At 67.0% G+C, this 57,671-nt stretch carries 37 protein-coding genes and 1 pseudogene (1 of these 38 running past the window's edge); 16 read left to right on the top strand and 22 right to left on the bottom strand.

Features of this window, described 5'->3' with window-relative positions:
* Positions 1 to 560 carry the 5' portion of a glycoside hydrolase family 3 protein gene (locus tag ACIQ51_RS03610; protein WP_396203645.1) on the bottom strand. 1,261 nt of this gene lie to the left of the window's left edge, so the window shows 560 of its 1,821 coding nt (coding positions 1-560); the start codon lies at positions 558 to 560; the stop codon falls past the left edge of the window.
* A gap of 228 nt (positions 561 to 788) precedes the next feature.
* Entirely contained in the window at positions 789 to 2,657 is a 1,869-nt protein-coding gene (locus ACIQ51_RS03605; RefSeq protein WP_396203644.1) for a Xaa-Pro dipeptidyl-peptidase, read from the bottom strand.
* A gap of 176 nt (positions 2,658 to 2,833) precedes the next feature.
* Between ACIQ51_RS03605 and ACIQ51_RS03600 the strand changes: the two genes are divergently transcribed.
* Complete coding sequence (locus tag ACIQ51_RS03600) at positions 2,834 to 4,873, top strand: sodium-translocating pyrophosphatase (RefSeq protein WP_396203643.1); 2,040 nt, start codon at positions 2,834 to 2,836, stop codon at positions 4,871 to 4,873.
* 4 nt (positions 4,874 to 4,877) lie between these two features.
* Positions 4,878 to 6,188, top strand: a complete 1,311-nt coding sequence (locus tag ACIQ51_RS03595) for an APC family permease (protein WP_396203642.1) — start codon at positions 4,878 to 4,880, stop codon at positions 6,186 to 6,188.
* Positions 6,189 to 6,191: 3 nt separating this feature from the next.
* Here the strand turns inward: ACIQ51_RS03595 and ACIQ51_RS03590 are convergent, their stop codons facing one another.
* Together ACIQ51_RS03590 and ACIQ51_RS03585 are read right to left on the bottom strand one after the other, a co-directional pair.
* Entirely contained in the window at positions 6,192 to 6,638 is a 447-nt protein-coding gene (locus ACIQ51_RS03590) for a hypothetical protein (protein WP_396203641.1), read from the bottom strand.
* Between the two features lie 37 nt (positions 6,639 to 6,675).
* A complete protein-coding gene (locus tag ACIQ51_RS03585; protein ID WP_396203640.1) occupies positions 6,676 to 7,554 on the bottom strand; it encodes a DUF6671 family protein in 879 nt (292 codons plus the stop codon).
* An 88-nt stretch (positions 7,555 to 7,642) separates the two neighbouring features.
* Here ACIQ51_RS03585 and ACIQ51_RS03580 point away from each other — a divergent pair, with 88 nt between their 5' ends.
* The gene (locus tag ACIQ51_RS03580; protein WP_396203639.1) at positions 7,643 to 8,839 is read left to right on the top strand and encodes an amidase; all 1,197 of its coding nucleotides are present in this window, start codon (positions 7,643 to 7,645) and stop codon (positions 8,837 to 8,839) included.
* Positions 8,840 to 8,887: 48 nt separating this feature from the next.
* Here the strand turns inward: ACIQ51_RS03580 and ACIQ51_RS03575 are convergent, their stop codons facing one another.
* Positions 8,888 to 11,227, bottom strand: coding sequence for a hypothetical protein (locus ACIQ51_RS03575; RefSeq protein ID WP_396203638.1), 2,340 nt, complete (start codon positions 11,225 to 11,227; stop codon positions 8,888 to 8,890).
* A gap of 40 nt (positions 11,228 to 11,267) precedes the next feature.
* Positions 11,268 to 14,690 (bottom strand): amidohydrolase family protein, encoded by a 3,423-nt coding sequence (locus ACIQ51_RS03570; RefSeq protein WP_396203637.1) that lies wholly within the window; start codon positions 14,688 to 14,690, stop codon positions 11,268 to 11,270.
* A 428-nt stretch (positions 14,691 to 15,118) separates the two neighbouring features.
* On the opposite strand from ACIQ51_RS03570, the gene ACIQ51_RS03565 reads away from it, so the two are divergent.
* Both ACIQ51_RS03565 and ACIQ51_RS03560 read left to right on the top strand, forming a co-directional pair.
* Positions 15,119 to 17,983, top strand: coding sequence for a TonB-dependent receptor domain-containing protein (locus ACIQ51_RS03565; protein ID WP_396203636.1), 2,865 nt, complete (start codon positions 15,119 to 15,121; stop codon positions 17,981 to 17,983).
* An 11-nt stretch (positions 17,984 to 17,994) separates the two neighbouring features.
* The gene (locus ACIQ51_RS03560) at positions 17,995 to 19,242 is read left to right on the top strand and encodes a RagB/SusD family nutrient uptake outer membrane protein (protein ID WP_396203635.1); all 1,248 of its coding nucleotides are present in this window, start codon (positions 17,995 to 17,997) and stop codon (positions 19,240 to 19,242) included.
* Positions 19,243 to 19,323: 81 nt separating this feature from the next.
* Here the strand turns inward: ACIQ51_RS03560 and ACIQ51_RS03555 are convergent, their stop codons facing one another.
* Both ACIQ51_RS03555 and ACIQ51_RS03550 read right to left on the bottom strand, forming a co-directional pair.
* On the bottom strand, positions 19,324 to 21,591 hold the full coding sequence (locus tag ACIQ51_RS03555) for a TonB-dependent receptor domain-containing protein (RefSeq protein WP_396203634.1): 2,268 nt from the start codon (positions 21,589 to 21,591) through the stop codon (positions 19,324 to 19,326).
* Positions 21,592 to 21,693: 102 nt separating this feature from the next.
* Positions 21,694 to 22,176, bottom strand: coding sequence for a glutathione peroxidase (locus ACIQ51_RS03550; RefSeq protein WP_396203633.1), 483 nt, complete (start codon positions 22,174 to 22,176; stop codon positions 21,694 to 21,696).
* Positions 22,177 to 22,467: 291 nt separating this feature from the next.
* Here ACIQ51_RS03550 and ACIQ51_RS03545 point away from each other — a divergent pair, with 291 nt between their 5' ends.
* Positions 22,468 to 22,959: a hypothetical protein gene (locus ACIQ51_RS03545; protein ID WP_396203632.1), complete on the top strand. Its 492-nt coding sequence runs from the start codon at positions 22,468 to 22,470 to the stop codon at positions 22,957 to 22,959.
* Here ACIQ51_RS03545 and ACIQ51_RS03540 read toward each other — a convergent pair.
* The gene (locus ACIQ51_RS03540) at positions 22,951 to 23,448 is read right to left on the bottom strand and encodes a paraquat-inducible protein A (RefSeq protein WP_396203631.1); all 498 of its coding nucleotides are present in this window, start codon (positions 23,446 to 23,448) and stop codon (positions 22,951 to 22,953) included. The two genes, ACIQ51_RS03545 and ACIQ51_RS03540, sit on opposite strands and share 9 nt — an antisense overlap.
* Before the next feature lie 69 nt (positions 23,449 to 23,517).
* On the opposite strand from ACIQ51_RS03540, the gene ACIQ51_RS03535 reads away from it, so the two are divergent.
* A complete protein-coding gene (locus tag ACIQ51_RS03535) occupies positions 23,518 to 25,782 on the top strand; it encodes a DUF5916 domain-containing protein (protein WP_396203630.1) in 2,265 nt (754 codons plus the stop codon).
* On the opposite strand, the gene ACIQ51_RS03530 is transcribed toward ACIQ51_RS03535, so the two are convergent.
* Positions 25,773 to 26,204: a PaaI family thioesterase gene (locus ACIQ51_RS03530; protein ID WP_396203629.1), complete on the bottom strand. Its 432-nt coding sequence runs from the start codon at positions 26,202 to 26,204 to the stop codon at positions 25,773 to 25,775. The genes ACIQ51_RS03535 and ACIQ51_RS03530 overlap by 10 nt on opposite strands.
* Before the next feature lie 134 nt (positions 26,205 to 26,338).
* On the opposite strand from ACIQ51_RS03530, the gene ACIQ51_RS03525 reads away from it, so the two are divergent.
* Entirely contained in the window at positions 26,339 to 29,593 is a 3,255-nt protein-coding gene (locus ACIQ51_RS03525; protein WP_396203628.1) for a WD40/YVTN/BNR-like repeat-containing protein, read from the top strand.
* Here the strand turns inward: ACIQ51_RS03525 and ACIQ51_RS03520 are convergent.
* Positions 29,583 to 30,350, bottom strand: coding sequence for a dimethylarginine dimethylaminohydrolase family protein (locus ACIQ51_RS03520; protein ID WP_396203627.1), 768 nt, complete (start codon positions 30,348 to 30,350; stop codon positions 29,583 to 29,585). The two genes, ACIQ51_RS03525 and ACIQ51_RS03520, sit on opposite strands and share 11 nt — an antisense overlap.
* Before the next feature lie 93 nt (positions 30,351 to 30,443).
* Between ACIQ51_RS03520 and ACIQ51_RS03515 the strand changes: the two genes are divergently transcribed.
* Positions 30,444 to 31,832: an APC family permease gene (locus ACIQ51_RS03515; RefSeq protein ID WP_396203626.1), complete on the top strand. Its 1,389-nt coding sequence runs from the start codon at positions 30,444 to 30,446 to the stop codon at positions 31,830 to 31,832.
* Here ACIQ51_RS03515 and ACIQ51_RS03510 read toward each other — a convergent pair.
* From ACIQ51_RS03510 to ACIQ51_RS03480, 7 genes are all read right to left on the bottom strand, one after another.
* Positions 31,817 to 32,206 (bottom strand): YccF domain-containing protein, encoded by a 390-nt coding sequence (locus tag ACIQ51_RS03510; protein WP_396203625.1) that lies wholly within the window; start codon positions 32,204 to 32,206, stop codon positions 31,817 to 31,819. The genes ACIQ51_RS03515 and ACIQ51_RS03510 overlap by 16 nt on opposite strands.
* Positions 32,207 to 32,280: 74 nt before the next feature.
* Positions 32,281 to 33,639 carry an NAD(P)/FAD-dependent oxidoreductase gene (locus tag ACIQ51_RS03505; RefSeq protein ID WP_396203624.1) on the bottom strand — a complete coding sequence of 453 codons (1,359 nt, stop codon included), beginning with the start codon at positions 33,637 to 33,639 and terminating at the stop codon, positions 32,281 to 32,283.
* Between the two features lie 99 nt (positions 33,640 to 33,738).
* Positions 33,739 to 34,062, bottom strand: a complete 324-nt coding sequence (locus tag ACIQ51_RS03500; RefSeq protein ID WP_396203623.1) for a hypothetical protein — start codon at positions 34,060 to 34,062, stop codon at positions 33,739 to 33,741.
* On the bottom strand, positions 34,059 to 35,114 hold the full coding sequence (locus tag ACIQ51_RS03495; RefSeq protein ID WP_396203622.1) for a proline iminopeptidase-family hydrolase: 1,056 nt from the start codon (positions 35,112 to 35,114) through the stop codon (positions 34,059 to 34,061). Before ACIQ51_RS03495 ends, ACIQ51_RS03500 begins: the two co-directional genes overlap by 4 nt.
* Before the next feature lie 54 nt (positions 35,115 to 35,168).
* Positions 35,169 to 35,885 carry an alpha/beta hydrolase gene (locus tag ACIQ51_RS03490; RefSeq protein WP_396203621.1) on the bottom strand — a complete coding sequence of 239 codons (717 nt, stop codon included), beginning with the start codon at positions 35,883 to 35,885 and terminating at the stop codon, positions 35,169 to 35,171.
* Between the two features lie 150 nt (positions 35,886 to 36,035).
* Positions 36,036 to 38,003 carry an LVIVD repeat-containing protein gene (locus ACIQ51_RS03485; protein WP_396203620.1) on the bottom strand — a complete coding sequence of 656 codons (1,968 nt, stop codon included), beginning with the start codon at positions 38,001 to 38,003 and terminating at the stop codon, positions 36,036 to 36,038.
* A 173-nt stretch (positions 38,004 to 38,176) separates the two neighbouring features.
* On the bottom strand, positions 38,177 to 39,607 hold the full coding sequence (locus ACIQ51_RS03480; protein ID WP_396203619.1) for a hypothetical protein: 1,431 nt from the start codon (positions 39,605 to 39,607) through the stop codon (positions 38,177 to 38,179).
* A gap of 196 nt (positions 39,608 to 39,803) precedes the next feature.
* Between ACIQ51_RS03480 and ACIQ51_RS03475 the strand changes: the two genes are divergently transcribed.
* Together ACIQ51_RS03475 and ACIQ51_RS03470 are read left to right on the top strand one after the other, a co-directional pair.
* Positions 39,804 to 41,369, top strand: a complete 1,566-nt coding sequence (locus tag ACIQ51_RS03475) for a RecQ family ATP-dependent DNA helicase (protein WP_396203618.1) — start codon at positions 39,804 to 39,806, stop codon at positions 41,367 to 41,369.
* An 82-nt stretch (positions 41,370 to 41,451) separates the two neighbouring features.
* The gene (locus ACIQ51_RS03470; protein ID WP_396203617.1) at positions 41,452 to 42,729 is read left to right on the top strand and encodes an amidohydrolase family protein; all 1,278 of its coding nucleotides are present in this window, start codon (positions 41,452 to 41,454) and stop codon (positions 42,727 to 42,729) included.
* Between the two features lie 57 nt (positions 42,730 to 42,786).
* Here ACIQ51_RS03470 and ggt read toward each other — a convergent pair whose 3' ends face one another.
* Positions 42,787 to 44,511 (bottom strand): gamma-glutamyltransferase, encoded by a 1,725-nt coding sequence (gene ggt / locus ACIQ51_RS03465; RefSeq protein ID WP_396203616.1) that lies wholly within the window; start codon positions 44,509 to 44,511, stop codon positions 42,787 to 42,789.
* A gap of 244 nt (positions 44,512 to 44,755) precedes the next feature.
* Between ggt and ACIQ51_RS03460 the strand changes: the two genes are divergently transcribed.
* The 3 genes from ACIQ51_RS03460 to ACIQ51_RS03450 all read left to right on the top strand — a co-directional run bounded on the left by ACIQ51_RS03460 (position 44,756) and on the right by ACIQ51_RS03450 (position 50,704).
* Positions 44,756 to 47,749, top strand: a complete 2,994-nt coding sequence (locus ACIQ51_RS03460) for an amidohydrolase family protein (RefSeq protein ID WP_396203615.1) — start codon at positions 44,756 to 44,758, stop codon at positions 47,747 to 47,749.
* Between the two features lie 2 nt (positions 47,750 to 47,751).
* Positions 47,752 to 49,161: an amidohydrolase family protein gene (locus ACIQ51_RS03455; protein ID WP_396203614.1), complete on the top strand. Its 1,410-nt coding sequence runs from the start codon at positions 47,752 to 47,754 to the stop codon at positions 49,159 to 49,161.
* Positions 49,162 to 49,237: 76 nt separating this feature from the next.
* On the top strand, positions 49,238 to 50,704 hold the full coding sequence (locus ACIQ51_RS03450; RefSeq protein ID WP_396203613.1) for a CRTAC1 family protein: 1,467 nt from the start codon (positions 49,238 to 49,240) through the stop codon (positions 50,702 to 50,704).
* A gap of 83 nt (positions 50,705 to 50,787) precedes the next feature.
* Here the strand turns inward: ACIQ51_RS03450 and ACIQ51_RS03445 are convergent, their stop codons facing one another.
* The 3 genes from ACIQ51_RS03445 to ACIQ51_RS03435 form a co-directional block, all read right to left on the bottom strand.
* Entirely contained in the window at positions 50,788 to 53,025 is a 2,238-nt protein-coding gene (locus ACIQ51_RS03445) for a DUF5916 domain-containing protein (protein WP_396203612.1), read from the bottom strand.
* 273 nt (positions 53,026 to 53,298) lie between these two features.
* Entirely contained in the window at positions 53,299 to 54,348 is a 1,050-nt protein-coding gene (locus ACIQ51_RS03440; protein ID WP_396203611.1) for an asparaginase, read from the bottom strand.
* Positions 54,345 to 56,066 carry an amidohydrolase family protein gene (locus tag ACIQ51_RS03435; protein ID WP_396203610.1) on the bottom strand — a complete coding sequence of 574 codons (1,722 nt, stop codon included), beginning with the start codon at positions 56,064 to 56,066 and terminating at the stop codon, positions 54,345 to 54,347. Before ACIQ51_RS03435 ends, ACIQ51_RS03440 begins: the two co-directional genes overlap by 4 nt.
* Positions 56,067 to 56,229: 163 nt before the next feature.
* Here ACIQ51_RS03435 and ACIQ51_RS03430 point away from each other — a divergent pair, with 163 nt between their 5' ends.
* Positions 56,230 to 57,330 carry a M35 family metallo-endopeptidase gene (locus tag ACIQ51_RS03430; protein ID WP_396203608.1) on the top strand — a complete coding sequence of 367 codons (1,101 nt, stop codon included), beginning with the start codon at positions 56,230 to 56,232 and terminating at the stop codon, positions 57,328 to 57,330.
* 51 nt (positions 57,331 to 57,381) lie between these two features.
* Positions 57,382 to 57,671 (top strand): annotated as a pseudogene (locus ACIQ51_RS03425) (protease); the annotation flags it as partial.

Raw genomic sequence — 57,671 nt, 5'->3', positions numbered from 1 at the left:
CTGATGACGGGGTTCTTGGGGTTGTTGTTGACGTCGAGCACCGGCGCGAACGCCATGTGAATCCCCATCGCCCGTCCTTCGACAGCCGTCACCCGCCCCATTTCGTAGGCAAGCTTGGGATCACGCGTGGCGCCGATGCCCATCTGGTACGGAAAGGACGTGGCCCCACCAAGCTCGATGGCATTGGGGAGGAACCAGCCGCCACGCGCGCGGAAGGCGGCGCCGGTCTCAAGATCGGCCCCGACCAGCAGCGGAAGACGGGCAGTGCGCTGCAGCGCGTTGAGCTTGGTGGCGATGTCCATGGGGCCGCCGACGGACACGATCACGCCGCCCAGCTCCAGATCGCGAATCTGCCGGTCAATGGCCTCGTAGGCGGGTGCGTCGGTGGCGGTGTAGTCGCCAAGCGTCCACACCCACACCATCTGCGCGACCTTCTGCCGTACGGAGAGTGTGCCGAGCACCGAGTCCGCCCATTGGGTGCGCGACAGCGTGCTGACCGTTCCTGCGGCCGAGGGCGCGGCCGTGGCGGCCCCGCCGGCACTCACCGGAGCGGAAGGCACACCGCCCACCTCGGGGGAACTGGTACGCGGCGCGCCGGCCGTAGCGCAGCCGAGAGCCAACAGGGGAAACAGAGGGGTCCAGGAACGCGCCATCGGGGGTCTCGCAGGGGATGGGTGTGCCGGTGCCTGTGTCGAACCGGCAAGTGCTGACAATCTACACCCCCTGCACCACGCCGTCCCGATCAGCCCGACCTGCCAGGCGGCGCGCGTCGGGGTGCGCCCCACGCGTCAGCGCAGCGCCTTCTCCAGCGCGGCACGTCCACCCACGATCGGCAGAGTGACCGTCGTGGCGTCGAGACCGACGGTGAGTTGCGTGCCCGGCGGCGGCCACAGGGTGAAGTCCTTGTCGCTCGAGAAGATCATCAGACCGATACGCTTGCCGGCCGGGACGATCTGGTCGTCGGGCTCGAGGTCAAACGTGAGGGTGACGGGCTGCCCCGGCACCAACGGCTGGCTGGCGCGCAGAGACGTCGCGTTTTGCGGATCCGCCCACCCGCGCGTGATGATGCCGTTGGGGTTCATCGCTCCGCTGGCGTTGGCCGGCCACGGCAGCTCCACCAGCCACACGGACAGATTGGCCGCCGCCTTGCTGGAGGCCACCGAAATGGTCACGCGTGCCGTGCCGGAGAGATGGACCGGCTGAGTGAGCGTGGGGGTGGCGTAGAGCAAGCGGTTCGGCGACGACGCCGCGAGTGCGAGCTGACCACCCGTCTGGTTCACATCATCGGTGAGCGTTTCGCTCCCCTGCCCGCCGGTCGCCGACACCGCCAGCACGCCGATCGACGCCCCCCCTCTGGTCGGATGGAGCGTGACCGCGGCCGCCTCCGGATGCGGATACGCCGCGTACGGGGTGGGGGCCTGCCGATTGGCCCCCTCACGCACCACGTACGCACGCGGATCCTGCTCCACGCCGTTGCTGACACCGAGCAGATAGCGCGTAAACCAGCGGTTCATCATCGCGAGCGGCGGCTCGCCGCCATGGCCACCCTGATGCCAGTACTGCTGCACCGGCACGCCGTTGGCCATGACCGTCTGCGCCATGAGATGGGTGTGCGACGGCATCACGTTCCAGTCGTTGAAGCCGTGCGCCGTCAGCATCGCGGCCTTGATCCCCTTTGCCTGCTCGAGGTAATCGCGCTTCATCCACCAGTCGCTGAGATCACCCGTGCGACGATCGATGTTGGCCATGATGTCGGCATCCCGCACCTTCTGGTTGCAGGTGGCGCGCCTGATCGGGTTGCCGCTCTGCACGAAGTCGTACAGCACATCCACGTCTTCGCCGAGGTAGCCGCCCGGACTTCGCACCAGTCCATTGGAGCGGTAATACCGGTAATACGAGTTGTTCGGCGACACCGGAATAATTGCCTCCAGGCCCTTCACACCCGTCGTGGCCACCGCGATCGGCAGCGTGCCATTGAACGAGGTGCCGGTCATTCCCACCTTGCCGGTCGACCACGTCGCCTTGACCTCGGTGCTGCCCGCCTCGCTGGTAAACCCCTTGGCGCGGCCGTTGAGCCAATCGACCACGGCCTTGGGCGCCAGCGACTCGTTCATGCCGCCGATCGTCACGCACCCCTGACTGAGGCCCGTACCCGGCGACTCGGAGTGCACGACCGCGAAGCCCCGCGGCACCCACACCCGCACATGTGATGAGGCAATACGCGTGCGGTCGGCATTGAAGGCGACACCGTTGCCGAGCTTGCGCGCCGGCGACTCCGCGCGGAGCTCCTGCCGGACCGGCCAGAAGACGTCCTCGTTGCCGAGGGTCCCGGCAAAGTACGGACTGGTCTCGTAGACCACCGGCACCCGTAGTCCGGACGCGGTCGGCCCCGGCCGCGTGACATCCACATGGACCCGATCCTTGCGTCCGTCAAAGTCCGAATCGAACTCGGTCTCCACCCACAGCCGCTCGCGGATCCACTGGGCCGTATCGGCGAAGGCCGGCGTGATCTGTGACTGGCCGTCGGTGATCACGTACGGCGACGGCACCGCACCGGCGGCACGGGGGGCGGTCCCCGGCATGGTGCCGGGACGGCAGGCGGCGAGCGCCGCCAACGGGGCCGCGATACGCAGGAGGGTACGGGGGGAGGGCAACATGGAGGGTATCGAAAGGGAGGAAACCCGCAGTGGTATGGCTCCGCCCAATCTACGATCCGGCCCGGATCGGGGCCTTGGTACTGGCAACATCACGTGCGGTCGGTGATTTTCCTCGGGATAGCCTCGAACCGCCCGGTGTCCGGGCGGCTGCCATCCCCCTTCCACCGACTCCCTACGTGCTCGAGCAGTACGCCCTTATTCTCGCGCTCGGCTGCGCCGCCATTGCGATCGTGTATGGTATCGTGTCCGCGCGGTGGATCATTGCCCAACCTGCCGGCAATGAGCGCATGCAGCAGATCGCGGGCGCCATTCAGGAAGGCGCCGACGCGTATCTCAAGCGTCAGTACACCACCATCGCCATCGTCGGCGTCATTCTCTTCCTTGCCGTCGGCCTTGGCCTCGGCAGCTGGCTGACCGCGATCGGCTTCGCGATCGGCGCCGTGCTTTCCGGCGTGGCCGGCTTCATCGGTATGTTCGTGTCGGTCCGCGCCAACTCGCGTACGGCGCAGGCGGCGCAGAGCGGCCTCAACGCCGCACTCAACATCTCGTTCAAGGGCGGCGCCATCACCGGTATGCTGGTGGTGGGCCTCGGCCTCCTCGGCGTGGCCGGCTTCTACATGGTGGCGATCGGCGGCGCGACAGACGAAGCGTCGATCAAGCACGCGCTCGAGCCGATGGTGGGCCTGGCGTTCGGTTCGTCGCTCATCTCGATCTTCGCCCGACTTGGCGGCGGTATCTTCACGAAGGGCGCCGATGTCGGCGCTGACCTCGTGGGCAAGGTCGAAGCGGGCATCCCCGAAGACGATCCGCGCAACCCCGCCGTGATTGCCGACAACGTCGGCGACAACGTGGGGGACTGCGCCGGCATGGCCGCCGACCTGTTCGAGACGTATGCCGTGACCGTGATCGCGGCAATGCTCGTCGCGGGGCTCGGCTTCGCCACGTATGGCAACACCGGCGTGCTGTACCCGCTCGTCCTTGGCGCCGTGTCCATTCCCGCGTCGATCGTCGGCACGTTCTTCGTGAGCGTCAAGCCGGGTGGCAAGATCATGAATGCGCTGTACCGTGGCCTGATCGTGTCGGGCGTCCTCGCGGCCATCGCCTTCTTCTTTGTCACGCAGCAGATGTTCCCGGGTGAACTCGGCACGAGCCTGTTCATCTGCGCGATGATCGGTCTCGCCCTCACCGCGGCGCTCGTGGTGATCACCGAGTACTACACGGCCACCGAGTACGGCCCGGTGCGTCAAATCGCCAAGGCCTCCGAAACGGGTCACGGCACCAACGTGATCGCCGGCCTCGCCGTGTCGATGCGTTCGACGGCGGCGCCGGTGCTTGTGGTGGCCGCCGCGATCTACTTCTGCTTCCAGATGGCGGGGCTGTACGGCGTGGCCATCGCGGCCACCTCGATGCTCTCCATGGCCGGCATGATCGTGGCGCTCGACGCCTACGGCCCCATCACGGACAATGCCGGTGGCATCGCCGAGATGAGCAACCTCGGCCCCGAGATCCGCAAGACGACCGACGCGCTCGACGCCGTGGGGAACACCACGAAGGCCGTCACGAAGGGCTACGCGATCGGCTCGGCCGGCCTCGCGGCGCTCGTGCTCTTCGCCGACTACTCGAGCAAGCTGGGCGAGCACCTCGGCGCGCCGGTGAACTTCTCGATCGACGACCCGAAGGTCGTGATCGGCCTCCTCATCGGCGGCATGATCCCGTACCTCTTCGGCGCCTCGGCCATGCAGGCCGTGGGTCGCGCGGCCGGTGCGGTCGTGGAAGAGGTGCGCCGGCAGTTCCGCGAGCTCCCCGGCATCATGAAGGGCACCCAGAAGCCGCAGTACGATCGGGCGGTGGACCTGCTCACTAAGGCCGCGATCCGTGAGATGATCCTCCCCTCGCTGCTGCCGCTCGTAATCCCCGCGATCGTGGGCGTGGTGCTTGGCGGCGCGGCGCTCGGCGGTCTCCTCATGGGCACCATCGTGACCGGCCTGTTCGTGGCCATCTCGATGTGCACCGGTGGTGGCGCGTGGGACAACGCGAAGAAGTACATCGAGGAAGGCCACCACGGCGGCAAGGGCAGCGATGCCCACAAGGCCGCGGTGACGGGTGACACGGTGGGCGATCCGTACAAGGATACGGCCGGCCCCGCGATCAACCCGCTCATCAAGATCATCAACATCGTGGCCCTCCTGCTCATCCCGCTGCTCTCCAAGGCCTGATCTCGTGACTGCCTCTTCAGCAGCGTCGCCGCGCGGACCGGAACTGGTCCGCGCGGTTGGCGTTTGGGCCCTCGCGGCCAGCATTTTCAACGTCACCGTTGGCGGCGGCATCTTCCGCCTGCCGGCTGGCGCGGCTGCAGCGGCTGGTCCCGCCGCCCCCTTCGTGTACCTCATCTGCGCCGCGGTGATGGGCTTCGTGGTGCTGTGCTTCGCCGAAGCGGGGAGCCGCATCACGCTCACCGGCGGACCGTACGCCTACGTGGAAGCGGTGTTCGGCCGCTACGTGGGCTTCCTCGCCGGCGTACTGCTTTGGATGCTGGGCACCACCGCCGTGGCGGGGGTCTCGTCGGCATTCGCCGAAGGGCTCGGCGCCCTGTTCGGCATGCCGTCGCTGCGCGTGCCGGTGATCGTGGCGATGTTCGTCACGCTCGCGCTGGTGAATATCCGCGGCGTCGAGCAGGGGACGAAGCTGATCGTCGTCGCCTCCATCGCGAAGCTGTTGCCGCTCATCGCCTTTGTGGCGATCGGCGTCTTCTACATCCAGCCCGCCAACATCGTGGTGCACGACATGCCGAGCGCCACGAGCCTGGCGCGCGCGGCGATCGTGCTCGTGTTCGCGTTCAGTGGGGTGGAGACGGCACTGGTGCCGAGCGGCGAGGTGCGTGATCCGGCACGGACGGTACCGCGCGCCCTCGCGATTGCGATGATCGGCGTGACGCTGCTGTACCTCGCGGTGCATCTCGTGGCGGCCGGGCTGCTCGGCGATGCGCTCGCCTCGAGCACGACGGCACCGCTTGCTTTCGCGGCGGAATCGTTTCTGGGTACCCCGGGGCGCCTGCTGCTGCTGGTTGGCGCGAGCATCTCGATGTTTGGTTACGTGAGCGGCATGACCTTGGCGGTTCCGCGGGCGCTCTTCCGCTTCGCCGAAGATGGCCTGCTCCCCAAGGTGGTGGGTTCGATCCATCCAGCGTACCGCACGCCGCACGTGGCCATCGTCATTCAGACCACGCTGGTGGGCGCCCTTGCGGTGTTCAACTCGTTCGAGCAGTTGGCCGTGATTTCCAATCTCGCCGCGCTGCTGCTGTACGCGGGGTGTGCGGCGGCCACGTTCATGCTACGCCGGCGCGGAATCCGTCAGGAGGGTGCGGTGCCATTCGCCGTACCGGGTGGACCGCTCATTCCGTTCATCACGATCGGCCTGATCGCATGGCTGCTCACCAGCATCACGCAGGCCGAGTGGTCGGTCCTGCTGCTCACCCTCACCGTAGCGAGCGGATTCTACGTGGTGGCCGCGCGAACGATGCGCCGCGCGTAAGTCTCAGCGGCCCGAGCGCGCGTCTGCCGTCATCGTCAGCCGCGCGTCGGCGCCCAGCAGGCGGGCCATGCCCTGTCGGTCGAGCTGCACGACCGACAGCGGCACGGTGGGCGCCGACAGCTCGATCTGCTGCCATCCATCGGTGTCGGCCCTGACCACCCGGAGTTGCATGCGCGGGTGCTGCAGACGCACGAAGCGCAGCAGGTGTTCGTGCCATGCCTCCGCGGAAACGTCGTCGGCAACGGGGAGCGGTCGTGCCGACCGTGCGCCTGCCGTCATCGGCCGCGCGGCACCAGGCAAGTCGAGGTGCCAGGTGCCGGGCACGCATACGCCATGCTGCTCGTCCGCGATCCGGACGAATCCATCCCACGTACGGGCAGGACGACCGGCGATGTCTCGCTCGATCAGGTGCGATGCCGGGTGGTTCGGCTTTCGGGCGGATGACGACATGGGCTCAACCTAATGGCCGCATGGACGAGGCACTCGGTCAGGGATTACAGGAAGGGCAGTCGCCGGGAGGGGCCCCCGCCAGGCCATCCTGCCGGGGAGCGATCGTTTCGTACGGGCACGCGGCGCAGGTAAACCGCTCCCCAACCACACGCTCGGTTGGCATGCCGCACCCGTGGCACGGCAGCCCACGGACCACTCCGGTCCGCCCCCAGCCGGGCGCGAAGCACGACGGGCACGGCGTTCGCAGCCGGCGTACCAGGCGAACGGCCAACGCGCCGATCACGCGCATCCGCGTCGGATTGCAGTGTGCGCGCATGTCCGTTTGCACAAAGGCGCGGCCATTCGGCGACTCGGCCACCGCGCGGCGGATGGCGCGCCCCAGGTGCGCTGCATCGCGGACGCCCTTGGTGATCGGCGCGGCGCCCGCGACGGGCGCGTCATTCAGTGCCGGCTGGACGATCAGCGCGTGCGCCGGGAAGCCCACGGACTGCAGCCACGGGCCGAGGTCGTCGGCGGCCGTCACCACGCGATGCGCGTAATTCGTCCGCTGGCTGTGGAGCAGTTCATGCAGCATCAGGCCGCGTTCGTCGTCCACGTACACCATCAGTTCGGTGGCGACGGGAAGAATGGGAATCACAGGATGCGGCCCGAAACTCCCCTCGCTCGCCATCCCCAGCGGCAGGCCGCTCGCGGTCATTCCGAGACGCGCCTTCTGCAAGGCCACCGAGAGCATGTCGCCATCGCGGAGCACCTCGCCCGTGAAGGTGCCCAGGGCGTCGGTATCGACGGCCACGGTCCGCACGTGCAGCCCGAGCCCCACGCGGCAGGCGCGGGCAATCACCCGTCCCTTCTCGTGCAAGGTCGCGAGCGCTGCGGTCCTGCCGCGCCAGGCGCCGGTGGTGTCGTGGTCCGCCATGCGCACATGATAAGCAAGCCGCGGGCTTCGCCAGAGCGGGTCTCTGCGCAGCCCCAGCAGACTGGCTCCCGGGCGATAGCTTCCCCGCATGTCCATTCTCGACCGGAATCACCACAACGCGTTCTGCGCCCATACGCATGTGGCGTTGCCCCCCACTGGGCGCGGGCTGCTCGACGGCCTGACGTTCGGCCTCAAGGACATCTTCGACGTGGCCGAGCGTCGTACCGGGTTCGGTAATCCGGATTGGCTGCGCACGCATGAACCGGCCACGAGCTCGGCGTCGGTGCTCACGCGGCTTCTCGAGGCGGGTGCCAGCCTGGTGGGAAAGACGCATACCGAGGAGATGGCCTTCAGTCTCACCGGTGAGAACGCGCACTATGGTACGCCGGTCAATCCGGCAGCGCCCGGGCGCGTGCCGGGCGGGTCGTCCAGCGGGTCTGCCGTGGCCGTGGCGAGCGGGCTGGTGGACTTTGCCATCGGCAGCGACACCGGCGGCTCGGTGCGCGCGCCCGCAAGCTTCTGCGGCACGTACGGCATCCGCCCCACGCACGGCCGCATCGCGCTCGATGGCGTCGCACCGCTGGCGCCAGTGTTCGACACCTGCGGCTGGTTCGCACATGATGCGTCCCTGCTCGCCCGCGTGGGCGAGGTGCTCCTTGGCGAGGTCGTACCGGAACACGCCGGGCCGATCCGCGTGCTACTTGCGGTCGATGCCTTTGCACAGGCGCTCCCTGAAGCCGCCGCGGCACTGCGCCCCGCTGTTCACGGCGTGACCCGGGCGCTTGGCCCCGCAACACCCGTGACCGTAAGCCCCGAAGGGCTGACGACATGGTTCGAGGTCTTTCGCATGCTGCAGTATGCCGATATCTGGGCGTCGCACGCGGAGTGGATCGCCCGCACGCAGCCCATGTTCGGCCCGCAGGTGGGTACACGATTCGCTGCGGTCGCGAGCGGCGCGCCGTACGATCTCACCGACGTGCGTGCGCGGCGGCGCGAGATCATGACACACCTCGATCAGCTGCTGGACGGTGATACCGTGCTGATCATGCCGACCGTCCCCGACATCGCCCCGCTCCTCAATCTCCCGCCGCACGAAACGGTCGCGGTCCGCGAGCGAACGCTCGCGCTGCTGTGCATCGCTGGACTCGGCGGCTTGCCACAGCTCACGATGCCGCTGGCGTTGCTCGACGGGTGCCCGCTCGGTCTGTCTCTGGTGGCTGGACGCGGCAAGGACAGTCTCCTGCTGTCACTGGCCCGCCGAATCAGCGCATCGAGCGAGCGCTGACCTCAGCGCCAGGGCAAGTCGCTGTTCGGCGCGCCGCTCTGCGCGTGGTTATGCGCGCCGCCGGTCCGACAACACCCCCGCCCCAACCCATCCAAGCGCCAGCAGCAGCGAGACGAGGCTCACCATCTTCCCCGTCGCATACTCCGGCGAAGCGAAGGTGAGCGTCACGCGTTTGGCGCCCGGCGGCAGGTCCACGCTGAGCAGACTGTGATCGGCGCGCCGCACAATGCCCGGCTTGCCGTCCACCTCCGCCGTCCAGTCCTTATACCAGTTCTCACTCACGACCAGATGCGCCGGTGCGGCTTCGGCACCGCTCACGGCAATCTCCATGGCACCCGGCTGCCACGCAGTGACCGCCGCCGTGGCCGTGGGCGCGGGGAACGGCTGCACAGCGGCCGGCGACTGCACGGTGGCGGAATCATCGAAGATCGCCACGCTGTGCACAGGAAAGCGCGGATCAATCAACGTGGGTACGGCCTGATCCTCCGCTACCTTCGCCGACGTGGGCACCACGCGCGCATAGGCCGGTGTGGTGTCACGCTCGTACAGGACCGCAGGGGTGCCGAAGGTCGTCGTGATCTTCGGGACCACTTCGCGGAAACCGGGCACCGGCTGCGCCTCCGGCAGGATCAGGTACCGGATCGCCAGCAGGTCGAGCACGTTGGGCGAGAACAGATTGCGCCAACCTTCCGGCTTCCCTGCGAGATCGTCGTACCGCTTGAGTTCGAAGCCGTGGTAACCGCGGGCCGACGGAATGCGATACGCCATCATCAGCGACCAGCCATAGCTGTCACCCGCGTCGAGCACACGATACGGCGGCTTCACGCTCTTGAGCTTGGTCGTGATCGCATCATCGGCGAACAGCTCGGTGGCACGCGGCGAGAAGGTGTAGAACGTCTTGTTGACGCTCCACAGGTCAAGCGCCACGATCGCGGCCAGGAGGCCGGCGGCCACGGGGCGTGCCACCTTGCCGGCGACGGTCAACCACAACACCACGGTACCGAGCACGGCGAACGCCAGCAGGCGCGCGGCCCCACGCTGCAGATACGGCGCGTTGGCCACCACCGCTTCGTAGCGCTCGTTGATCGCCATCGACTCGGCCAGCCCCTGCAGGCCGCCCGCGGCCCCGAGTACCGCGAAGGCCACCACGCTGCCCGCCACGAGCAGCACGGTGCGGAGGGAAACAGTCCTCGCGAACACACGCTCGGCGCCGATACCGGCCATCACGCACACGAAGAACGCTGGCAGGTAGAACACCATGCCCATGGCGCGGATCTTCTTGAGCAGCGGCATGAACTCGTAGAACGGGCGGTAGAACGGCGTGTGCCCGGCGAACGAGAGCAATAAGAAGAACAGGGCGAAGCCCGCGAGCGTGTAGGCCATCACGCGGCGTTGCTTGTCGCCGAAGGCGAAGGCCGCGAGCACCAGCGGCAGCGCTCCCATGTACTCGGTGTGGAACTTGATCGGGTTCCGGCCCCAGTACTGATCGAGCACCCCGTTGAACTGCGGCAGCAGTAGCGTGAACACCTCACTGGGCGGCAACGCGTAGCTCGTGGCGAACTCCCACCCCTGATCGGGACCGGCACCGCCACGCGGCGAGAAGGGGATATACGCGAAGAATGGCATCACCTGCAGGGCCGTGATACCAAGACCGATCGCCACGCCAGCAGCCGCGAGTCCCAGCACGGGTACCGGCTTGAGGCCCACCGGACGCTCGGGATCCCAAAACACCAGGTACAACGCCCACAGGCCAAGCGCGAGCAACAGGAAGTAGGCCATGTGGTAATGGCCCAGAATGATCAGCGAGACCACGATCGCGAACACACCAAACGCCCAACGCTTCTGATGGCGAATGGCGGCGAGCAGCACCCAGAACGACAGGGGCGTGAGCGCGGAGACGAACAGCTTGCCGTCGTGTCCGGGGCTCATCTGCGACGCCACGATCCCCGTGAGTTCGAAGGCCACCCCGGCAACGATCGCGGCGCTCCAGCTCAGGCCAAGCGAGCGCGCGAAGCGATACATGAACCACCCCGCCAGCACGAAGTGCAGCGCCATGGCGTAGGTGATCGCCAGATCGACGGGCATGATCCACCGCAGCCACGCCGACGGATAGAAGATGTCGCCGTGCATCGCGCCGATGTACGGCAGCCCACTGAAGAGGTACGGGTTCCACTGGGGGATGGCACCCGTCTCCTTGAACCACTCGGCCCCGAACAGGCGGAACGAGTAGCCGGCGATGAACATGTCGGAGCGGCCACCGCCGAACATGATCTGTCCGGTGAGCAATGGCCACAGCAGGAGGAGCGCCGCCGCAGTGCAGACCGCGAGCGCGCCCAGATGTGCCGTCGTGTGGTTCGTCGACGGGGATGTGGTGGGATGGTCAGCCATGCTGGGAATCTACCTGCCCGCCCCACCACACCGCAGGGGCTCAGTGGCCCGTGCCCGCCTTCGTCTGCGGCGCGACCGGCCGGTTCGGCACCTCGGGGCCTGCCTTCTTCGTGGGATGCAGCTCCGCGAGCGTACTGCCATCGTACAGGCGGCCATTCTTCATCACGTAGCGCACGGTATTGCTGTTGCGCAGGTCGGCCATCGGATCCTTGTCGAGGATCACGAGGTCGGCCAGCTTGCCCACCTCGATGGAGCCAAGGTCGTTCTGCAGGCCGATCGCCGTCGCGCCCACGATGGTGGCCACACGCAGCGCCTCGTGGTTGGTCATGCCGCCGCTGGCCATCGCCCACAGCTCCCAGTGATAGCCAAGGCCCTGCAACTGCCCGTGGCTCCCGATCCCAAGGCGACCACCGGCCCGCAGGATCTTGGTGGCGTCGGCCGCGAGCTGCGGGAACACATACTCCTCATCGCGGAACCAGCCGCCGGCCGTACCGCCGTTCGGCATCGACGCCATGCGGCGGCGCGTCTTCGAGGCGAGTTCCTCGTACGCGGTGAAGCGCTGCAGCTTGGGATCGGCCCACGGGTTCTCCTTCGTGAAGAACCAGTTCTCCGCCCACGGGCCGCCGTAGTTCACCAGCAGCGTGGGCGTGTAGGCGCGCTTCGACCACGCCATGAAGCCGGTGACGTCCGCGCCGAGCGGCGTAATCCCCATCGAGTGTTCGAGGCCGGGATAGCCATCGAGGGTCTCCGAGAGGTTGAGCTTCACATCCAGCGAGCCCTCAGTGGTGGGCATGAGCTGCTGCTCGCGCGCGGCATTGATGATCCACTGGCGCACCTGACGGACGCCCGCCACGTACATCTTGATGGTCTTCGTGTCGTAGTAGCTGCTGTAGCGCTTCAGCATGCTCCGCGCATGTTCCTGATCACGGATGTTATCCGTGTTGAACACGCCGGGTCCGGTGCTGAAGATGCGCGGCCCGATGATCGTCCCGGCGTCCACCATATCCTGGTAGGTCAGTACGTCGGTGGTCGCCGTCTGCGGATCACGCGTGGTGGTCACGCCATACGCGAGGTTGGCGAGATAGGCCCACGGCTGCGTCTCGTGGATCGTGCCACGCTCGGCGCGCAGGTGTGCATGGGTATCCACGAAGCCCGGCACCACGGTCGCGCCGGCCAGATCCATCTCCGTGGCGCCGGAAGGAGCCGTCACGGTGCCGGTCGCACCGATCGCTGCGATGCGGTTGTTCCGCACGAGCACGTCTCCGCGGGCGATCACCTCGTCCCCCTTCATGGTCACGAGCTTCGCATTGCGCAGCAGCACCGTGCCGTTCGGGATATCGCGGGTGGCAGCCACCGGCACACGCTGCTCGCTCGGTGCGTACGGGCGCGGACGCGCGCTGTCGGCGATGGTGCTGTCACGGCGCGCCGCGGCGATCGCGGCATCGCGGGCGGTCGCGGCGTCGAGATCGTACACCACGTGCGCATTGCCGATCGACCAGTGCACGCGACGGCCGTTGCCGGACCAGGCGGGGAACTGTCCACCGATGTCCGTCAGCTTGCGCACGGGGAAGGTCGCCGCGTTGGGCTCGGCCACGTTCACCGTGGCCTGCGTGCCGCGCGGCGGTACCACGACCGTGTAGAAGTCGCCCCCGATCTGCGCGAGGGCGAGATCCCCCTGCGGCGACATCATCACCAGCTGCGCCGGTGGGCCCTGCAGTCCCGGCTCCTCGTGACGCCCCACGAGCTCGAGCTCGGAGAGCGTGAGGTCGTTGTGCCCGTGCCCATCATCGTCGATGGCACCGGTGCCACTCGCCCCGACGACCCGCAGATGCCGCTGCTCATCGGTGCCGTCCCAGCGGATCGACACGAGTCCATTGGCCGACGACAGATAGATGCGGGACGTATCGCTGGAGAAGTGGGGCTTGCTGCGCCCGGCGGCGCGGGCGATCAGCACGGGGGCACCGCCGGCGGGCGCGGTCGGTGTGGCCGCGTACCAGACCAGCTGCGAGGTCCCCGTCACGCCGGTCTGATCGCGACGTCCCTGCGACGGACTCTCGAGCGCCACGATGCGCATGCCGTTCGGCGAGAAGACGGGTTGCCGCACCACGGCGGCACCGCTGCTCACCACGGCAACGCGCGAGGCGCGCCCGGCCGCGATGCTGGCCTTGTACAGCCGGCCGCCCTGCTCCGTCCACGTGGTCCAGGCGAGCGTCTTGCCGTCGGGTGACCACGCAGGCTCGGCTTCGATCACGTTGAGCGTCGACACGCGGCGCGGTGTGCCGGCCGGCCAATCCATCACATAGAGCCGATCCATCGCCACGAAGGCGAGTTGCGTGCCGTCGGGTGACGGGACCGCATCGCGAATCTGCCGAGCGGTGAACTGCGCGCTGTCGCTGATCGGATACGCGAAGGCCAGCTCCGGCCCAACCTCCACATCGGCGCGCACACGGAAGGGAATCTCCGTCTGCCCACTGCCGTCCACCTTCACGCGCCAGAGCTTGTTGCCGTAGCTCGCCACCAGCTCTTTCGAGTCCGGCGTGAAGCTCATTCCCGGCAGCGCATCCATCGGGGCGCGCGACTCCATCTCGTCACGCTGCGTGGGGTACGCCAGCCAGCGCTCGTCGCCAGTGGCGAGATCGCGGAGGCGGAGCCCCGTCTTGTTCTCGTAGCGCGAGCCGTAGACCAGCCACTTGCCGTCGGGGCTCAGTGTGGGGCGCACCGCGGAGCCGTAACGCGACGACATCGGCTCACGGTCACCGGTGTCGCGGTTGTACGACCAGATCTGGTACTGCGGAAATTGCGCGTTGTAGTTCCACGCGCCCGTGCGCTGCGTGAAGAAGAGATGTTTGCCGTCGGCGGTGAAGGCACCGCCCGCCTGCTGCACGGCGGTACCCGGCGCGGCTGTCGCCGGCGCGGTATAGAGCGAGACCCCGGTGCCGCCTTGTACATGGTAGAGCCACAAGGTGGGCAGCCCGCCGCGGAAGCCGCCCTTGCTCGCCACGATGTACTTGCCGTCGGGTGAGTAGTCCGGCGAGAGGTACACGTTGCTGCGGCCGCGCGTGATCTCCTTGACCTCCTTCGTGGCGAGATCGAGGACATGCACGTTGTCCGCCCCCTGCCGGTCCGAGATGAAGACGATCGACTTCCCGTCGGGGCTGAACCGGGGCTGTACATCGTACGGCAGGCCGCTGGTCAGCCGTTGCGCGTCTCCGCCCGCGAAGGGGATGAGATAGAGGTCGCCGAGCATGTCGAACACGATCGACCCACCATCGGGCGACACGTCCAGCGACAACCAGGTCCCTTCCCGCGTGTCGAGCGGGTAGCGACGGGTGGCTTCGAGCGGCAGCGGCTTGGTGCTTGCGGACGCGGCGGCGCCATTCGCTCCTCTGGCCGGCTGCGCCTGAGCGCTTGAGGGGACAGCAGCCGCGAGGGCCACGAGGAACGTGCAGGAACGCAGACGCACGACGGCTCCGGGTCGAAGGACACAGGGGTTCCAGAAACTGACCACGTACGGCCGTACGGCCGTGCCCGTTGAGTGTGCGGCCCGTCCGGCTGGTGGGCAAGCTCGCGGAGCGCCACCGGGAGCCGGCCACGGGGGGACGGGGGCCGTGCCGCCGCCATCCGGAGGCGATGGGCCGAATGCTTGCCGATCCCCCGGTTTGGGTGCATTCTCGTGGCGACTGTCCCACCGTACTGCCTTTAGTCCCCGTTTGCGGCAGTCAGGTCGCCCTACCCATTCATTCGTTCAATGGGTGTGCCGGTCGGCGTCGCATGGCGCAGCAACAACCAGGGTGTCCTGTCGCAATCCCTTGCGCGGCCCTGCCCCAGCGAGTTCCTCCCCGCCAGATCGGCGGGTTCGTGCAGCAGTCCGAGATTTCAGGAGAGGTGCGGATGATCGGTACAGGTATGTGGAGTCGGGCGACCGCGGCGCTAGCCGTTGTCGCGAGCCTGCTCATCACCCCGTTGGCCCCCCATGCTGCCCTGGAAGCACAGAGCGGAACGGGGACGATACGCGGCAAGATCACCAATGCCGCGGGCGCCCCGGTGCCCAACGCGCAGGTCTTCGTTGCCGGCACACAGAACGGTGGGCAGTCCGGCGCAGACGGCGGCTACACGATCACCCGCGTCACGCCTGGCAGCCTGACCGTACGCGTGCGCATGATCGGCTACGAGCCGACGGAAAAGCTGGTGACCGTGGCCGCCAACCAGACGGCCACCGCTGACTTCTCGCTCAAGACCTCGCCGATCTCCCTCGATCAGGTCGTTGTGACCGGAACGGCGGGTTCGGCGCGTAAGCGTGAGGTGGGCAACTCGATCGGGCAGGTTTCCACCAAGGACCTCCCGGAAGTGCCGACCAACGTATCCAACCTGCTCGCCGGCCGCGTGGCGGGCGTACAGATCTCGGGCGGTACCGGCAATGCCGGCGCCGGCAGTGCCATCCGTCTCCGCGGCGCGACGTCGCTCGCGCTCAGCAACCAGCCGCTGATCTACGTGGACGGCGTGCGCACGCGCTCCGACGAATATCCGCGCAACGGCATCTTCCAGGGTGCCACCCAGCGCGGCGCCAACGCGTACGGCAGCCCGCTGAATGACATCAACCCGGACGATATCGAGCGCATCGAAGTCGTGAAGGGCGCCGCGGCCACCACGCTGTTCGGGACGGACGCCGCCGCCGGTGTGATCCAGATCTTCACCAAGCGTGGCTCGCAGGGCACGCCCAAGTGGAATGCGCAGCTCAACTCTGGCTTCTCCCGGCTCCAGAAGTTCGGCGCCGGCGATGCGCCGCTCCTCTACATGGACGATTTCGTGCGCGATGGTGCACGCTACGGCATGCAGGCCCAGGTGGCCGGCGGTACCCAGAACAACGTGAAGTACCTCTTCTCCTTCGGCGCCGACAACACCAACGGCGTGCTCGAACTCGACAACGAGCGCAAGTACCAGCTGCGCTCCAACATCGATTTCAGCCCGATGAAGAACATGCAGTTCAGCTGGAACACGTCGTACACCAACAACCTGATCACGCAGACGCCGGCCGGTAACAACGCACAGGGTGTGACCCTCAACGCGTTCCGCCGCAATCGCAACTACTTCGGGAATGCCAACCCGGACACGATCAAGCTCGTGTACGGCCAGCAGCTGAACAGCAACATCGACCGCCTGCTCATGGGTGCCACCACCACGTGGACGCCCTTCGAGAAGTTCTCGAGCCGCCTCGTGGTCGGCTTCGACCGCTCCGCGCTCGAAAACCGCAACGTGCGGCCGTACGGCTTCCCGGGCGCCGTGACCGGCATCATCCAGAACCAGATCTGGCAGAACAAGATCATCAGCCTGGACTGGGCCAACAACTACGAGCTGCAGGTCACCGACGACTTCAAGGCCACGCTGTCGGCCGGTACGCAGTACATCAACTCGGTGGTGGGTGACGTGGTCGCCTACTCCGAGAACTACCCCGCGCCGACCAACCCCACGGTCGCCTCAGGTTCGCTGCGCAACGCCGACGAAAACCGGCTCAAGAACATCACGGGCGGTGCCTTTAGCCAGGCCCTCTTCGGCTTCAAGGACAAGTACTTCGTGACCGTCGGCGCGCGCGTGGATGGCAACAGCGCCTTCGGTGAGAGCTTCGGCTTCCAGACCTACCCCAAGGCGAGCGCCTCGTGGGTCGTGTCGGACGAAAGCTGGTGGAGCGAGAAGTTCGGGACGCTCAAGGCCCGCGCCGCATACGGCCAGGCCGGTCGCGCGCCCACGGCGTTCGCCGCCGTACAGACGTGGGATCCGGTCGGCTGGGGAACCTCCCCGGCTGTGCGTCCGCTCAACCTCGGTGACCCGAACCTTGGCCCCGAGCGCACCACCGAAACGGAAATCGGCTTCGACAACACGCTCTTCGATGGCCGCTTCTCCGTGGACTTCACGTGGTTCAAGGCCGTGACCGACGACGCGCTCTTCTTCGTGCGCAACGTGCCGTCACTCGGCTTCCTCAATAGCTCGCTCGGCAACGCCGGCAAGATCCAGAAGAGCGGTATCGAAGCGGCGATCAACGGCACCCTGCTCGACAAGACCTGGCTCGGCATCAAGGCCGGTCTCAACGTGAGCACCAACCAGAGCAAGGTGCTCAGCCTCGGTGGCGCGCCCTCGTTCAGCGTGGGCAATTTCGGCTGGGTCATCGAAGGCCAGCCCGCCCCCGTGCTGCGCGGTCGCCTCATCAAGAACGAGGACGAGATCGGCGCCGCGATCGACACGACGGTCAACCACACGTACGGCCCGTCGCAGCCCACGCTGATCCTGTCGCCCTCCCTGAACATCAACACGTGGAAGGGCATCACGATCTCGGCACGCGGTGAGTATCAGGGCGGCGCCTTCATCAACGAAGACGCCTCATTCCAGGCGCTCTCGCGCTCGGTCCTCTGGCCGACCTGCACGCGGGCCTATGAGGCCATTGCCGGCAATCAGCCGCTGACGCCGCGCGAACGGCTCACCTGCATCCCGGCCAATGCGCGCCAGGACATGTTCATCTTCCCGGCCGACTTCTTCAAGATCCGCGACATCACCGTCACGGTGCCGCTCGGCCGCATCATTCCGAAGACCGCGAGCAGCACCCTCGTGCTCTCGGCGCAGAACATCTTCCGCACGAACTTCGGCATGCCGCTCTTCGATCCGGAAATGTCGGGCAACGACGGCTTCAATACGGCCGTCCGCTACATCTCCGAGCACATCCCTGCCCCGGCGATGTTCCTGACTTCCATCCGCATGTCGTTCTGAGGCCCCAGACCATGACGATGAATTTTCGCGCCCTCGTGCGCACCGCTCCCGTCGCGGCCCTGGCGCTCGCTGCCGGCTGCGACCTCAAGGTGACCAACCCCGGCCCCATTCAGGCCGAGTTTCTTCAGAACAGCGCCGCGCTCACTGCCGTCGTGAACGGCGCCGGGCGTGACCTTGGCGAAGCCCTCAACTGGACGGCGTACACCGGCGCCGCCGTTACCAAGGAAGTGCTCCCGTCCGGATCCACCGCGGCCTTCGGTATCTCGGTGCGCCAGCAGCTCGGCGTCCTCACCAACGACGACGGCGGCGACTGGTGGAATCAGGCGCAGCGTGCCCGCTGGACCGCCGAGAATGGCGTAAAGCGCATCAAGGAAGTGCTGGGCACGGCGTCGGCCAACAGCGCCACGCTGGCTCAAGGGCTCATCTGGGTTGGCTACTCGAACCGGCACCTCGGTGAGAACTTCTGTGACTGTGTGATCGACGGTGGCGCCAAGCAGAGCTACACCGTGTATCTCGAGCGCGCTGAGGCCGCCTTCACGGAAGCGATCGCGGTGGCCACGGCCGCCAACAACGCCACGTTGCGTGATGCGGCCACCGCCGGACGTGCCTCGGTGCGTCTGCTTCGCGACAACCTGAGCGGTGCGGCATCGGATGCCGCGTTGATCAGCAGCAACACGATGGTCTATCGCATGCCGTACTTCGTCAACACCGTAGCCCAGTACAATCGCATTTACTGGGCATCGGCCAACCAGCCGTACCGCGCCCACACGGTGTGGGGCACGTTCTACGAGAACTACCGTCGCACCACGCGCGACCCGCGCGTGCCCTTCGACTCGAGCCTCACCATCCGCTTTGGCGATGCGGCCGTCACGAGCCTCGGCGGGCAGGTGCGCTGGTACTTCCAGACCAAGTATCCGGTGCGCGAATCGTCGATGAATCTCGCGAGCGGCTGGGAAATGCGTCTGATCGAAGCAGAAGCGTTGCTGGTGGGTGGTGACATCGCCGGCGCGATGGCCAAGATCAACATCCGTCGTGGTGCGCTGAGCCTCCCCTTGGTGACCGCCTCCAGCAACACCGAGGCATGGGAAGCCCTCAAGCGTGAGCGCGGCATCGAGCTCTGGCTCGAAGGCCGTCGCATGGGCGACCAGCGTCGCTGGGCGCGCCTCAACCGTCCTGGCGTCTCGGACGACATGACCGGTCGCAATCTCTGCTTCCCGATTCCGCTGTCGGAACTCGAGACGAATCCGAACATCAAGTAACCGCGGCACCGCATGCACGAAGCGCCGCCGGATGCCCTGCATCCGGCGGCGCTTTCGTTTGCGCGGCAGCGTCGCGACGGGTCAGAATTCGAAGTTCAGGCCAATCGAAGGGAGCAGCCCCACACTGGCGTTCGGCTCCGTGCGACGCAGACGCGGATTCCACCGCGGAGCGACCGCATTGGCGCGATTGGTCACGTTCTGGAGGTCGAGGAAGGCGATGAACTGTCGCCCGGCGACCACAAAGCGGCGATCAACGCGGACATCGGCAGCTAAGAACGTGGAGATACGCTCGGTGTTGTAGCGCGCGAAGTCGAGCGTGCCTGCCAGCGTGCCCTCGTCCACGAATGGCGTGAAGGGGAGACCGCTGCTGCCTCGAACACGGAGCGCGACTTCCCAGCGGGCATTGGGGCGCCACCCCATCACCCCGTTGGCCAGCACCGGCGTATCGAAGGCGCCGCGCGTGCTCGCGCCATTGATTCCCGTGAAGCGCGTGCGATTCACACTCGCACTCAGCTGCCCGTAGAACGGCGAAGCGCCCAGCTTTTTCTGCAGAAACAGTTCGGCCCCGTACGTACGGCCGGTACCGGTGCTCTCCAGCGGCTCGAGGCCGAACGGAATATCGGTGGTGGCGTCGTCGAACCCACTGGGACTGAGCACCGCCTGCGGCCGAAAGCGTCGCGCCGGATAATCGCCGTAACGCTTGCCGTACACTTCGAACTGGACCTTGAGATCGCCTCCCACCAGTTGCGTCACGCCAGCCACCAGTTGATCGGCGCGGAAGGGGCGCAGTCGCTGTGCGTTGAGCGGATCGCCCACCAGCCAGATGTAGCTTGGCGCCTGCCAGTAGCGACCGCCCGACAGCGAGACCGTGGTCCCCTCGCGAAGTAGCACACTGGCGCTCAGGCGCGGAGCCACGCGCACCGCGTTGTCGAGGAATCCATACCAGTCGCCACGCAAGCCGCCAGACAGTCGCACGCGCGGCGCCACCTGCCAGGAGGCCTGTGCGTACGTCCCGTTACGCAGCGCCGTAAAGTTGGTGTCCACGTTGAGCGGCTGCGGGGTGCCATCCGCATCACGCCGGGTGAAGCCCGCCAGCGTGGCATCATATCGCAGGGTACTGGCGTACTTGAAGATCGTGCCGGCCTCGATCTCCAGGCCGCGCGCCGCCAGTACCGTCACATCGGTGCGCAGCGAATTCTCACCCTCAGTGGAGCGGCTCGCAAGAATGGGAACCAGCAGGCTGTCGCGCTGCGCCGTCACGTAGCGCGTCCACGTGCGCCCCAGCGTGGTGGCCACTACGCCCCGCGCCATGAGATGCTTCCACGTGAGGCCACTGAAATACTGGTCCTGCGCGGGCGCGAGCACCTCAGAGTTGTTCACCCGTGCCGAATCGGTGCTGTTGTCGAACGTGATCGTGCCGCGCGCACCGATCGCCAGTACGCTCACCGCATCGGTCGACGACGGGCGCCAGGTGACTTTCGCCGTCGCATCCGTGTAGCGCGGAATGAAGCTCAATCCGATCGCCTTGAAGAGGAGATCGAGATAACTCTGGCGTACATTGGCGAGGAACGAGGCGTGCTTGCCCAGCGGCCCCTCGAGCACCGCCCCCACCTGCGTGGCAGCCACGTTGAGCTCCCCCGCCACGCGTTCCCGGTTGCCTTCGCGCAAGGTCAGCGTGGTGGCCGATGAGGTGCGGTCACCAAGCCGCGCGCCGAACCCACCGGCCGAGATCGTGGCGCTTTCGATGAAGCGGATGTTGATCAGCGAGATGGGCCCCCCGGTGGATCCCTGGGAACCGAAGTGATTGATGTTGGGCACTTCGATGTTGTCCACCACGAACAGATTCTCGAAGGGCGCACCGCCACGGACGACGATGTCGTTGCGCGCCGCACTCGTCACCCCTACGCCCGGCGCGATGGAGATCGCGCGCAGCACATCTTCCTGCGCACCCGGCTGACGGCGCACCTCCTCGGCGTCGTATCGCTGCGTGGAGACCGGTGTGGCGGCGGGCATCCGCGCCGGGAACGCCTCCGGACGCACCGTGACCACATCGAGCTGCACGTCGATCGGCTGCAACACAATCGTCAGCTCGGCCGGCTTGGCCGGCGACACCGCGATGTCACCGCGCCGTACCGCGGCAAATCCCAATCGGCGGACTTCGATGGTCACGATGCCCACGCGGATACCGCGGAGCGTGAAGCGGCCTGCGGCATCGGACTGCACCGCCACGTCCTGCCCCACCACGCGCACGGTCGCACCGGCGACCGGGGCTTCGGTCACGGCTTCCACGATGCGGCCAGTCGCCGTACCCACCGCTTGGTTGGTAGGCGCGTTCGAGCTCGCCGGCATAGTGCGGGCCTGCTGCGCAGCGGCCCGGCCCGGAGCCCCGACCGACAGCCACCCAGCGCTCAGCAGCAGGACCAGTTGGATTGCACGCCGCCGTCGAGGCATTTACCCCAGGGCCTTTTCGATGTCGGACGTGAGGGCCTCAGGGGTAGTGGTGGGCGCATAGCGCGCGATCACCTGCCCGTCACGCCCCACGAGGAACTTGGTGAAATTCCACTTGACCGCGGTCGTGCCGAACACCCCCGGCTCGGACTGCCGCATCCACTGCCACAGCGGATGCGCATGATCGCCGTTCACGTCGAGTTTCGACGACATCGGGAACGTGACGTCGTAGCGGCTGCTGCAAAACGTGGCGATTTCCGTTGCGGTGCCCGGCTCCTGATGACCGAACTGATCGCACGGGCACCCCATCACGACGAGGCCCCGATCGCGGTAGCGGCGCCAAAGGTCCTCGAGCCCCGCATACTGCGGCGTCATGCCGCACATGCTGGCCACGTTGACCATCAGCACCACGTGGTCGGCATACTGCGAGAGCGGCATGGGTGCGCCATCGAGCGACACGAGATCGAAATCGGTGAACGTCGGCATGAATCGACCGTGAGCGATAGGGTGACGGGCTGACCGGGGGGACCCGGGGGCGGCAATCTGCCACGATCCGGTGCCCACGGGGAGTCAACGGCGGACCGAGGCGACCGGTGCCAAGGAAGACTGTGTGTGCTCGGGCGTCGCATGATCACGCGCTTGAACGGCTTGGTCTTCGCGGTACCTTTGTGGCGGCGCGGGGAATGCGCGGACATGACCGTGCCCACGGCCGAGGCGCTTGCTCACGGCCCGCGCTCTCCGCGATGTCGCCGTACTCCTGCCCGCTTCCCGATGCGCGTGTCCACGTCGCTGCTGTCCGTCGTTTCCGCCCTCACGGCGCTTTCTGTCCTCGGACCGCGCGCCGTGGTGGCCCAAGGCCCCAAAGCCGCCGCGAAGGCGGCCCCCACGCCCTCGACCAGCACGATCACCGGCAGTTACGCGGGTACCGCCACCGTACCGCTGGGCGACAGCACGATCGTGGTACCGGTGAGCTACACCTTTGCGCCGGGCGGCGCCTCTGGGACCGCCATCGTCCCCGGGCAGGGATCGGGGGCGATCAGCAATGTGGTCCGCACCGGGAATCGCCTCCGCTTTCGTGTCACCGCCGGAGAGAACAAGCAGCTCGAGCACGACGGCACAGTAACGACCGACGGCCGCATCGAGGGGTTTGTGAACCTCGACAACAAGCCGGTGGCCAGGTTCCGCATCGCTCCGGGCACCCTGCCGGCGCCAAAGGCCGCGCCGGGCACTAGGCCCAAGGGCGGAGCGCGTAACCTCCGGTCAGCGTGAGGCTGGCGGCTCCACCGTCAGCAGCTGAAACGCCGCGTTTGACGTAAGGCAGTACGCCGCAAAGCAGTAAAACCCGGTGCCGGCCACCGCCGACAGGTTGGCGGTCCCCTTGGCCACCAGCAGCGCGATCAGCATCCCCACGGCGAAAACGTCGGCCATGGACCACTTGCTGATCAGCTGCACGATGCGCCAGAGACGATAGGCAGCGGGCGTGCCGCGCAACGTCAGGATGGGGACCAGCAAGGCGGCCTTGGCCACCGGAACGAGTACGCTGAAGAGCAGGATCAGGCCGGCCACGAAGTCGTTGCCGCTCGCGTGCAGACTCTGCACCGCCCCGATCACGCTGCGGGTTTCGTTCGTGAGTTCGCGTTCGGCGCCGAACATCTCGATCGTGGCGCGAATGGTCAGCGCCGGCTCCACCAGCCCCGGCCAGAGCAGCGCCAGACTCACGATCGACAGCCCGATAGCCAACAGATTGCGTTTCGTCATGGGTTCATCATAACGGGAGAGCCGAGATCCCATTGGACACCAGGCGGTCGCGGACCGTACCTTGGCGGGATGTCTAACGTGTCGCTTCGGGGCGAGTCCCGCTGGCTCCCTGCTGTTTCGCTTCTTGCTGCTCTGCTGCTCGCTCCCTCTCGGGGCCATGCGCAGCCCATCACGGTCCCTGAGCCCACCGATGCCACGCGTCGGCACCTCGTGGCACGGCGAGCCACGGCGCGTCTGGAGATCGATGGACGGCTCGACGAACGCGACTGGCGCACGGCCCCTGTCGCCGGCGATTTCGTACAGGCCCGTCCCGACTTTATCCCCAGCACCCGCTACCCCACCGAGGTGCGCGTGCTGTTTGACGACGAGAATCTCTACGTCGGGGCGTTCAACCGCGACAGCGCTGGGCTCTCCACCCTGCGGATGCCGGACCTGCGCCGCGACTTCGAACCCCCTGAGAACGACGTGTTCGGCATCACCATGGGGCCACTCGGTGATCACCGAACCGTGCTGCAGTTCAGTACCACGCCCCTCGGCTCGCAGGCCGACGTGCAGGCCTTCGACGGCGGAGACGCTTTCAACTTCAACTGGGATGCGCTCTGGCGCGTACGCACGACCCGCAGCGACAGCGGATGGACGGCGGAGTTTTCCATCCCCTGGCGGTCCCTCCGCTACGCGCCGGGCCTGACCTCGTGGGACATCAACTTCGTGCGCAACACGCGGCGCGTGGCGCAGTGGAGTGCCTGGATGCCGTATCCACGCCAACTCTCGTCGTGGCGCATCACCTACGGCGGGGTTCTCGATTCCCTGCAGCCGCCGCCGCCCCGCACCAACATTCGCGTACGGCCGTACGTGCTGGGCCAGCGCATCACAGACCGTACGGCGAAAGCCTTCAACGGCAGCCTTGGTGACGTGGGTGGCGAAGTGATTTGGGCCCCCACGGCCAACAGCCTGCTCGAGGGCACCATCAATACGGACTTTGCGCAGGCCGATGTGGACCGGCAGGTGGTCAATCTCACGCGCTTCAGCGTCTTCCTGCCGGAACGCCGCCAGTTCTTCCTCGAAAATGCCGACCTGCTCAACGCCGGAGGCCTTGGTGCCGGCACCATTGGTGGGATCGGGGGCGTGTCCGGGCGTTACTTCGTGCAGCCCTTCTTCACGCGCCGCATCGGGCTGGGGGACGATGGGACCCCACAACCCATCGACGCCGGCATGCGCTACGCCTTTCGCTCGGGGCGCACCACCGCGGGTGCCCTCGCCATGCGGCAGGCGGCGCTGGGCGCACAGGGCGCAACAACGTTTGGCGTGGTGCGCGGCAGCCAGTTCTTTGGCCGAGCCACGCGCCTGGGTGCCACGGCAGCGCTGCGCGATGGCACCGTGGCGGGACCCGATGGCATCCTGACCGACCGCCGCAACACGATGGTGGCGTTCGACGCGCTCACCCGCATCGGTGAACTGACCCAGTTCACCGGCATGGTCTCGGCCTCCACGGAAAACGGGCGGACCGGCCTCGCGGCGACCTACGGCATTAACCGCAACACCGCCACGCTGCTCACCGGCGTGCTCGGCGCCGTGGTCAGCAAGGACTACAACCCGCAGATGGGATTCGTCTCGCGGCCCGACGTGGTGATGACCAACCCCTTCGTCACGTGGACCCTGCAGCCGAAACGGCTCCCGAAGTCGGTGGTATGGCTCCGCCATGGGCCCAATGCGATCGCCTTCAACGATCCGCAGTCAGGTGATCTGCAGGAAGCCAACGTGACGTACACGGGCGAACTGCTCTTCAGGAATGGCGCGACCATCACGCCCGCCCTCGAGTACAACGTGCAGCGCCCCAACCTGCCGGTCACGCTCTTCCCCTCGGTCCGCATCGCGCCGGGTCAGTACGACTACACCCGCCTCGGCATCACCCTCAAGAGTGACCAGAGCGCAAAACTGGCCGCGCAGCTCGTGGCGACCTCCGGCGCGTTCTTCGATGGTTCCCTCGATCGTGCGGAACTCACCACCCGGTGGTCGCCCACACCGTACGTGTCCGTTCGTGGCAGCTACGAAATCAACCGGCTCCGGTCGCTCGGCGCCCGCGACTCCAACTTCGTCACGCACCTCGCCGGCCCCGAAGTACGCGTGTACCTCAACCCGCGCGTCCAGTGGAGCGCGTTCTACCAGTACAACACGGCCATCGAACGCGCCTCACTCAATGCGCGTTTCAGCTGGGAATTCCTGCCGCTATCATTCCTGTACGTGGTGTACAACGACCGACAGGCTGTGCAGGGTGGCAATACGCCGATGGCCCGCTCCCTCATCGTGAAACTGAGCTGGCTCGGTCAACTCTGAGCGACCCCGGTCGTGCGCGGGTAGAGAATCATCTGCGTGCACCGGAAGAGGGCAAGGGTCCTCCCGGATTCCTTGTGCGTGACCACCGCATCCCACACCTGCGTGGTGCGGCCGGTGTGCGCGACGACGGCTTGGCAGAGGATCGTACCATCGCGCGTGGTGCCCAAGTGATTCGTCTTGAGTTCCACCGTGGTGAAGCCATCGGCCCCATCGGGAAGCGTGGCCATGCACCCGAAGCCGGCGCAGGAGTCGGCAAACGTGACCACGGCACCCGCATGCAGATAGCCATTGGGAGCCATGAGCTCGCGTCGCACCTCGCATTCGGCGTGAATCTCACCGTGCGCCACGTGCGTGAAGTGCATCCCGATGTGCGAAGGGAAGAACCCCTTGGCGCGTGCGTTGGCCTGTTCCGCGTTCATCATTGGCACAAGTTCTCGGCGCCTCGCGGCACTGTCAACGCGACAGGACCACGGCGGTCCCCCAGGCTTCCCGTGAAGAGTGGACAGCGCACACGGCTGGCGATACATCAGAAGAGCCGTTTTCCCGATCCCAACCCATGCCGATGCCACGCCTCTTCACACCTGCCCGCCTCGCCGCGCTCATCGCCCTCGCGAATGCGATCATGCCCGGTCCGCAGGCGCTGCTCACAGCGCAGCGCCCCACCCGGCCCACCGCGCCGGCAACGGCCGCACCCGCAGCTGCCGGGAACGCGTCGTCCACCACAGTGGATTCTGTGGCTCTCACGGGGCTCAAGGTGCGAATGCTGGGCCCCTTCCGGGGGGGGCGATCCACCGCCGTGAGCGGTGTGCCCGGTCAGCCGCATGCTTTCTACATGGGCAGCACCGGCGGGGGGCTGTGGCATACCGATGATGCCGGCGTGACCTGGCGCAATGTATCGGACGGCTATTTCGGCGGGGCCATCGGCGCCGTGGCGGTGGCGCCGGGCGACCCGAATGTGGTGTACGTGGGCGAAGGCTCCGTCGACCTGCGCGGGAATACCTCCATGGGGCGCGGCGCGTGGCGTTCCACCGATGGCGGTCGCAGCTGGCAATCGATCGGACTCCGGAACGCGGGACAGATCGGCCGCATCCAGGTGCATCCGGGCAATGCCGATGTGGCGTATGCCGCGGTGCTAGGACGCCCGTTCGGGCGCAGCGCAGACCGCGGCGTGTACCGCACCCGCGACGGCGGCCGCACGTGGGAGAAGGTCCTGTTCCTCAACGACTCCACCGGCGCATCCGACATCGCCATGGACCCGAAGAATCCGCGCATCCTCTACGCCGCCATGTGGCGCGCTGAGCGAAAGCCGTGGACGATGATCTCCGGATCGTCGGAGGGTGGCATCTGGCGCTCCACCAACGGTGGGGACACGTGGACGAAGCTCGGTGGCGGTCTTCCCACGGGGCTGACCGGCAAGATCGGCCTCACCGTGTCGGCGGCCAATCCGCGGCGGGTGTGGGCGATCATCGAAGCGGAGCCCGCGGGCGGTGTGTACCGCAGCGATGACGGCGGCGCCACCTGGACACGCACCAACAGCGAGAACAAGCTGCGGCAGCGCGCCTGGTACTACACGCACGTGCGCGCCGATCCCGACGAGGAGAACGTCGTGTACGCCCTGAACACGTCGCTGTACCGCAGCATCGACGGAGGCGTCACGTTCAGTGAGATCGCCGTGCCGCACGGCGACGTGCATGACCTGTGGATCAACCCCGCAGACAAGCGCCTCATGATCGTGGCCGACGACGGCGGTGCGCAGGTCACGCTCAATCGAGGTCGCACCTGGTCCAGCTACTGGAACCAGCCCACGGCCGAGTTCTACGACGTCATCACGGACAATCGGTTCCCGTATCGCGTGTACACGGCGCAGCAGGACAACAACACCATCAGCGTCCCGAGCTGGTCGTCATCCAACTCACTGCATCCATTCGCCGACTACCGGTATGCCTCCGGCTGCGAGACAGGGCCGGTCGCACTCCACCCCGATCATCCCGACGTGCTCTGGGGCGGCTGCTACGGTGGCGCCATCAACCGCTGGGACACGCGGACCGATGAGCGGCGCAACGTGATCGTGTATCCGCAGCTCCAGCTCGGTCAGGCGGCGAAGGATCTCACCTACCGCTTCCAGTGGGTGGCCCCGATCGTCGTATCGCGCCATGACCGCAACGTGGTGTACCACGGGTCCCAGTATCTGCTGCGTACGCGTGACAATGGCATGACGTGGGACCGCATCTCTCCCGATCTCACCACGAACACCCCGGCTCATCAAGTGGCCGCCGGTGGCCCCATCAACAACGACGTGACGGGCGTCGAGATTTTCAATACGATCTTCGCCGTGGCCGAAGACCGCGCCGACGCCAAGACACTCTGGGTCGGCACCGACGATGGTCGCCTGCACATCACGCGCAACGGCGGGTCGTCGTGGATCGAGATCACTCCGCCGGGGATGCCGAGGTTCGGCACGGTGGAAGAGATCGCGCTCTCGTCGCATCAGCCGGGACGTGCCTACGTGGCGGTGCAGGCCTACCGACTCGACGACTTCACGCCATATCTCTGGCGCACCGACGACTATGGTCGCAGCTGGACGCGACTGACCGACGGTACCAACGGCATTCCCGCCGATCATCCGCTGCGCTCGGTAGCCGAGGATCCGAAGCGCGCCAACCTCCTCTACGCGGGCACCGAGTACGGACTGTTCGTGTCGTTCGACGGGGGCAAAGGCTGGCAGCGCATGCCGGGTCGCTTGCCCATTACGCCCATTGCCGATCTTGAGGCCCGCCACGACGACCTCGTGATCTCGACGCAGGGTCGCGCCCTCTGGATCGTCGATGATCTTGCCCCGCTGCGCGAGCTATCGCCTGCCATCGTCGCCTCGTCGGCGCATCTGTTCACGCCGACGGATGTGGTACGTGCCCAGCGTGGCGGTGAATCGTTCGACCCCACGCCGGAAGTGCCCGATCCCGCCGATAACGGCGCCTCCATTCACCTCTGGCTTGGCGCCAATGCCACTGCGCCGGTCACGCTCGAAATTGTCGATACCCAGCGCCGCACGGTGCAGCGGTATAGCAGCGACAGTGCCGCGGCGCGTATGGCGCAGACGCGGCGCCTGCCCACCACGCGCGGGCTGCATCGCGTGGTGTGGGACATCACGTATCCCGGCCCGATGCGTGTGGAAGGCGTGGTCACCTGGGGGTATCTGGGCGGTGTGAAGGCACCCCCAGGCGACTATGAGGCGGTGCTCACGGCGAACGGCGTGACGATGCGCAAGCCGTTCAAAGTGCTCCCCGACCCGCGCCTCACCACCGTTACGGCCAGCGATTATGTGGAGCAGTTCCGCGCCGCCAGCGCGGTGCGTGACTCCATGAATGCGCTCAACACCACACTCGGTGATCTCCGCGACGTACAGAAGCAGCGTGATCAGCTGCTTGCCGCGGCGAAGCGCGCTGGTTCGGAGGCGGCGCTCGCAGCGCTGGCCGACACCCTTGCAGCCAAGCTCGCGCGCCTCGAAGTGCAGCTCACGCAGGTAAAGAGCCGGAGCGGACAGGACCCCATCCGCTTTGCGGGGCAACTCGATAACCAGTGGGCAGAGCTGTACGGCAACCTGACCGGCACCAACGGCTACATCAACGGGGGGGTGGACGGTCGCCCTACCAAGGGAGCCGCTGAGCGGGTGGCCGAGCTGTCCGCCCGCTGGAAGGTGTTGCGCACCGGTTGGCAGGAGATCCTCGACAAGGACATCCCGGCGCTCAACGCGGCGGCCGCACAACTCAAGCTCGGTGCGATCGCGGTGCCCGCGCGCACGATCATTCCCTGAAGATCAGGGAGCAGCAGGTGACGGCGCCTTCGGCTTTCGCGAGTTCGTCGGCAGGGACCGTCACCACGTCGTACCCGAGCGCTCGCATCGCCGCGAGCGTTCGGGGATAGGCTTCGGCGTAAAGCAGCCGCTCGCCCACACGCACCACATTGGCGCCCATCGGCTCGTCCGGGTGTACGGCGTGCGCCGTCAGCGGCGCAAAGGCCGCAGGCTCGACCCACATGGGGTTATGCAGCACGGCGCCGTCGTCGAGTGCCGTGGCCGCGGTCTTGAGGTGCAGACAACCGCGCACCTCGACCGGTATCACTTCGTAGCCGAAGGGGGCCGTCAGCGCCGCCAGCTGCGCGATGCCGTCGTCATTGGAGCGGGCCGTGCGCCCCACGAAGATGCGGCGGCCCGCCACGAGGACGTCGCCGCCGTCGAGCGTGCCTGGGGCGGCGATGGCACGCAGCTCACGATGCGGCTCAAGCGCCAGCGCCACCGCCTGCGTTTCGCCGCGACGACTCTCCGCGCCAGGGCGCGTGATGACCGCCATCTCATCCAGCACCACGGCCGTGTCTTCGATGAACACCGCATCGGGGTGCTCCGGCGCGGGGGCGACGCGCTGCACGGCACACCCTAACCGTCGCAGTGCGTCTTCGTAGCGGGCATGCTGCGCCACGGCCCGATCCACCTGTATCGGCGTGCGCGCCACGTGCGTGAGTTCGCAGGCGGCCAGGCTCGGGCTGACAGCACGCGTGAAGGCCATCCAGGACATGTCCAGTACGATGAGGGACGCGACGGCGGCGCGGTGCACCCATGAACCGACGGAGCTCCTGCGGGGGGGCGCACCAGGGCGTACATTCGCCCGATGTCCTCTCCCCCGGTGCCTCGGCAGCTTCACGCGCAGTCCGCGTCGCCATCTACGCTGACACCGGCACGCACACCGCACAAGCTCGGCCTCATCGGTGCCACCGCGCTGGTGGTGGGCAACATCGTGGGCGTTGGGGTGTTCATGCTCCCGGCCTCGCTTGCGCCGTTCGGCTGGAGCACCATGACGGGGTGGGCGCTCACATTGAGCGGGTCCTTGTGCCTCGCATGGGTATTCGCCGTACTGGCAAAGCACTTGCCGCATGCGGGCGGCGCCACCGGCATTCTCGGTGTGGCACTCGGCCGTGGGCCGGCCTTCGTGACCGCCTGGGGCTACTGGATGTCGGCGTGTGTATCCAACGCCGCCATCACGATCGGTGGCGTGAGCTATCTCGGCCGCCTCGTCCCGTCACTCACGCAGTCGCCGATGCTCGCCGCAGTCACGGGCTGCAGCATGCTCGCGCTGCTGGGCTATCTCAATTCGCGCGGCCTCAAGGTGGCGGGCGCCGCGCAGGTGATCACGACGGTGGTGAAAATGCTGCCGTTCGTGGTAGCGCTCGGGGTGGCGGCCCTGCTCTTCGCACGGGGCGGCACGGGCATCCTCGCCCCCTTCGATGCGTCCACCCTGACGTTCTCGGCAGCCACCGGTGCCGCGGCACTCACGCTGTACTCGATGCTGGGGCTCGAGTGCGCCGCCATGCCCGCCGAAGCAGTGAATGATCCGGAGCGCACGGTGCCCCGTGCCACCATGATCGGCACCGTTATGACGGGGGTACTCAGCATGTCAGTCACGGGGCTGCTCGTGCTCACGATGCCTGCCGCGGCACTCGCGGTCAGCGCCGCCCCCGTGGCCGATTTCGTGTCGCCTGTGTTGGGGCGTGGTGTGGGCACGTTGATCACGCTGTGCGTCGTGATTGGCGCCTTCGGCGCACTCAACGGGTGGGTGCTGGTGGTCGGTGAGGTACCGGCGGCCATGGCCGACCACGGTCTGCTCCCCGCCTGGTGGGGGAAGCGCAATGCCCGCGGTGCGGCGATGAACTCCGTGCTCGTGAGCGGTGTGCTGGCGTGCGTGCTGATCATGCTCAACGGCAGCCCGCGCCTTACCAACATGTACACCTTCGTGCTGCTGCTCTCCACCACCACGACGCTGGCCCTCTATCTGCTGGCGCCGGTGGCGGCCCTCGTGCTGGCCTATCGCGGAACGGTGCCGCGCACGCCGGCGCTGCTGCTCGCTTCGGCCGGTGCCATCGCCTTCGCCTGCTTCGCCTTCGCCGGCGCGGGACTCGAGGCGAACCTGTGGGGGCTGCTGCTGATCTTCGCCGGTGTGCCGCTCCACCTCTACATGCAGCGGCGCGCCGCGAGCCACCCGGCCGGTCAGTCCGTGGACTGAATGCGCTTGCCCAGCGGCGCCCAGCAGACCTGCGCCAGCTTGAAGTGGGCGAGGCCAAAGGGGATGCCGATCACCGTGAGACAGAGGGCAATCCCTGCCAACACGTGGCCAATGAAGAGCCACAGACCGGCGAACACGATCCAGAGCACGTTGGCGAGGCCCGTCCCCACGATGCGATCCTCACCGACGGTGCGCGCGTCCACGAGCGTGCGACCGAAGGGAAACGCCGCGAATGGGGCCACCCGAAACGCCGCGATCGACCACGGGATGCCCACGACCGTGATCGCAAGGAGGAGGCCCGCCAGCAGCCAGCCAAGCCACGCGAAGAATCCGCCGCCCAGCACGAACCAGAGAAGATTGCCGAGGAAAGTCATAGCGAAACGTACGTCCCCGTAGGGTGATCTGTTTCGACCGTCGCCTGGCCGACCGCCCGGGAGGGCGACGCGGGTCAGGCGGCCTTGCGCTTCTCGTGCGCCGCGCGACTGGCCTTGAGCAACCGGTGCACCGTGGTGCCCGTGATGAGCCGCACACCGCGCTGGAACGTGAGGTACTGGTAGCCCCACTGCACCACCACGCTCAGGCGATTGCGCACGCCCACGAGGTACAGGATGTGCACGAAGAGCCAGGTGAGCCAGGCAAAGGTGCCCCGCAGCTGCGCGCCGGCGATGACCGCCACGGCCTTGTGCCGTCCGATCGTAGCGAGGTCACCCTTGTTGAGATAGCGAAACGGTACGCGCGGGCGCCCCTCGAGAGCACGCGCGATGTTCTTCGCGGCCACCGCGCCCATCTGATTCGCCGCAGGGGCCACCGCAGGCACCGGCCGACCATCCGGCATGGTGGTACTCGCCACGTCGCCCACGCAGAACACGTGGGGATGGCCCGGCACGCTCAGGTCGTCGCCCACCTGCACGCGCCCCGCGCGATCGAGTGGCACGCCCAGCTGGCGCGTGAGCGGCGACGCCTGGTTCCCCGCCCCCCAGAAGACCGTGTGCGCGTCGATCCGTTCCCCATTGGCCATCACGCCATCCGCGTCGACGTGGGTCACCACGCAGTTGGTACGCACCTCCACGCCCAGTGCCTCGAGGTCGTGGCGGGCCTGCTCGGACAGCGCCTCGGGGAACGAGGGCAGAATGCGCGGCCCGCCCTCGAGCAGCAGCACGCGCGCCTTGCTTGGGTCGATGCGCCGAAACTCGCCCCGCAGCGCCTGACGGGTGACCTCGGGAATCATCCCGGCGAGCTCGACGCCGGTCGGTCCGCCCCCCACGATCACGAAGGTCAGCAGCGCCGCGCGCTCTCCAGCAGCACTCACGCGCTCCGCCGCCTCGAACGACAGGAGGAAGCGACGGCGCATCTCGAGCGCATCCTCGATGCTCTTGAGCCCCGGCGCATGCTGCTCCCACTCCGGATGTCCGAAATACGCGTGACGCGCGCCGGTGGCGATCACGAGATAGTCGAACGACAGATGCACCGTACCCCCATCGAGCGACACGGCACGGCGTTCGAGATCGATGCGATCCACATCGGCCATCACGACCGTCGCGTTCTGCTGCCGGCGGAGCAGCCAGCGGATCGGCACGCTGATATCCGACGGGTTGAGCACCGCCGTGGCCACCTGATACAGCAACGGCTGGAAGAGGTGGTGGTTGGTGCGATCGAGCAGCGTGATGCGCACCGGCGCCTTGGCAAGCGCACGGGCCGCGGAGAGCCCGCCGAAGCCACCACCCACAATGACCACGTGCGGGCGGGGATCGGTCGCGAAGCTACCGGTGTGCGTGAGCGAGGCCTGCGCAGTGATCTGATGCGGCATCCAACTCTCCTGTCGGGGTCAGAGAGCCGTACGCCCGGACCTTGTGAAAAGTTTCACAAGTCACCAGAAGGAGCAGATTTGTGATACATCCAGAAGGCATCAGCGACGGGGCGCTCGCCAGAAATACCACTCCCGTGACGGGGTCCACCCCGACGCCACCGCCGCCGCTTCCCCGAACACACACGCGCCCCGCTCCTCCGTCAGTGCCCGGAAATGCCCGTCGAACTCGTGCAGCATTTCCCGGGTTTCCTGCGGGGATGGCTTCGCCCGCAATCGCGCCGAGATCTCATGGCGCACCAGGACGTCATCGGTGAACACATGCGCGGGGTCGTGGGGCTGATGCTCCAGACGATCCACGATGCGCGCCCACTCCGCCAACAGAATCGGCAGCGTGAGGCGCGCCAGATTGAGCGGCGCCGTCACGGCGTGCGCGCCTCGGGCTTTGCTTCGACGCGCGCGAGGAACGCCCGCACCGCCGCGATGTACTCGGCCGGCTTTTCGCGCATCGCCGCGTGCGCCGCCCCCGGCACCACCACGAGTTCCGCGTCGCGCATGGTGCGACGGAACTCCTCGAGCGTGGTGGGACGCGCCTCGTCGAACTCGCCGGCGATGAACAGGCTGGGCTGCCGGATCTCGTCCATGTCTGCGGCACGGCTCCACGTGCGCAGCGACCCGGTGCTGCGGAACTCCGTCGGCCCCCACATCTGCCGATAGATCGTGTCGTTCGAGGCGACGCCGTCACAGCGGGGTTCGTTGGCCACCGGCAACCGCCGCACATGGCGGCCGTAGAAGGTGTCCGTCGCCACGCGATACGCCTCCGAGTCGATCGTGCCGGCGCGCTCGTGTTCGTCCAGCACGCGCTGCACCGAATCCGGGAGCTGCGCACGCAAACTGTCCGCATCGGCGATCCAGCGGGGCGTGGAGATGAGCGGGCTGCTGAAAATCACGCTCTCCACGCCCGTGGGCCTGGCCGCGATCATGTACTCCGCGGCGAGCGCGCCGCCCCACGAATGCCCGAGCAGATGGATGCGGTCGAGCTTGAGGGCACGTCGGACCGCATCGACCTCCTGCACGAAACGGGGCACACGCCAGAGCGCGGTGTCGCTCGGATGCTCCGAACGTCCGCTCCCCAATTGGTCGTAGAAGATCACGGGACGATCGGCGGCAAGCGGCGCGAGCACCTCGAACCGGCACGACACCCCACCGGGGCCGCCGTGAAGGGCCAGCAGCGGTACGCCGGGACCATTGCCGATCTTGCGATACCACACCTTGCCCCCGGGGACGTCGATCATCCCCTCCTGCGAGGGCATCGTATCGGCGGTCGCCCCCGCTGCCGTGTCGGGCGCCAGGTGGTCACTGGCCCGGTCACTCGGGGAACAGGCGGCCAGCAGCAGCACGCCGCCAGCCACGACGAGACGCGTACCACACGAGCCGATCGCGGGCACACCAGCAGGGAGAATCGGAAAGATGCGCATGCCACAATCTACCGGTCCGCCTCCCCCTCGGTCACGAGGGGGCCGTCACCGGGATCACTCGGTCATGCCCAGCCCATGCAGCAATCCACGAAGCGTATCGGTGTCGAGGCGGTGACCGCCCGCGTACTGCACGCCACGCGCCCGCGGCTGCCATCCCCGAAAACGCTCCAGCATCGCCTCACGCGACGCCTCATTGATGAACTGGTCATGGTCTCCTGTCACCAGCACCACATCGGTATGCTGCAGCGCGTCCTGCATCGACGCGTCGTCCACATCCGTGGCGACACTGCCGGCCCACGCGACGAAGGCGCGCGGATGCACGAACGACGAGGAAATCCAGCGGGTTGCCGTGGCCACGCCCTGTGAGAACGCGAGCACGCCCACCTGCGGCCGGCCGGTAGTCATCCCCAGCACCTCGTCGTACACGCCGTAAAGCCAGCGCAGTGTGTCGGCGATGTCGTCGTCCCGCCCCTCACGGGTCATCCAGGTGGCGCCCACGTGCTGCAGATGGCTCCCGTCGCCGCTCGGCATGTCGCGGTAAAAACGCGAGAGACCCTCGGGCGCCACAATGCAGGTATCGGGGGGCACGCATCCGTCGAAGTGCCGCAGGAAGCGCGAGGCAAGCTGCCCGTAGCCGTGCAAAACGAACCACAGGCGCCGCGCCTTCGGCAGTTCTGCCCCAAGCAGAGCGTACCGACCGGTCTTCACGGTCTCGCGGGTGACGAATCGGATACTGCTGCCGATACGCTGGTCGGAGGAGAGGCTATCCATGTCCCAGCTTACGGCCATGCCTGCAGGACCGACTAGTCATAAATCGCCGTCCTGTTCGCCAACGTGGCGCGGACGCTCGTGGATTACGCCCGCGTCCTCGAGACCGACCCGACCGCGCCAGACGACTGGCGCGATCGGATCAGCCGCGGACTACATGGCAGGCGCCTGCAGCGCCTGCAGCGCCTTCTTCACGAGATCGGTCTTCGCGGCATCGCAGCCACGGGCCCCTTCAGCCGCCGACACCGCCGACGTGAGCGCCGCGTTTCGGGCTGAGCCGGCCGCCTTCTCGGCCGCCGCGATCTGGGCACGCAACGCACTCACCGCCGGCGCTGCACATCCCTTACGCTCCAGCTGGTCCGTATAGGCCTTGGCCAGCGCGAAGCTGGGTGGCCACGTGATCTTCGGCTGCCCCTGCGCGTTGAGCTGCGCCCACGTCACCGTCTTCGCCGCATCAATCTCGTTCTGCGTGAGGAACTCGCTTGGCACGAGCTCGGCCACGTCCATGCCGCGGGCGATCTCCGAGCTGACGATATGCCCATTGTACCAGTACACCGACCAGGAGCCGCCCATTTCCATGCGCGTGCCGTCGACCGGTCCACGATCGAAGCTCGCAATTTCCTTGGGCGTCGAGGCATCGGTCCAGTCGAACACCGAAATGCCACCCTGATACCACGACTGCACCATGATGTCGCGCCCCGGCACCGGAATCAGCGAGCCGTTGTGCGCCACGCAGTTCTCGTTCGACGTCTGGTACGTGGGGATTTTGTAGTAGCTCTTGAAGACCATCTTCCGGTTTACGATCTCGAAGATGGCATTGGCCCCCCACTCCGGCTTGTCGAGCGGACGGCACTTGGGAGCGCCGCCGCCGCCCCATTCATCGCTGAAGAGGATCTTCGATCCGTCGTTGTTGAAGGTCGCCGAGTGCCAGTAGGCGAAGTTCGAGTCGGCCACGGCGTCGAGACGCACCGGGTTGACCGGGTTGCTGATGTCGAGGAGCAGCCCGTGCCCTTCACACGCGCCACCGGCAAGGCCGAGCGCCGGGTACACGGTGATGTCGTGGCACTGCGAGCTCTCGCTGATCCGGCCCGTCGTATTTTCTGCCATCCCCTGCGCGGCGAACATGCGCTTCAGGCGGGCATCGACCACCGGACGGGCCGCGGCACTATCGGCCGCGTTGGGCGAGGTGCCCCCGCGGGCCTTCATGATGCTGTCGATCACCGGCTGCACAAACGGCGGCGGCACCACGATCTCTTCGTTGACCACCGGAATCACCGCAGTGAAGGCACCGGCGGCGCGCGCCTTGTCCATCTCGAGCTTGTCGGCCGGCGACTGGCCGTGCCCCGTGGGCGCCGCGAGGCCGGCGAAGATATTGGCACGGTTCACGATGGCCGCCTGCGATGGATCGGCGAGCGGCACCTTGATGATCTCGATGCGCAACCGTGACGAGTTGGGCTCGTCGGCCGGCGCCTTGGCGCGGCACTCGGACAGTTCGCCCTCAGGGCGGATCTCGGACGATCCGGACACGTAGATGTACACGTTGTCCTTGTCCTGCGGATCCTCGAGGACCGTGTGGGTGTGCGACCCGCGGCACGTCTGCACATTGGCAAGGAGCTTCGGCTCCTTGATGTTGCTGATGTCGAAGATGCGCACGCCACGCATGCGCTCCTTGCTCACCGCCTGGCGAACACCGCCCGGCTTGCAGTCCACACGGCCGTTGTTGGCCTCGGCCGACATGAACATCAGCTTGCCGAACACCGACACGTCGTTCTGGGAGGCGGGGCACTCATAGGCCACCACGAGCTGTGGCTGCGACGGGTTACTGATGTCCCAGACCACGGGGCCGTTGTAGTTGCCCTGAATGACGTAATTGCCCGTGAAGGCGAGGTCGGAGTTGGTCTCGCCGAGGAAGCCCTTGGGCGACGCCACCTTGGCCAGCACGCGCAGGTTGCTGGTGTGTTCGCCGGCGTCGAAGAGACCGGCCTTGAGACTGTTGCGCGGGTCCGTCGTTGGCGACGGGGCCGTCTGCGGCGTTCTCGCCGGCGCACAGGCCGCGAGGGTGGAGACGGCCAGAACGAGGGCTGCGCGCAGGGGCTGGCTGCGCCGGGCATGTACGTGCATGGATCTCGCTGTAGGGGCGGAGACGGGCCAGCCACCGAGAGATCGCGGGCTGGCATCGATACCCAAAAGAATACCGCGTACGGAACGTTTGGGCACGGGGGCGACACGCCCTACGAGCCATGCAGCCCGTTCGTTTCGCGAGCGCTCCGCCCCAGGCGCGGACCGGAATCCGATCAGAAGAAGAAGAACGAGAAGCGGCCGCCGCTCGACCCCAGGCTGCTGAAGCGCTGGTTCACGATCGTGTTGTAGATCGAGCCGAACGTGTAGCGGATGCCGATGTTGGTCGTGATGCGAAAGCCCGTCTGCAGCGCCTGCCGCTGCAGCAGGATTTCCTCCTCGGTGTTGCCGGCGCGCGGCAGATAGATCTGGTCGTTGATGCGCGCTGCCGAGCCGCCGATGTTGAGCGAGAAACCGCGGCCAAGTCGCAGGTCCACGTTGCCGCTCAGCGTGAGGGCATGACGGTTGAAGTCATGCAGATAGTTGAGCCAGTCGAGTGAGACGTTGCTCGAGCCCCACGACTGCCGCGCCACGAACGATGCGGTCGCCTGCTGGCTGATCCGGGTCTCCGAATCACGATTGTAGACCGTCGTGCGCTGGTAGTTGTAGTGGTTTGGCCCCACGTTGTAGAGGAACGTGAGTTGACGGCGCGTCTGCTCGCTCCACTTGAACACGTTGTACTCGATCGCCGGCTGCGCGCGCAGCGCCACGTCCTGATTGAGGAAGTCGGAGTACCCCACCCCCAGCTTCATCCCGGCGGACCAATGTGACGACAGGGACCGCACCACCAGGGAGTTCGCATTGTAGGTGCGCTGCTCATTGGTCACGGTGAAGGCCGGACGCGAGGCGGCGGCGGGGATCTCAAAGCGCTGCTCGTTCACATTGCCGCTGACGGAGAAGTTGAGCTTCCACTTCTCGGTTGCACGATTCGCCGACAGCGCCAGGGACCCGTTGATCGACTGCTGCTGTTCCTCGGCGCGGATGAAGGCGTTGAAGTTGGTGGTGTAGGTCCAGAGGTTCCATTTGTCCTTCAAGTTGGCCGCCGAGACCTGCTGCTGCTGACCGAACGGCGCAACGTAGGCCAGTTGCAACCGCGAGGCGATCGGCGAGCGGGCGACGTAGCGCGTGAGCCCCAACTTGAAGACGCGCGCCAGTTCGCGACGGATGCGATCATCGGGATCGTTGGGGAGCGTGTTGAGCACCAGCGTATCGGCCATCCCCTCAAACTTGCGGCGGCCGATGAAGGTGATGGTGTTCTCCGAGCCACCGCCGCCGTTCGTCAGCCCCGACACGAGGATCTGCACGTCGGCATCGAAGCGGTCGCGCATCCAGTTCACGAAGTTCACGTCCGTGACAATGAAGTCGCGGTCGCAGCCGCGCACCCGGCCCTGACAATCGAGAAACACCCGGATGGCCTGGGCCTGCAGGGTGGCGGAATCGGGAGCCATCGCGGCGGGACGCATGCCCGCCGGTGGCCCACCGGGACGCCCGCCCACGCCTGCGGGCGGGCCGCCCTGCGCGTGGAGCCGGGAGAGGGCCAGCAGGGGCAATACGGAGACGAAGGCGATCACACACGCACGCAAACGAAGTCGGTCGACAGGAGTCATGGGAACCAGTCACACGGTTGGCGTTCCGCCCCGGGCGTACGCGAGAGCGCACGCGCCCCTGGGACGGGACGGCACCGGGCCGCGCCCGGTACCTGCCACGAACGCCAGACCGGGCGATTCCGTTGCCGACCGCCGGAAATCCGCCGCGCCCGATTAGAATGCGAGGGTCCCCGTACCCGTTGCACTCCGGCTTTCCGTGACCGCCACTGCTTCTGCCACGCCGCTCCCCGATGACGTCCTGCGCGATGTCTTCGGCTACACCGATTTCCGACCGGGGCAGCGCGAAGTCATCGACGCCGTACTGGCCGGTCGCGATTGCATCGCGCTCATGCCCACCGGGGCCGGCAAGTCGCTGACCTACCAGATCCCGGCGCGCATCCTTGGCGGGACGGTACTGGTGATTTCCCCCCTGATCTCGCTGATGAAGGATCAAGTGGACGCCGTGGCGGGGCTTGGGTACAAGGTCACCGCCATCAACTCCACCCTCGATCCGGACGAGCGGCGCGCGCGCCTCGAGGCGTTCCGCATGGGGGCGTACGAATTGGTGTATCTCGCCCCGGAGGCGCTCGACGGCTATTTGGGCGACTTCATTCAGGGGTGCCCGGTCTCCCTGCTGGTGGTGGACGAGGCGCACTGCATCAGCCAATGGGGACACGACTTCCGCCCCAGCTACCGTCGGCTGCAGGGGCTCAAGCAGCAACTCGACGTGCCGGTCCTCGCGCTCACGGCCACGGCGACGCGCGACGGCGCGCGCGACATCCTGCGCCAGCTTGGCATGAAGAAGCCCGCCGGCTTCAAGGGGTCCTTCTTCCGACCCAACCTGCGGATTGGCACACGCAAGAAGGGCCAGGGCGGCAACACCCGCGGCGAGATCCTCACGCTGGTACGCATGCACGAGGGACAGAGCGGCATCGTGTACTGCCAGAGCCGCAGGAGCGTGGAGCAGACGTGCGAATATCTCGTGGCACAGGGGGTGCGCGCGCTCCCGTATCACGCCGGGTTGCCCCCGGAGGAGCGGGCGCACAACCAGGATGCGTTTCAGCGCGACGACGTCGATGTGGTGGTGGCCACGGTCGCTTTCGGCATGGGCATCGACAAGTCGAACGTGCGCTTCGTGATCCACCGCGACATGCCCAAGGACATCGAGTCGTGGTATCAGGAGATCGGTCGCGCCGGACGTGATGGCCTGCCAAGCGACTGCATCTGCTTCTACTCGTGGGCCGACGTGATCGCGCACGAGCGCTTCCTCGATCGGGTCGACGACGAGGCGGTCCGCGAGCGCACGCGCGCCGCCACGAAGGCGCTGTTCAACCTCATCGAACGTGCCGGGTGCCGTCACCAGGCCCTCGTCCACCACTTCGACGAAGCCATCGACGCGTGCGGCGAGTCGTGCGAGGCCTGTACCGGGCAATCGGTGGAAGCGCGACTGACCGAGGCGCTCGAGCTCCAGCGGGCGGCGCAGACCGGATGGCGGCGCAGCGCGCCGGCCGCGAAGGGTGGCCCGCGGTCGTCGCTGGACGCGAGTGAACTCGACGGCGAGGACCGCGAGCTGTTCGATGCGTTGCGCGGGCTCCGGCGCGAACTGGCCGACGAGGCGGGCGTACCCGCGTACATCGTGTTCGGCGATCGCGTGCTCCTCGAAATGGTGGCCCGCAAGCCCACCACGCAGGCGCGGCTGCTGCAGGTGCCGGGCGTGGGACAGGCGAAGCTCGAAAAGTACGGCGACTACTTCCTCGAGATCATCACCAACTACACCACCTGACACGCTGGCTCCGTGGCCACGAAACGCGCCGGGCCGCGACTGACGATCTTCCCGTGCCGCCGGAACGGTACCAACTTGTGGCATGCGCTCCCCTACCCTGCACCGGCTGATCGTTCGTCCCTTCGCGGCGGCTGCCGCCGTACTCACCGTACTCGCCGTTCTTGCGCCAACCGCGGCCAGTGGCCAGAGCGCGCGCCCCACGCGTGCGTTCACCGGGTTCACCCTCATCGACGGCACGGGCGCCGCACCGGTGCCCAACGCGGTGATGGTCGTGCGCAACGGCCGCATCGTGGAGGTGGGCCGCGCCGCTGACGTGCGCATTCCGGCCGACGCAGAACGGGTGCCGCTCAATGGAAAGTTCGTGGTCCCGGGGCTCATCAACGCCCATGGGCACGCATCGAGCGTGGCCAACCTGCGCACCTATGCCGCCTATGGCGTGACGACCGTCTACTCGCTGGGCGACGAGAGCGACGAGGTATTCGCGGCACGCGAGGCCCAGCGCCACACGCCCCCGGCACACGCGCGGGTGTACGTGGCCGGCCCGGTGCTGGCGCCGGCAGACTCCACCGTTGCACGGGCCAACGTCCTTGCAGTGGCGGCGCGGCGCGTGGACATCGTGAAGATCCGCGTGGACGACAACCTCGGCACCACGCCCAAGATGCGCCCTGAGGTATATCGCTCGGTGATTGCGGCCGCGCACGCTCGCGGCCTGCGCGTGGCGGCACACCTGTACTATCTCGACGACGCCAGGGCACTGCTCACCGCCGGCGCCGACTACCTGGCGCACAGCGTACGCGACCGCGCAGTGGACGAGGCCTTCGTTCAGCAACTCAAAGCGTCGAAGGTGTGCTATTCGCCGACACTGATGCGCGAAGTATCGACGTTCGTCTACGACACCACCCCCGCGTTCTTCCGCGACTCGTTCTTCCTCGCCCATGCCAACCGTGAGTGGATGGCCACCGTGGAGGAGCCACGCCGCATGCAGGGAGTCCGTACGAGCAGCAGCGCCCAGCGGTACAAGGCGCAGCTGCCGGTCGCCATCGCCAACATGATGACGCTGCATCGCGCCGGGGTGCCCGTGGCCATGGGGACCGACACCGGGCCGCTGGGGCGCTTTCAGGGCTACTTCGAACTCATGGAGATCGAGATGATGGTCGACGCCGGCTTTACGCCCATGGAAGCGATCCGCTCCGCCACCGGTGTTGCTGCCCGCTGCCTGCGCATCGACGGCCTAGTAGGGACCCTGCAACCCGGCCGGGCGGCGGACCTCCTCGTCTTGAACGCCTCGCCGCTCGACCGAATCGCCAATCTCCGCCGACAGCACTCGGTGTGGATCGCAGGCAATCGACTGGCCAACTGACCCGCCTCCGCCGCTCGGGCACATGCCCCGCGGCAGCGCGTCCGGCGAGCCGACGACTCAGTAGCCCACCGCCAGTCCGTCCTTGCGGGGATCACTGCCCGCCCCGTACCCCCTCGGCAGACGGACGATTGCCTGCGCGCCGCCAAATGCGATGGTGGGCTGCTCGATCAGCACGTGCCCCATGGCAGCGAGCGCGTTGCGCACACCATCGCTGATGGGCGGCTCGAGCGCCACACGCTGCCCGTTGTAATGGCGGAAGCGCGGCGCATCGATTGCCGCCTGGACGTCCAGGCCGAATACGAGGTGATTGAGCAGGAATTGCACGTGCCCCTGCGCCTGCACGCCACCGCCCATCAATCCGAAACTCATGTACGCCTCGTCGCGACCATTCGTCATGCGCGTAACGAAGCCTGGGATGAGCGTATGGAAGGGGCGCTTGCCCGGGGCCACGGTGTTCGGCAACCCCTGATCGAGCGTGAAGCCGGCACCACGATTGTGCAGCGCGAAGCCCGTGCCGGGCACCACGACGCCCGAGCCGAAATAGTCGTAAATCGAGTTGATGAACGACACCATATTGCCTTCAGCATCGGCGACGGTGAGATACACAGTCTCGCTCTTCGTGCGCGACGGTCCCGGGTCCACGCGCTCGCTCGCTCGCAACGGATCGAGATGCCGGCGGCGCTCGGCGATGAACGCGTCGCTGAGCAGATACTCGACCGATACGTCGAGATGATCGGCATCACCCACGAAGCGATCGAGATCGGCATAGGCGAGTTTCTTGGCTTCGATCAGATGGTGCAGATAGGCCGGTGAGTTGTGCCCCATGGCCTTGAGGTCATACGGCTCGAGAAGGCGGAGCATTTCGAGCGCGGCAATGCCTTGGTTGTTCGGCGGGAGTTCCCACACCCGATAGCCGCGGAACGGTACCGAGATGGGCGTGACCCACGTGGGCTGATTGCGGCGCAGGTCGTCGAGTGTGACGAAACCGCCGAGCTGCGTGAGCCGCTGCACGATACGCCGTCCGAGCGAGCCACCATAGAAGGTGCCGATCCCGCTGTCGGCGATCACCTGCATCGTGCGCGCGAGATCTTTGTTGGTAAACCACTCCCCGGCGCGCGGCGCGCGCCCACCCGGCAGGTACGTGGCCGCGGCCGCCGAGTCACGCGTGAGGAACGCCGTTTCGTCGTGCCACTGCGCCGCAATGATGGGCGAGACGGGGAATCCATCGCGGGCGTAGCGGATGGCCGGCTGCAGCGCCTGCCGAAGGGTGCGACGTCCGTGCGTGCGCAGGAGCATGTCCCAGGCGGCCAGTGCACCCGGCACCGTGACCGACATGGCACCCTGCTGCGACCCGGCGCGGAAGCCGCGCGCCACGAGCGTGTCGCGCAGCATTCGCGAACCGGCCCGACCGCTGCCGTTGATCGCCACAAGCTTCTGCGGCTTCGCCAACCACACGATGGCGAACATGTCGCCGCCGATGCCGGTCATGTGCGGCTCCGTCACACCGAGTACGGCGGCGGCGGCCACGGCGGCATCCACCGCATTCCCCCCGGTGCGCAGTACTTCGAGCCCTGCGGCCGAGGCGAGTGGCTGACTGGTTGCCACCATGCCACCCGGCGCGTACACCGTGGAGCGGCCCGCCATGCTACTCGGGCGTTGGGCCGGCAGGAGGATTGGCACCGAGGCCGCGATGCTCAGTGCCACAACGACGGCGCGCGCCAGACGGCGCGGAACACCGCCAGTGCTGCGGGAGGTGGCGAGGCTGGGGTTCATGTGGGGCATGCTGCGGAATGTAGCGTTGGCGGCCTGACTCTTGCGCTGGCGGTGGGCGCCGCGGGGGCCTCGGGCGGTTTCGGCTCATCCCGATCGAACGTTCCCCCCGCGCCGGACGTTTGCATCGGTGGGCGTCCGGCCGCAGACTACATCCTGACCGGTCGCCCCCCCTCGCGATCGTCGGGCCCTTCCGACGCCCATCGCCACCCATCGCTACCGACGGGCCCCGATTGGCCTGTCCCGGGAGTTCTCCGTGAAATTTGTCCGCTCCCTGCTGGGCCTGGCCGCGCTCGCGGCCGGCACCCTCCAGGCCCAGCAAGCTTCCCGCACCGAACCCGTCGCCGGACTGCGCGGCAATTCCACGGGCTTCCATGCCCTCGTGGGTGCCCGTGTGGTCACCGCCCCCGGCCAGGTGCTCGACAATGCCACCATCGTCATCCGCAACGGCGTCGTGACGGCCGTGGGTGCCGGCGCGGCCGCTCCCGCTGGCGCGCGCGTGTGGGACCTCAAGGGACTCACCGTGTACCCGGGCTTCATCGACGCGCACGCCGACCTGGGGGGTGACGCGCCGCAGCAGGGCGGCGATGTGGGCCCCACCCACTGGAATCCGCAGGTGCGCGCGTGGTTCAGCACCACCGCCAATCTCAAGGACGACTCCACCCGACGCATCGCGCTCCGCTCCCTCGGCTTCGGCGCGGCGCTCGCCGTGCCGCGTCAGGGCCTCTTCCGCGGTACCGCGTCGGTGGTGAACCTCTCCGACGCCGGCGTCCGTGAGCGCGTGCTCCGCCCCGACCTCGCACAGAGCGTGGGCTTCCAGCGTTCCTTCGCCCTCGGCGGCATGTACCCCAACTCCACCATGGGGACGACCGCGCTCATGAAGCAGACGCTGCTCGACGCGGAGTGGTACATCCGCGCGTGGGGCGCCTACGAAACGAGTGGCCGTTCGATCCTCCCCCCCGAAACCAGCGAGGCACTCGCCGCGCTCGGCAAGGCGGTCAAGGGCCAGCAGCCCGTGGTCTTCCAGACGGACAGCGAAGAGGAGTACCTCCGCGCGTACAAGATCGCGTCGGAGTACAAGCTCACGCCGTGGTTCCGCGGCAGCGGTCAGGAGTATCGTCTGGTGGACGTGCTGAAGGGGCGCACCCAGCCGCTCATTGTGCCGCTCGCCTTCCCCGACGCGCCCAACGTGGCCAACCCGGAAGCGGCCAGCAACGCGTCGCTCGCCGACCTGCGTCACTGGTATCTCGCGCCCACCAACCCAGCGCAGCTGGCAGCCAACAACATCCCGTTCGCCCTCACCGCCGACGGCCTGTCGTCGCTGAACCAGTTCTTCCCCAACCTCCGCGTGGCGGTCGCGCGCGGTCTCGCCCCCGACAAGGCGCTCGCCGCGCTGACCACGGTGCCGGCGCAGTGGCTCGGCATCGAGCGCACCCATGGCACCATTGCCGTGGGCAAGGCGGCCAACCTCGTGGTGAGCGAAGGGGATCTCTTCACTGAAGAAGGCGCCATCCGCGACGTGTGGGTACAGGGTACGCGCTTCGGCGTGACCCGTCCGCCGCAGGTGGACCCGCGCGGCACGTGGACCATCACGTCGGAAGACCAGGGCACCTTCAAGAGCGCGACGTTGCGTCTCGAGGGACCGCTCAACCGCATCCGCGGCACGATCGAAATGCCGAGCCGTCGCCCCGTGAACCTCACCGGCGTGCGCGTCATCGCCGAAACCGGGCGCCTCGAAGCCACCTTCAACGGCGAGCAGCTCGGCCTCGAGGGGGCCGTCCTCCTCTCCGGCGCCGTGCGGGACAACGAGTTCTACGGCTGGATGTCGCTCCCCACGGGGACCGATGCCACGTACAAGGGCACACGCACCGAACCGTTCCAGGGCCCGGCCCGCGGTGCGGTGGCAGTGAAGGTGCCGAAGATCGACCTGCCGTTCATCCGTCCGTCGATGGAGTTCGGCCGCACCTCGCAACCCGAGCAGCCAGCGGCGCTGGTGGTGCGCAACGCCACCGTGTGGACGCAGGGCGCGCAGGGAAAGCTCGAGAACGCCGATCTCCTCGTACAAGCCGGCAAGATCGTGAAGGTGGGCCAGAAGCTCGCCGCGCCAAAGGGCGCCGTGGAAATCGATGCGACCGGCAAGCACCTCACCCCGGGGCTCATCGATCCGCACACGCACGGTGGCGTGAGCTCGATCAACGAGAGTGGCTTCGCAATCGTCCCCGAAGTGCAGATGGGTGACGTGATCACGCACAACAACATCTGGTTCTACCGACAGCTCGCTGGCGGCCTCACCACCACGATGATCAAGCACGGCTCCGCCAACCCCATCGGTGGCGAGAACGTGTTCGTGAAGACACGCTGGGGCTCACTCCCCGACGAGTACAAGATCACCAACGCGCCGCGTACGGTGAAGTTCGCGCTGGGTGAGAACCCCAAGCGCAGCCCCACGCGCTATCCCAACACGCGCATGGGCGTGCAGGAAATCATCCGCGACCACTTCCTCGCCGCGCGTGACTACGAGAAGGAGTGGAAGGCCTGGGAAAAGACCAAGACGGGCCTCCCGCCGCGGCGTGACCTGCGCATGGAAGCGCTGCTCGACATCCTGAATCAGAAGCTGCTCGTGTCGTCGCACGGCTATCGCGCCGACGAATTCCTCGCCCTCGTGCGTCTCGCGGAGGAGTTCGGCTTCCGCATCCAGACGCTGCAACATGGCGTGGAAGCGTACAAGATCGCGGACGAACTCAAGAAGTCGGGCGTGGCCGCGGTCGTCTGGAGCGATTGGGGCGCCTTCAAGATGGAAGCGTATGACGCCACGTCGTTCAACGCACGCCTGCTGCTCGAAGCCGGTGTGGTCACGTCGCTGCACTCCGACGACAACGAAATCTCCACGCGCATGAACTGGGAAGCGGGCAAGCTGCTCCGCTCCGGCGTGAACGAGATCGATGCGCTCAGCACGGTCACGCTCAACGCGGCGAAGGCCGTGGCAATCGACAGCCGCATTGGCTCGCTCGAAGCGGGCAAGGATGCCGACTTCGTGATCTGGAACGGCAACCCGCTCTCGCAGTTCACCAAGGCCGAGCAGACGTGGGTGGACGGCCGTCGCTACTTCTCGCTCGACGAAGACAAGACGCTGCGTGAGGAGGTCGCGCGTCAGCGTGCACAGCTGATTCAGGCGATCCTCGCGGCGGCGCCCGCCGATGCGCCTGCGGCCGGTGCCCCGGCGCGTGGCCGCGGCCAGGGAGGCAACTGAGCATGCTCGTTCTTCGCACTCACCCCAACACGCGGACCATGAACTCCACGCTTCTGCAGCGGGCCGCGCGCCTCGCGGTGCTGGCCGCCGCGCTTGGCGGCACTGGTATGCTGCTGCCGTCGGTTGCCCACGCGCAGGTCGTCATTCCCACGGCAGCGCAGTCGCAGCCGGTGGTCCTGCGCGGCGCCACGATCCACACCGTGACCAAGGGGACCATCACCAACGGGACGATCGTGATGGATCGCGGCAAGATCACCGCCATCGGTGGTCCCGAGATTTCGGTGCCGCGCGGGGCCAAGGTCGTGGACTACACGGGCAAGCACATCTACCCGGGGTTGATCGATGCCTACAGCACGGTGGGCATCTCCGAGATCGGCGCCGTCGACGTGTCGAACGACGTCAACGAACTCGGCGACTTCAACCCCAACGTGCGCGCCGAAGTGGCCGTCAATGCGGAGAGCCGGCATATCGGCACGACGCGCTCGGCGGGCGTACTCGTGGCCTTCTCCACCCCCGGCGGTGGCGTGATCTCGGGGTTGTCCTCGGCGATCTCGCTCGAAGGGTGGACGTGGGAAGAGATGTCCATGAAGGGTGCTGCGGCTCTCAACGTGAACTGGCCCGACCCCAACGCACGTCCGCGTCGCTTCGGCGGCGGCCCGCCGCCGGGCTTCGGTGGTCGTCCGCAGCCGGCCCCCAAGACGTATGCCGAACAGGTGGAGGAGATCCGCAACTTCTTCGGCGAGGCGCGGGCCTATCGGGACGCGATCAAGTCTGGACAGTCGGTGCGTACCGACTCCCGCTACGCCGCGATGATCCCCGCCCTCAACGGCGAGATCCCCGTCGTGGTGGCCGCCGAGGGTGCCGCACAGATCAGCGACGCCATCACGTGGGCCAAGCAGGAAGCGGTGAAGATCGTCATCCGTGGTGGACGCGATGCCATGCAGGTGGCGGCGCGCCTCAAGGCGGAAAACGTACCGGTCATCCTGACGGCGACGATGAGTGCTCCGCCGCGCAGCGACGACGGCTACGATGAGGCCTACAGCACCCCGGCGGCGCTGTACAAGGCCGGCGTGAAGTTCGCGATCGCCGGCGAGGGCAATGCGCTCTACAGCTATCGCCTGCCGTGGGACGCCGGCGTGGCAGTGGCCTTTGGTCTGCCGGAGGAAGAAGCGCTCAAGGCCGTCACCATCAACGCCGCGGAGTTCATGGGCGTGGCCGACAAGGTCGGCTCACTCGAAGTGGGCAAGGAGGCCACCCTGCTGATCACGACCGGCACGCCCCTCGATATGACGTCGAACATCGTGCAGTCGTACATCCAGGGGCGCGAGATCGACATGAACGACATCCAGAAGCAGTTCTTCAAGAAGTACCTGGAGAAGATCAACCAGCAGAAGAAGAAGATCGCGAGCTGACGCTTGCCATCGTAGCTTGTGGGTGGGGGCACCGGATTCCGGTGCCCCTTTTCCGTCCAACCCGTCGCTGACCTTCATGCCGATCACACGTCACGCCCTGCTGCTGGTTGCCGCGGTGGGGCTGCTCCCCACGCAGGAAGGGACCGTCTCCTTCCGCCCATTACAGGTTGAGCTCTTCGCCGCCCCAAACTCACTGGTGAACGCTGCCGCCGACGTGGACAACGACGGCGACCTCGATCTCTTCGTGGGCTTCAACGGCACCCCCAATCGCTTCTATCGAAACACCGACGGCGTTTTCACCGACGCGGCCAGTACGCTCGGTGTCGCAGACGCACGGGCCACGCGCGCCGCCGCATTCGGTGACTGGGACAGTGACGGTGATCCTGACCTCCTCGTGGGCTTTGCACCGGGCGGTGGACCGGTGCTGCGTCTCTATCGCAACGAGGGTGGTCGATTCACCGACGCCACATCACTCGCCGGGCTTGCCGTGGACAGCGGTGCGGTCCGGCAGCCGGTGTGGGTAGACTACGACGGTGATGGTGATCTGGACCTGTTCGTGGCCTTCCGCGACCGCCCCAACGCGCTCTATCGCAACGACGGCGCACGCCTCGTGGATATTGCCCCGCAGGTGGGGCTCGCCGATACGCGCCGCAGCGTGGGCGTGGTCTGGGCCGACCTCGACGCCGACGGCGATCTCGACGTGATCGTGGGCAACATGGACGGCGATGCAAACGGTATGTTCCGCAACGACGGCGGGCGCTTCGTAGATGTCGCCGATGCGTGGGGAGTCGCATGGGGTGGGCGCGCGCCACGCGATCCGGCCAACGGCACGGTGCGCCCCTGCGTCGCCGACATGAATGGCGACGGAGCACTCGATCTCATCACGGCGAACTATGGCCCTCCTGGTCTCTTCCTGCGCGAGGGGAACGGCTGGCGCGATGCGGCCGCCGCATGGGGCTTGGCTGTCGACGGGCGCTACGACAGCTGCGCCACGGCCGATATCGATCACGACGGCCGCCTCGATCTCTACCTCAACGGCACCGTCACGCAGGGAAGGAACTGGCCGGACTACCTGTATCGGCAGGATACCGCGGGCCACATGGCCAACATGATCCCAGCCGCTGTTGCCGCCATACCAGCGGATCACGGAGCACTCTGGCACGACTTCGATGGCAACGGCTCCGCCGACCTCGCGCTCACGGGTCAGGGACCGCACGCGCTGTTCGCCAGCACGCTCCCCGACTCGGTGAGCCGTCGCGCCGTGAAGGTGCGCGTGCTCGATGCGCGTGGCCGCGCCACGCGCGCTGGGGCCGAGGTACGTGCCTATGCGGCAGGCACCCGTACCCTGCTCGGCATGGCACTCGTCGACGCCGGCTCCGGCTACGACTCACAGTCGGAGGCGCCCGTGCTCATCGCGCTGCCACGCGCGGGACGCATCGATCTGGAGATCACATGGCCATCCGGCAGCAGACGCGAAGTCACCCGCAGGCCGGGCATACGACCCGATGCGCGAAGCATCGTCGTGGTACGGACCTCACGCTGATCTCATGATGGAGGCTTGCGTGGATGGCGATGGTCGTGGCGCCGGGGAAGCCTCAACCGAGCGCAAAGACCGTAAAGCGCCGATCATTGCAACCGAAAGAGGTAGCTCACCTTCGCGAAAAACACGTCGGCGGAACGGCGCAATGTGCGCGATCCGCCTGGTTCGTCGGCACGCAGCTGATCGCCGTAGCCCACATACACCACCGTGCCGGGCGACGGCAGATAGGAGAAGAGCACATCGAGCCGGGCCCGGGTGCGCCGGAAGGCAGCGGCGCGCCGAAGGGTACCATCCGCCTGCCTGAGGTACACGGGCAATTCGGTGCGGCTGTCGTCTCGCAGGGAGTCCTGCTTCACGACCGAGTGTTCACCGATCACCCGTACGAAGATCTGCCGGTTCACCTGATACTCGGCGCGTAGCCGCGGAGTATTGCGGGAGAGGACGAGTGATCCGTCGGTCTTGCGGCGGAACGTTTCGTATGCCCAGGTACCAGACACGCGCAGCTGCTCGGTGGGCCGTAGGGTGAGCGATTGATTCAGGATCGCGACATCCGCCGAGCTCCACTCCGGGAAGTTCTCGTCCTGCCCCCACACGTACACCGTCTGCGCGCTGAAGCGCTTGAACTCGGGTGTGCCGACCGACGTAACCCAGTCGAAGTTGGGAAGACGCGGCGTACCGGTATACGCCACGGTGTCTACGCGGCCGCCGGCTCCCGGCTGGAGCAGCCGGTAATTGGTGTACAGATCACGATCGAAGCCGAACTCCTCGCGCAGCCACTGCGCCCCGATCTGCCAGCCCCCGCGCAATCGGGTATTGGTGCGCAGATGCAACTGCGCATCCTGCGCCGGCCGACGATTCACGAAGTCGGCATACTGAAAGCGCCCCAGCATATATACCTCGGGACTGAACACCTCCACGAGCGCACCGTTCGCTCCGAAGAAGTTCCACCGATGGGTGGCCGAAAGATTGGCGATGCCGGGACGGGCGATGAAGCCACTCTGCGCGTCGAAATTGCGAGAGATGCCATTGAGCACATAGCGTGCGTAAAAGGCGCGACCGTTACGCACCCCCGAGAGATCCCACAAGGGGGCCGCTGTGGTACCCGCGGCAGTGCGCGTGAAACTCCGTGCTGCCTGTGCCTGCACACTGTAGACGCCGCGTACGAGTCGGCCGTCCACGCCGATCACCCGGTTCCAGCTCCCGCCCTCGCTACGATCGGTGTACACCATCCCCACGCGACTCTGCTTGCCAAGGTCACGCTGGAGCCGGACGATGCCGAAGAGCGGCATGTCCTGCCCATTCGCCGATGTTTCGCGGCGGTCAGCAGCCGCCAGGACGCCGATGTCGAAACCGCGCTGCTTGCCGGTGAGCTTGGTGGCAAAGACCGGCTGGGAAATACGCCGGGTGTAGATGAGGCGGTTGGGAACGGTGAACTGCTCCTGACTTTCGAGAAAGAACGGCCGACGTTCGGCGAAGAAGACGGCGATGCGTGGGTCCGGCGAGAACTGGGTAGCGTCGGCCTCAACCTGTGAAAAGTCGGGGTTGGCCGTTCCTGAGAGGGTGAGATTACTGGTGATTCCCCACCGGGCACTCCCACCGATCTCCGGGCGTTCCGCGTTGTAGCTCCAACGGGAGGCAGCACCAGCGCTGCCGAACGTACTCGACGTAATGGTGGGAATGAGGTCCACGGTGACCCCGCGCTGGAGGTCTCGAAGCCCAGCGAGCGTGCCCGACTGCGCGAGGAAGCTTGCGCTGGCACGTTTGGCCGGCGTCCACGTCTGCTCGTGTCCGCTCACCTGTACCGTACGCACCACGTTGAGCTGCCAGGTGTGCACGTCGGCGTTGCGGTAGCGGAGACTCTTGAAGGGAATCACGATCTCGACTTCGTAGCCGTACGGCGTCAGCCGCCCCTTGGAGCGCCACACGTAATCCGGGGCGAGATCGGTTGCTTCGCGTGCCCGCGTCGTCGTGCTGCCAAAAACGCCGCCACCGGTTGCAGCTCCCGTTTCCGTGAGCACCCCGTCGCTTTGTATCCCGAACGGATTGACGGCAAACACGAGCGCCTGACGACTGTCGTTGTAGGTGCCCAGGAACAGCTGCACGTTGTCGTCCTGCGTGATGCGGTCGCGGTCGGCGAGGGTGGCCCGCACCGTACCGGGCGCGGCGTGCGCTCGAAGCCCCACGTGCAACGCCGTGCTGCTGTACCACACGAGTACCTCGGTGCTGTCTTGTGCGGCCACATCGTCATTCGGGAAGAACTGCGAGAAGCCAGTCAGCAGCGCCGCATTACGCCACTCCGGCTCATCGAGCACGCCGTCCACCACCGGTACGCGCTCCCCGCGCGGTCACGCCACGGCAGTGGCGCCGCGCCGCCCGTTATAGACCGGCGACGGATCCGACGGGCGGAGCGCTCCGTTGGACGCTCCACTCAGGGCGAGCAGGAAGGAGGCAAGCAGCGAGGAGAGCGGCAAGGCAACAGGAGTGAGGGAAACGACTAGTTCCTCTACGCAGCAGACGGGCAGACTGTTCTGGACCGCGAGACGACGCGCATCACCGGCATTGGCCGCAGGCGCGCCGCCAGCGGCGTTGGGCCGGTATCAATACCGGTCAAACACCGACTGCAGCATGGCACGCTCGCGCCCCTTGGTGAGGGCCAGCATGAGCAGCACGCGAGCCTTGTGGGGCGGGAGGTCGCGCGCAAGCACGGCCGGCAGGTCACCCAGTGGGGTGCCCACGATGCGCCCGCCAGGCACACGCGACGCCACCACCACGGGAATCCCCGCCGCCGCCGCCAGACGCACCGAAGCCCGTGCCCCGGCACTCAGGCGTCCGCCGGCGAAACTCGCCAAAACGATGCCGCCCGGGCGCCGCGCCACGGCGGCCTGCATGATCGTGCTGTCGAAGCCGGCATAGTCACTGATGATCTCGACGGCCGGCAGCGCATCCACGGTGCGCACATCGAATTCCGACGCGGTGGTGTGCGCGCGCAGGGCACGACGGAAGAACACGATGCTGTCGGGATCGGCGGCTCCGAGGAAACCACGCTCAGGGGAACGGAAGGTGCTCGCGCGACGGTTGTCGGTCTTCCAAACGTCACGTGCGTCACCGATGTCTTCGTTGAGGACCACCAGCACTCCCTGCCCCTTCGCTTCGGCGGACATCGCCACGCGTACGCCGTTCAACAGGTTGGCCGGCCCATCGGCCGATACCTCATCACTGCCGCGCATGGAGCCCACCATCACGACCGGTCGCGCGTCGCGCACCGTGAGCGTGAGGAAGTACGCGGTCTCTTCCATCGTATCGGTGCCGTGCGTCACCACGATGCCGCGAAGCGCCTGATCGGCGGCGAATCGCGCGTTCACCTGCCGTGCCATGCGCAACCAGTCGCGCGGCGTCATCTGGGAGGAGGCGATGCGCGAGATCTCCTCCACCTCCACCGACGCCACGCGCGCAAGCTCGGGAATCGCCCGCACCAGTGCAGGCCCATCGGTCATCGGCCCCGATGCCCGGCTCGCGATCGTGCCCCCGGTGGTGAGCACCAGCACGCGTCCAGCTGGCTGGGGCTGCGCAGTCGCGCTGGCGATCGGCAGAGCAAGAGCGCACAGTGTGGCGATGAGCCGGCCAGGAAGCCACGAACGGACGGTCATCGCGTGAGCACCTTGCCGGCGAGCTTCCACGTGGGAGCACCACCTTCGGCCACGGGCACACCGTTTACGAGCACGAGCTCGACCCCCTCGGCGTACTGATGTGGCTGGAAGAACGTGGCCTTGTCGCGCAGCCGGGCGAGGTCGAGCACCACCACATCCGCGGCCATCCCTTCGCGGATCTGCCCACGGTCCTTGAGGCCCACGATTTGTGCCGGGAGACTGGTCATGCTGCGGATCGCACTTTCCACCGAGAGCACACCGCGATCCATCGCGTAATGCCGGATCTTGCGCGGGAACGTGCCGTAGAAGCGTGCGTGAACATTGGGGCCCTCTTCAGGAAGCGCGATCCCGGCATCACTCGCCGTGGCCACCCACGGTTGCGCCGCGTACTTCTCCATGTCCGATTCGTCCATTGAAAACCCACGCATGCGGCCGCCGCCACGCCGGTTGGGATTGCCTTCGAGCTGCAGCATGATCGCCATCTCCACGGGTGTCACACCGCGCTTGGCGGCGAGCTGCCCCACGGTGCGGCCGATCGCCGCGGTGTCGGGATACTCGAACACCATCACACTCTCCGGGCCGCCGCGCCGGCGGATCTCGTGCGCGATATCTCGGCGCAGCATGGCGGCGCGTGCACTGTCGGCCAGCGTGGCGCGCAGTGCGGCGGTGTAATCGGCGCGCGTGCCGCGTGGCGCACGAGCATCGGTGGGCGGCGAGGTGGCCCACTCGGGGATGAGCACCGTGTTGCCGTCGGTCCCGCTCGTATTGTAGGTGTACTGATCAGCCCACACATCCACACCGCGTGCGCGGGCCCGCTCGATCAGTTGGATGATCGCCTGACTCGTGCCGCGCCAGTGTTCTCCCTTGGCCTTGATGTGCGATGCGACCACGCGCGCCCCCGTGCGTTCGCCGATTTCGATCGTTTCCTGCACAGCATCCATCAGCGTGGGAGCCCCCGCAGCGTCCTGACTCGGCCAGAACCACATCGGATCGCCCCCCTCGGCGCGCTGGTGGGAGATGTACACGCCGTCGAACGGCACGATCTCCTTCGTCAGCGCCACCACCTCGTCGGTGGTGCTCCATCGGCCGGGCACATATTCCAACCCCGCCGACAGTCCGATCGCTCCTTCGCGCATCGCCTGGCGTACGAGCTGCTGCATCCTTGCGATCTCGTCGGGGCGCGCCGGACGCCGGAAGTCGTTCCCCATCACGCGCGCCCGCACGGTACCGTGCCCCACCATCAGCAGCGTATTGGGGCCGATCCCGTTCTGTTCGATGAAGGCGCGCTGCTCCGCCACCGGCCATGGTGACCGGCCATCGTGATTCACCACCACCGTGGTCACGCCCTGCGTAACCAGATTTGGCGCTGCCCGATAGCGCGGATCCTTGTCGCGGAATCCCCCCTGTATGCTGGCGCCATCGTCGGCGTGGGAGTGAATATCGATGAACCCCGGCGCCACGTGCTTCCCCTTCGCGTCGATTACACGAGTGGCGCGCGCATTCGCGAAGCGCCCCACCGCCACGATGCGGCCGTCGCGGATTCCCACGTCGGCTGGGAACGCTGGGTTGCCGGTGCCGTCGAACACGCGGCCGCCGCGAATGAGAACATCGAAGCGAGGCGCCTCCTGACCCTCGGCGTGCGCCGGGGCACCTGCGATGATGGCGAGGAGCAAGGCGCCGACCATGCGGCGAACGGCGATGGGACTCAGGCGCGACATGGGCAATGACTCCGTGAGGTGAGGCCCGCCGAGTATGCCACCCCGATCGCTTCGGCACCAGCATTCGTCCCCGAGCCGGTGCTGTAACGTTGCGGACGTAGGACGAAACGGTAGAATTGCGTCATTGGGCGGGTATTTGTCCCGCGCCAGACTTTCTCCCCGTATGGAGCACCTCGTACACGCTACCCGTCGCAAGGCCTTGTCCGCTGCTGCCGCTCTCGTGCTGTTCTCACTCGGCTGCAGCACAGATCAGACGTCCCTGACGGAGTCTGGCGACGGCAGCGCGCCGGCGGCCGCGGCACCGTCCCGGACCGGGCTCGATGTACAGGTCACGCTGGCCAGCGAACTGCGCGGCAACGGCCCGGTGGTGGCGCGTGTGTCGGTCACCAACATCACCAGTGCCCCGATCGAGATCGCCGAGAACGAACTGCCGTCGGAAGACATGGAAACGTCGCAGTTCGTGGTAATGCGAGACGGTGCGCGTGTGCGGTACGAAGGACCGCACATCAAGCGCGGCCCCGAAACTGCGGTCGCGATGGTGCGCATCGAACCCGGTGCCACCATGAACTACGATATCGAACTCTCGCGGGCGTACGATCTCACGCGTGACGGCAGCTACAGCGTCGTGTTCGAACAGCGTCGTGCGGCGGCGCAGGCCACCCTGCGCTCGGCACGTCACGAAGTCCGTCTGTATGGCCGTACCACGCTGGCCACGGGCGGCATTGCAGATCGATCGTTGGCGTCACTCACGAGTCAGGTATCGTACTCCAAGTGCACGACCACGCAGGCCCAGCAGGTGCTGGCGGCGCTCAATCAGGCGTCTGCGTATGCAGCGGAGTCGAACGGGTATCTGGCCAGCACCACCTCGGGTACGCCACGCTACACCCAATGGTTTGGCGCTTTCAGCAGCAGCAACCTCACCAAGGTGCGCAGCAACTTCGCCGCGATCGCCAGCGCGTTCGAGACCAAGCCCATCACGGTCGACTGCGGCTGCAAGAAGACCTACTTCGCCTACGTGTACGCCAACCAGCCGTACAAGATCTATGTCTGCAGGGCCTTCTGGAGCGCACCGCTGGCCGGCACCGACTCCAAGGGCGGCACGCTCATCCACGAGATGAGCCACTTCACCGCAGTGGCGGGCACCGGCGATCTCGTCTATGGGCAGACTGCCGCCGCCAACCTCGCCGTCACGAATCCCGCGGGGGCGATCACCAACGCCGATAACCACGAATACTTCGCCGAGAACACGCCGAAGAAGAACTGAGGCAGCGGCACTGTCGCCATGCTTCGGTCGCTGCTCGCTCTGCTTCTGTCCGTGACGGACATGCCTGCGGCGCAGCCTGTTCCTGCTCCCCCGGCGGTCACGTGTGCGATTCGCGTGCCCGCCGAGGTGGAGCGAGCGAAGCCCGTGATGCTGACCGTGGTGCTGCGAAACCGCGGCACCACGCCGCTGGCGGTCCTCAACTGGGGCACGCCATTCGAGGAGGCCTGGCTGCAGCCCTTCGTGCGGGTGGAGCGTGACGGACGCCTGCTCGACTACGGCGGCGCCATGGTGAAGCGCGGTGATCCCGAACGTGACGAGTACCTGCGGCTCGCCCCCGGACA

The organism is Gemmatimonas sp., from assembly GCF_044344655.1.
Classification (GTDB): domain Bacteria; phylum Gemmatimonadota; class Gemmatimonadetes; order Gemmatimonadales; family Gemmatimonadaceae; genus Gemmatimonas.
Note: the sequence above shows the minus strand (reverse complement) of the source record. Positions and strands in the feature narration are given on the sequence as shown.

What these genes read in the sequence shown, in the direction of transcription:
- ACIQ51_RS03605 (WP_396203644.1), bottom strand. Translation starts at nt 2,657, where the DNA reads ATGTTGCCCTCCCCCCGTACCCTCCTGCGTATCGCGGCCCCGTTGGCG.
- ACIQ51_RS03590 (WP_396203641.1), bottom strand. Translation starts at nt 6,638, where the DNA reads ATGTCGTCATCCGCCCGAAAGCCGAACCACCCGGCATCGCACCTGATC.
- ACIQ51_RS03585 (WP_396203640.1), bottom strand. Translation starts at nt 7,554, where the DNA reads ATGGCGGACCACGACACCACCGGCGCCTGGCGCGGCAGGACCGCAGCG.
- ACIQ51_RS03580 (WP_396203639.1), top strand. Translation starts at nt 7,643, where the DNA reads ATGTCCATTCTCGACCGGAATCACCACAACGCGTTCTGCGCCCATACG.
- ACIQ51_RS03575 (WP_396203638.1), bottom strand. Translation starts at nt 11,227, where the DNA reads ATGGCTGACCATCCCACCACATCCCCGTCGACGAACCACACGACGGCA.
- ACIQ51_RS03565 (WP_396203636.1), top strand. Translation starts at nt 15,119, where the DNA reads ATGATCGGTACAGGTATGTGGAGTCGGGCGACCGCGGCGCTAGCCGTT.
- ACIQ51_RS03560 (WP_396203635.1), top strand. Translation starts at nt 17,995, where the DNA reads ATGACGATGAATTTTCGCGCCCTCGTGCGCACCGCTCCCGTCGCGGCC.
- ACIQ51_RS03555 (WP_396203634.1), bottom strand. Translation starts at nt 21,591, where the DNA reads ATGCCGGCGAGCTCGAACGCGCCTACCAACCAAGCGGTGGGTACGGCG.
- ACIQ51_RS03550 (WP_396203633.1), bottom strand. Translation starts at nt 22,176, where the DNA reads ATGCCGACGTTCACCGATTTCGATCTCGTGTCGCTCGATGGCGCACCC.
- ACIQ51_RS03540 (WP_396203631.1), bottom strand. Translation starts at nt 23,448, where the DNA reads ATGACGAAACGCAATCTGTTGGCTATCGGGCTGTCGATCGTGAGTCTG.
- ACIQ51_RS03535 (WP_396203630.1), top strand. Translation starts at nt 23,518, where the DNA reads ATGTCTAACGTGTCGCTTCGGGGCGAGTCCCGCTGGCTCCCTGCTGTT.
- ACIQ51_RS03530 (WP_396203629.1), bottom strand. Translation starts at nt 26,204, where the DNA reads ATGATGAACGCGGAACAGGCCAACGCACGCGCCAAGGGGTTCTTCCCT.
- ACIQ51_RS03525 (WP_396203628.1), top strand. Translation starts at nt 26,339, where the DNA reads ATGCCGATGCCACGCCTCTTCACACCTGCCCGCCTCGCCGCGCTCATC.
- ACIQ51_RS03520 (WP_396203627.1), bottom strand. Translation starts at nt 30,350, where the DNA reads ATGTCCTGGATGGCCTTCACGCGTGCTGTCAGCCCGAGCCTGGCCGCC.
- ACIQ51_RS03515 (WP_396203626.1), top strand. Translation starts at nt 30,444, where the DNA reads ATGTCCTCTCCCCCGGTGCCTCGGCAGCTTCACGCGCAGTCCGCGTCG.
- ACIQ51_RS03510 (WP_396203625.1), bottom strand. Translation starts at nt 32,206, where the DNA reads ATGACTTTCCTCGGCAATCTTCTCTGGTTCGTGCTGGGCGGCGGATTC.
- ACIQ51_RS03505 (WP_396203624.1), bottom strand. Translation starts at nt 33,639, where the DNA reads ATGCCGCATCAGATCACTGCGCAGGCCTCGCTCACGCACACCGGTAGC.
- ACIQ51_RS03495 (WP_396203622.1), bottom strand. Translation starts at nt 35,114, where the DNA reads ATGCGCATCTTTCCGATTCTCCCTGCTGGTGTGCCCGCGATCGGCTCG.
- ACIQ51_RS03490 (WP_396203621.1), bottom strand. Translation starts at nt 35,885, where the DNA reads ATGGATAGCCTCTCCTCCGACCAGCGTATCGGCAGCAGTATCCGATTC.
- ACIQ51_RS03485 (WP_396203620.1), bottom strand. Translation starts at nt 38,003, where the DNA reads ATGCACGTACATGCCCGGCGCAGCCAGCCCCTGCGCGCAGCCCTCGTT.
- ACIQ51_RS03480 (WP_396203619.1), bottom strand. Translation starts at nt 39,607, where the DNA reads ATGACTCCTGTCGACCGACTTCGTTTGCGTGCGTGTGTGATCGCCTTC.
- ACIQ51_RS03470 (WP_396203617.1), top strand. Translation starts at nt 41,452, where the DNA reads ATGCGCTCCCCTACCCTGCACCGGCTGATCGTTCGTCCCTTCGCGGCG.
- ggt (WP_396203616.1), bottom strand. Translation starts at nt 44,511, where the DNA reads ATGCCCCACATGAACCCCAGCCTCGCCACCTCCCGCAGCACTGGCGGT.
- ACIQ51_RS03455 (WP_396203614.1), top strand. Translation starts at nt 47,752, where the DNA reads ATGCTCGTTCTTCGCACTCACCCCAACACGCGGACCATGAACTCCACG.
- ACIQ51_RS03450 (WP_396203613.1), top strand. Translation starts at nt 49,238, where the DNA reads ATGCCGATCACACGTCACGCCCTGCTGCTGGTTGCCGCGGTGGGGCTG.
- ACIQ51_RS03440 (WP_396203611.1), bottom strand. Translation starts at nt 54,348, where the DNA reads ATGACCGTCCGTTCGTGGCTTCCTGGCCGGCTCATCGCCACACTGTGC.
- ACIQ51_RS03435 (WP_396203610.1), bottom strand. Translation starts at nt 56,066, where the DNA reads ATGTCGCGCCTGAGTCCCATCGCCGTTCGCCGCATGGTCGGCGCCTTG.
- ACIQ51_RS03430 (WP_396203608.1), top strand. Translation starts at nt 56,230, where the DNA reads ATGGAGCACCTCGTACACGCTACCCGTCGCAAGGCCTTGTCCGCTGCT.